Here is a 57671-nt window from a genome sequence, read left to right on the forward strand (position 1 = left end):
TCACCCAGTTCGGCCGCTTTGCGTTTGTACTCTTCATTTACCCCCGGGTTTGACCCCGCAAATACACAAATGGTTTTCATTTTTTCATCTCCATATCTATATATGTACATCAATAAATCAAAATACACTATATATTGTCCCATCTCTATATGATAATATCAATAAGAATCATACAGGACATAAGGAGTGTTTCACATGCAGATGGCTGAAGCAGAACAATGGACGAAAGATTTTTATGAAAAACGAGGATGGACGGCGTACGGGCCATTTATCAGAATCGGTTTTTTAATGGAAGAGGCGGGTGAGCTCGCCCGGGCGGTAAGAGCATATGAAATCGGCAGAGACCGGCCGGATGAAAAAGACGCGACCCAGGCTGAACGCAGGCAGGAGCTGATTGAAGAAATGGGTGACGTCCTCGGAAATCTGGCCATCCTTGCTGATAAGTACGGAATCACGTTAGAAGATGCGATGAAAGCCCATCAGGAAAAACTGATCAAGCGCTTTGAAACCGAATAAAAACACGGCCTGTCCGCTTTTTCATGGACAGGCCGTATCTGAATTTATCCCGTTATCTCGTCCTGATGCTCAAAGAAATGCTGTTTCCCGATTTTATGAAACAGGCCCGTCTTCCGGATGAGCTCTCTCGGCTGTGATTGCAATCCGACGATCATCAATCTCCCGTTATGCCGTTTGATCCGGTTCATCACATTCCCCAGCACCGCTTCTGCGGAGGTATCCATGTAATGTACATTATTCATCAGCAGAATAAGCGTCTTCGGCTTTTCCTGAAGCCTCTCCAGCAGCGATGTTTCCAGTGAATCAATTGAACCGAAAAACAGCGGCCCTTCAATGGAATATGTGCTGACGGACGAATCATTTTTAACCGATTTGACAGCGGCATGCGGTGTTTTGATACGTGTTGATTCGCTCATTTTTCTGATAAAGAAAACAAAAGCGAGCACGAGACCGGCAGAAACGCCGATGATTAAATCAAACAGAACCGTCAGCAAAAAGGTTGCCGCCAGTACGAATGAATCAGTGTTTTTCAGCCGCATCATATTGGCGACTTCCCTCCGCTCACTCATGTTCCAAGCCACAACCATCAATACCGGCGCCATGCTTGCCAGCGGTACGTGAACGGCAAGCGGGGCGAAGACGAGCAGGACGAGGAGGACGGTGACTCCGTGGACAACACCGGAAATCGGAGAAACTGCGCCGTTTTTAATATTTGTTGCGGTCCGCGCAATCGCTCCCGTTGCCGGTATACCGCCGAAAAGCGGCGCTGCCATATTGGCGATGCCCTGCCCGACAAGCTCCCTATTGCTGTCATGCCTTGATCCTTTCATATTGTCCGCGACCATCGCCGATAATATGGACTCAAGTCCGCCGAGAAGCGCAATGATCAGAGCCGACGGAAACATCATGATCATGTTATCGATTGAGAAATCAGGAAGCTGGAAAGCCGGAAGCTGCCGCGGGATTTCCCCGTAAGCAGAACCGATTGTCGCCATTTTGTCAGGAAAAAACACGACCGCCGCGGCTGTAGAGACAAGCAGCGCCACAAGCGCGCCCGGAATCTTCGGCATCAGCCTGGCTGATAACAGCAAAATGGCCAAAGCAATTCCCGCGATGAGGATGCTGTATAAATTAAGGGTTCCGATCTTCTTGCCTATTTCCGCAATGTTGAGGATAAAGCTTTCATGCTTTTGGATATCACGCAGACCGAGAAAATGGGCAATCTGCTCCGAGAAAATCAGCACCGCGATTCCGGCCGTAAATCCGACGATCACCGGCTTCGGCACGAATTTCATAATCTTTCCGAGCTTAAATACGCCAAACAGGACGAGCATGACGCCTGCCATAAAACCGGCTACGAGTAAATTCTCAAAACCATACTGCATCACAATGGCAAACAAAATGGGAACAAACGCCCCCGTAGGCCCGCCGATCTGATATTTAGAGCCGCCCAACAGCGAAATCAGAATTCCGGCCACAATAACGGTGTAAAGCCCGTATTCCGGACCGACCCCCGAGGCGATGGCAAAGGCCATTCCCAGTGGAATCGCTACAATTCCGACCACAATTCCCGCGACTAGGTCTTTCTGAAATTTCTGCAAATTGTATCCCTGATATCTGCCGGTAAATTGCATCGTCAGCTGCATCCTCCTTTGACTGTTTCATAACCGTCAACGACAACATCCAGCGTCCCCGTCCCCGGATCAATCACCAGCCCGTGCACCGGCACTTCTTCAGGCAAGAGCGGATGATGCCTGACCATATTCACGCTGTGGGCCACGCTTTCTTCGACGCTGTGAAAGCCGGTCAGCCATGTTTCCAAATCGACTCCCGCATGCTGCAGAAGGCTGAGACATTTGTCTTCCACGCCGCGCTCTTTTGCTTTATTTAATATGGAAGCCGCATTTAATCCCGACATTCCGCACTCGCGGTGACCTATGATGCAGACTTCCTCTGCCTGCAGTTCATAAACGGCAACCAAAATGCTCCGCATGACACTTCCAAATGGGTGAGAAACAATGGCTCCCGCGTTTTTTATGATTTTGGCATCGCCGTTTCTGAGTCCCATCGCCTGCGGCAGAAGCTCCGTCAGCCTTGTATCCATGCAGGATACGATGACAAGCTTTTTTTTCGGGAATTTTGTCGTTTGGTAAGGTTCATATTTCCTTTCTTGGACAAACTGCTGGTTGTGCTCCAAAATGCTTGATAAAGAAACCATTTTTCTATTCATCTCCCATCCGATTGTATTGCAAGCCTTCTTACCCAGCTTACAGTAAGGAATTATAGCACAGAAAAAGGCCTCAAAAGCGCTTTCAAAAAAAGACACGATAATTTGACTGTAAATTCAGATTATGTTCATTTATATCTTTCAAAAATAATAAAATTTATCTTTACACCAACCTATAAAGCTTTTGAAAACAGCGGTTCCGCTCATTTTGCCTTCAGAAATATAGGCGGATTCTGTTATTGTTTGGAGAAACCAAGCATGTACATTTCTTTTTCTTTCATTTTAAGTTCAAAAGAACCAGAAATTTATCGTGATGCGTTTGAATATTTCTCACGTTACCGCTTCTCTTATATAATAAAATAGAGAAGAAAGACAAAGGAGGAGAAGCCCGTTGAAACCCTATGTATTCATCGCGAAATCGATACCGCCGGAAGTCGAACAAATGATAGGCGAGCATTGCCGGTATGACATCTGGAAAGAAGATACCATTCCAAAAGAAGAACTGTACGAAAAAATGAAAGATGCTGAAGGGCTGCTGACATCCGGAACGGCGATTGACAGTGATTTACTGGATCACGCGCCGAAGCTGAAGGTCGTCAGCAATAATTCTGTCGGCTATGATAATTTTAATATTGAAGAAATGAAAAGACGCGGGGTTGTCGGCACGCATACGCCGTACACCTTAGATGACACTGTCGCTGATCTGGCTTTTTCATTAATCCTGTCTTCCGCCAGACGGGTTGCCGAATTGGATCGATTCGTCCGCGCCGGCAAATGGGGAACCGTTGAGGAAGAATCTCTTTTCGGTATGGATGTCCACCATCAGACATTAGGAATTATCGGCATGGGCAGAATCGGTGAACAAGCTGCCAAACGGGCAAAATTCGGCTTCGATATGGACGTGCTGTATTATAATCGCAGCAGAAAACCGGACGCTGAGAAGGAACTCGGGGTTACATATGCCGACTTAGATACACTGCTGAAAACATCAGACTTTGTGCTGTTAATTACGCCGCTTACTGACGAAACGTATCATATGATGGGAGAGCGGGAATTTAAATTGATGAAAGATACGGCATGTTTCGTCAATATTTCCCGGGGAAAGACGGTTGATGAGAAAGCGCTCATCCGCGCATTGCAGGAGGGCTGGATAAAAGGCGCCGGTTTAGATGTGTTTGAAAAAGAGCCGATCGCCGAAGACAATCCGCTCCTGCAGCTGGAAAACGTCACATTGCTTCCGCATATCGGGTCAGCAACGGCAAAAATCCGTTTGAATATGTTCAAGCAAGCCGCACAAAACATGATTGACGCCGTATACGGAAAAACGCCGAAAAACCTCACGAAGGAATTTCAATGAGATGAAAAATCCCGGCCGTTTCAGCCGGGGTTTATTTTTCGCTAGATCAAAAGAACTATTTTTAAATTCTACCTATTCCTTTCTCTCGATGCTGATACAATGAAAAGGAATCAGCTTCACATGATAAAAATGGGAGGTATTGCTTTGAAAAAACGATTATCGTGGATTTCCGTTTGTTTGCTGGTGCTGTTCTCGGCGGCGGGGATGCTGTTTTCAACGGCTGCCAAGACGGATACATCTTCTCACAAGGCGCACACTGAAGCACAGGTTATCAACACGTTTGACGGGGTTGCGGATTATCTTCAGACCTATCATAAGCTTCCTGATAACTACATTACAAAGTCAGAAGCGCAGGCCCTCGGCTGGGTTGCATCAAAGGGGAATCTTGCAGACGTCGCTCCGGGGAAAAGCATCGGCGGAGATATCTTCTCAAACAGGGAAGGCAAACTCCCTGCCAAAAGCGGACGGACGTGGCGTGAAGCGGATATTAACTATACATCAGGCTTCAGAAATTCAGACCGGATTCTTTACTCAAGCGACTGGCTGATTTATAAGACGACAGATCATTATAAAACCTTTACAAAAATGAGATAAACACATACAAAAAACGGCTTCCCTGCGGAGGCCGTTTTTTTTGCAGAGAACCTGCGAGCTTCATATAAAATGAGCAGTAAATTTTTCTTCAAACTCTGACCGGTCTATTCTGCTGTTTTCCGCCGTGCCATCGTGTTTTTTTATTGTTATATTGCGTTCAGACAGAACCATGTGCCCTTCCGGTGTCCGCTTAGAAGCAAGCAGGCGTTTGTTGAAAGGAGAGCGTTCATGTTCAAAGATTGTTTGTTTCATAGACTTGAGGTCCTTTTCATCGATTTCTTCAAGCGAAAATGCGTAACCTGTCTGCCAGCCGTCCCCTTTGTTCATTTCAAGCAGGTATGTTCCGAATTCCGTCTCTTCTATCTTCACGCGGAACGCTCCGGCCGCTGATACCGTCTCGTCTCCCGACATCGGCACAGGCTGCATGGCGAGATTGAGGCCGAAGCCTGCATCAGCGATGTACTCATTTTCCCCGGCGGAAAGAAGTACGGCCGCATGTGTGCCGGGCAGCGCCCAGCCGTTTTTCCAGACCGTTCCGCGGATCAATTTGACATCAAATCCGGCATCTTTCAGGATGAAATAAAGCAGTCCATTCAAGTCATAACAAAGGCCGCCATGAGGTTCCTTCACCATGTGCCGCCACAGTCCTTCTTTCGTGACGTCATATTCTTTTTTGGACAAAACCGCGCGATTTTCAAACGGAAACCGATACGCGAGCGCCTTTAAAAACTCCGGCAGGTTGCTGAAATCGAGGGAATCCTTTTCCCAGCCTATCGTTTGATAACAATCTTTCAGAAACTCATTCATCGTTCCGTCCCCCTTACAAAGTGTTTACACTTCTTCCTGCACATAAGCGGACAACTTTTCCAGCGCTTCCTTTTCATCGTCGCCTTCAGCGATCAGAGTGACTTCCGTCCCCGTGCTGACCGCCAGACTCATTAATCCCATAATGCTTTTGGCATTCACTTTCTTGCCGTTTTTCTCAAGAAACACATCTGATGCAAAACGATTTGCCTCCTGTACAAACAATGCAGCGGGACGCGCCTGCAATCCCGTCTTTAAACGCACTTCCACTTTCCCCTGAACCATAAGATCTCCCCTTTTCTGTACGGTTATTTCAAAGTGATGCTTTGTCCTGTACGCAGCTGTTCTGCGATTTCATCGAGCTTTCTCAGCCTGTGATTGATGCCGGATTTGCTGATTTTCCCGCTTGCAACCATTTCCCCCAGTTCTTTCAGCGTGACCTCCTGATAATCAATCCGCAGCTGCGCAATTTCGCGAAGCTTTTCCGGCAGCGCTTCAAGACCGATCCGTTCATCAATGTATTTAATATTTTCCACCTGTCTGAGAGAAGCACCGATGGTTTTGTTTAAGTTTGCTGTTTCACAATTGACGAGGCGGTTCACTGAGTTTCTCATGTCTCTGACAATCCGCACATCTTCAAAACGCAGCAGTGAATTGTGAGCGCCGATGACATTCAGAAATTCAGTAATTTTTTCCGCCTCTTTTAAATACGTAATATAGCCTTTTTTCCGTTCAAGCGTTTTGCTGTTCAGATGAAATTCATTCAGCAGCGCGCATAATGAATCGTTATGTTCCTTATAAAGCGAGAAGATTTCCAAGTGGTACGACGATGTTTCGGGATTATTCACAGATCCCCCCGCCAAAAACGCCCCTCTCATATAAGAACGTTTGCAGCAGCGTTTCGCCACCAGTTCCTCAGAAATATTCCGTTCAAATACAAAGTTCTCTCCGAGGATTTTCAATTCCTCTAAAATCAGCTTTGCATTTTCAGAAAAGCGCACAATATAAACATTGTTTTTTTTCAGCCGCATTTTTTTTCTGACTAACAGTTCGACCGATACATCATATTGTTTCTTCAGCAATGTATAAATACGGCGGGCAATCGCCGCATTTTCGGTTTGAACGTCAAGCACGAGATGGCGGTTTGAAAATGACAGTGAACCGTTCATCCGAATCAGCGCGGACAGCTCCGCCTTGGCGCAGCAGTCCTTCACTTCCAGATTCGTCAGTTCTTTTTTTGTTTCCGATGCAAATGACATATTAGCCACCTCATTTCAAAAGGCCTCTAGTCCCTTAATAAATCGACAAGAAGAGAAGCCACTTTATGTGTATCGTGACGGATTACGCCATTTTTATACGTGATAATCTGATCCCTGATGACCTCAAGCCCCATGGATTTCAGCTTTTCAACATTGAAGTCGACGGGCCGGGCCAGCTCTTTCGCATATTTGCTTTTGATTTCGTCAGGGATCTCCTCATTGTTGATTAAGATCGTGTCGATAAACGGCTGCTCCATATGATCGTTCAGCGCCTTGACATGGTCGGCCGCACTGTATTGCAGCGTCTCTCCGGGCTGTGTCATGACGTTGCATATATATACTTTTTTGGCCGCAGCCTTGACGACTTCCTCTCCGATTTTCGGAACGAGCAGATTCGGAAGAATGCTTGTGTACAGGCTTCCCGGACCGATAATGATTAAATCGGCCTGACGGATGACGTCAATCGTTTCCGGGAGCGGATCAATTTTTTCAGGCGTAAGAAACACCCGTTTAATCCGCTGGCCGTAAGAAGGGATTGTCGATTCTCCGGAGACGACCTGCCCGTCCTCCATTTCAGCGTGAAGAACGACACTGGTGTTGGCAGCAGGCAGCACTCTGCCGCGGACATTCAGCACCTTGCTCATTTCGGTGACAGCGTGAAAGAAATCACCGGTTATATTTGTCATCGCTGCCAAAATCAAATTGCCGAGCGAATGTCCGGTTAAGTCGCTTCCTTTGTTGAAACGGTGCTGAAACAGATTTTCAACGAGCGGCTCAACATCTGACAAAGCGGCCAGTACGTTACGGATGTCACCCGGCGGCGGAATTTGAAGTTCATCCCGCAGACGGCCTGAACTTCCGCCGTCATCAGCAACTGTCACAATCGCCGTAATATCAACGGGCTTATGCTTTAACCCCCGAAGCAGCACGGACAGACCCGTTCCGCCGCCGAAGATTGCGATTTTCGGCTTCTTATTCATTTCCGGCTTCTCTTTTCAATGTCCCGGTGAGTGACATGAGTATAGAAATCTTTTTTAAAATAGTCAGCCAAATACTCAGCGAGCGTGACGGAGCGGTGCTGGCCGCCCGTACAGCCGATCGCGATGACAAGCTGGCTTTTACCTTCCCGCTTATAAGACGGAAGCATAAAGCCGAGCAGATCAACAAGCTTTTCAATAAACTTTTGTGTTTCGTTCCACTTCATCACATAGGATGACACTTCCTCATCTTTCCCCGTAAGCGGCCTCATGCTTTCAATGTAGAACGGATTCGGCAGAAACCTTACATCAAACACGAGGTCGGCATCTATCGGAAGCCCGTATTTGAAACCGAATGACATTACGTTCACTGTAAATGTTTCACCTTGGTTCGTGGCGAAATGCGCCACGATTTTTTCACGCAGATCACGCGGTTTCATATCCGATGTGTCATAGATCAGCTGAGAGCGCCCTTTCAATTCTTCAAGCAGCTGGCGTTCCAGCGCGATTCCTTCGAGAGGAAGCCCGGTAGCGGCCAGCGGGTGAGAACGCCTCGTTTCTTTGTATCTCGTCACAAGGATGGAATCCTTAGCGTCTAAAAAGAGAATGCGCGGTGTAATCCACGGATTTTCCGCCATTTCATCCAGCGCCTCAATCAGCCTGTCAAAAAATTCACGTCCCCGCAGATCCATGACAAGCGCGACCTTGCTCATTTTTGAACTTGATTCTTTCATCAGCTCCAAAAATTTCGGCAGCAAGGAAGGCGGCAGATTGTCGACGCAAAAATAGCCGAGATCCTCAAAGCTTTGAATGGCGACGGTTTTCCCCGCTCCAGACATTCCCGTAATGATGACGAGCTGAATATCATGGTTTTCATTCATACTCATCTTTCTCCCCCCTGCGGTCTTTCTTTTATTTGATAAGCTGCGGATCTAAACGATAGCTGAGCAGCTCGAAGTCCGGCGTATACGTAAAGGTGCCGTGCAAAAGCCCTTGGCCCTTGATCATAAAATCAAGGATATGCCCGTCTCCGGGGGCCATCGGAAGGCTGTGGATATCTTTTACGTCATGCCACTTCAGAACGCCTTCCTCTGATTCAGCGACATTCCGCCCCGTGTACGAGTCGGCGACGAAAGTAAACATCATCCACTCTGACACGATTTGTTCCTGTTCCTTAATAATAAAGGTAAACACGCCTTTTAACTGCGGATTTAGTATATAAATGCCCGTCTCTTCTCTGTACTCTCTGATGACGGAATCTCTGACGGACTCGCCGCTTTCCATCTTCCCGCCGGGCGCGACCCACCAGCCCCGTCTCGGCTTTTGGAGAAGGAGAACCTGATCATCTGTCTGCAGCACACAATTTGTCACTCTTTGCACAAGTACGTCACCTAACCTTCTCAACAAATCATCGTCTCTTCATTATACCGTTTCGGCATGTCTCTCACAATGCAGAGACACCGACATCCTTTTCTTTTATTTGACAGAAAACAGAAAATCGCAAAAAAAGGGCACGGATACTGGAATCCGTGCCAAAGTGTATTCATTAAAAAGGGGGTCAATTACTACATTCATCTTAAAACATCAGTATTTCACCCGTGTTACAGCGTAATTAAAACACAGTAACGATTCAAAAACTGAACATTACAGTGATTATTTAACGGTTTTGAGCGTTTCCTCAAGCTCTTCCACATAATGCTGAACACTTTGAGCCGCAATACTTCCGTCGCCTGTCGCCGTTACGATCTGGCGGAGCGTTTTTTCACGGATGTCTCCCGCGGCGAAAATGCCTGGAACTTTTGTTTCCATTTGAGCGTTTGTTTCAATGTAGCCTTCTTCATTTGTGATGCCCAAGTTCTCGAACGGTTTAGAAAGCGGAAGCATACCGATATAAATAAAGACGCCGTCAGCTTTGAATTCTTCCTCTTCTCCCGTCACGGTATCCACAAGAGTAAGTCTGCCGACTTTTCCGTTTTCCTCATGGATTTCTTTTACGGTTTTGTTCCATTTGAAGTCAATTTTCTCATTGTCAAAGGCACGCGCCTGAAGAATGCTTTGCGCACGCAATTTGTCACGTCTGTGAACGATGGTGACTTTTGAAGCGAAGCGTGTCAGATAGACGCCTTCTTCAACGGCGGAGTCTCCGCCGCCGACAACGACAAGCTCTTTATTTTTAAAGAACGCGCCGTCACAAACCGCGCAGTACGATACGCCGCGGCCGCCCAGTTCTTTTTCGCCGGGAACACCGATCTTTTTGTATTCCGCTCCGGCAGAAATGACGATGGCACGCGCTTTATATTCTTTTGAACCGGCTTTGACCGTTTTATATTCTTTACCGTCAACGATTTCTTTAATATCGCCGTACGCATATTCCGCACCGAATTTTTTCGCATGTTCAAACATTTTATTAGAAAGTTCAGGGCCGAGAATGCTTTCAAAACCCGGATAGTTTTCAACATCCTCCGTGTTGGCCATCTGGCCGCCCGGAATTCCTCTTTCGATCATTAATGTGGATAAGTTCGCTCGTGATGTGTAAACAGCAGCGGTCATCCCCGCCGGACCCGCGCCGATAATGATCACATCATAAATTTTTTCTTCTGACACCATGATTCACTCCTTTTCGAAATGGGGCGCACCCTATATGACTAAGAATCCCCATCAATCGTATTCCTTACCCATATCCTATTAAATCTGAAGGCAATTCGCTATTTTTTTGCTCATTTTTCTGAAAAACCGTGATTAGGCAGCTCCTGAGCGGGTATACAAATAAAGAAAGAGCCTTCCGGGATAGAAGGCCCTTGTCTTATTCATTATTGAACGACACGTCTTACATTACCGTTGAAATATTTTTTCCAATAAGGGTTGCTCATAGAATCGATAGATACACCATGCGATGTATTATCGTTCAGGAACGTTCCGTTGCCTAAGTAGATGCCGACGTGGCCGTTTGTTTTATACGTGTTGAAGAACACTAAGTCTCCGCGTTTCATATCAGACGCACTGACAGCTTTCCCTCTGTTAATTAAAGTATCTGTGCTTGTTCCGCTGACAGGTCCGAGGTTAACGCCTGCGTTAGCATAAGCCCAGCGTACGAATGAAGAGCAGTCAAAAATACGGTTGTCAATATCAGATTGAGTGCGTCCGCCGCCGAATTTGTACGGAGATTTACCCACAAGGCTTGATCCTACGCTGATGGCGCCTTCAATACCGCCAGAATTTGAAATAACAGATCCGCCGTCAGAATCATCTGAACCGCCGCTGTTATGAGATGATCCGCCTGAAGTGCTCTTGCTTGAGCTGTCAGATGAATCAGATGATGTTGAAACAGCCGCTTTTTTCACAGTTTTAACCGTCGATGCCGGCTGGCTGTCATCTTTTTGGTTTTGGTCTTCAGAAGCTTTTTGCGCTTCTTCCTGTTTTTTGATCAGGGCAGCCGCTGCAGCCTGCTCAGCTTTAATGCGCTTCTGTTCTTTTTCAGTGTCAGCTTTTTCGTTTGCAAGCTTTGATGCTTCTTTTTTCAGATCAGAGATAGCGGAAGCCGCTTTTTTCTGGCCGTTTTTCGCTTCGTCGAAAAGCTTGTCTTTCTGATCAAGCTGTTTGTTCAGGTCTTTTTGCATAGACTCGAGTTTCGCAAGATCATCTTGAACTTTTTTCAGCTTCACGTTAAGTTCAGCTTCTGCGTCTTCGAGTTTCGCTTTATCCTGCTCCTGCTGTTTGATCAGGTCTTTATCCGCATCAACGATAGAAGATACCGCAGTCGCACGGGAAATGAAGTCTCCGAAGCTTGTCGCCCCTAAAAGAACATCTATGTATCCTTGAGAACCGCCGTTTTCCTGTAAAGAACGAACGCGTTTTTTCAGGATTTCATTGCGTTTTTCAATACGCGCTTCTGTTTCTTTGATTTCTTTTTTCAAATCAGCGATCTGCTTTTTCGTTTTTTCGTTTTCAGCTTTTTTATCTTCGATTTTATTGCTTGTATCCAACGCTTTAGCGTTAATGTCTTTCAGTTCTTTTTCAATCTTAGCCTGCTTGTCCTGAAGCTTAGACAATTCTCTTTCCTTTGCTTCAAGGCTTGAAGCCACCTCAGATTGCTTGCTTTCAATTTTTGCTTTTTTGCTGTCTAATGTTTCCGCCGATGCAGTTTTTGTAAACGGGATCAAAAAACTGCTTGTCCCGATGACGGAAGCCAAACCAAGTGTTAATAAACTCTTTTTCACTTTTTCTTTCCTCCCTTTTACTTTAAACCTGTTCTCATTTGGAATTCTATTATGAACATCAAAGTTACGCTCCCTCACATACCCGTGAGGCTGATGATTTTTATGTATGAATCTTTAAATCTTTTAAATTGGTATAGATTATACAGCACATGTAAAATAAACTAATCTCTTATGTACGAGACTCATTATACCATCATGTTTCGACAATTTTTATTACAGTTATATTTCAATGTGATTGCAAATCTCATATTTTGCAAAATAAACGGTGATTACGGCCTGATTTCGATTCGAAAAGCAAAAAAATACGTATGAATACCTCTTTTTTCGGCGGTAAAGTTCTGTTTTGCCCCTTTCTGATAAAAAAAGAACCGACTCTTTATATAGAAAGAATCGGTTTTATTCTAAAATATCATCTATTTGTCTGATGTATTTCGAAAGTGTTGCCGGGGTTATACCGTAAACGGCGGCCGTTTCTTTTTTCGTCGTTTTTTCGCCGTTTGCTTCTTTCCATACATATGCGATGGCTGCGGCCCATGCCCGCTCATTCTGTACGGCAGCGGCGGCGCGGATGTGCTGAATGGCGTGAAAAACCCAGCAGCTCATGACGTCAGTTTTTAAACTGTCGGCTTCCGCTTTCTCCAGAAGCTTGACCGTCCGATACGTGAACAGCGCATCACCGGAGACGCCTGAAACGCCTTTTTCACCGGAAAGCAGCAGTCTGACGAAATCTTGTTCAAACGGTGAAACGGCGCGTTTTGCCGTCAGAACTTTTTCAAGCTGGTTCCGCTCTCCTTCAGCGCTGCTGATATAATAGGCGGCAAGCCGCTGTTCAAGTGAAGCAGGCAGCGGTTCCTGCCGCTCCGCCCAAGGCGCGGGCCGGTCTGATTCGGGAAATTCGGCTTCGGCCTTTTTCCAAATGGTTTCCGCAAATTCTATGCGGCCTGTCCCGTAGGCTGAGGCGGCCAGCCAGTAATAAAACGTTTCGTCGCCTTCGAATCCGCTTTTGTAAAGAGAACGGAGCCATTTATAACCGAGATCATGTCTGCCGACAAGCGCAAGCGTCGCCCCCAGCTTATAGCGCTGTTCGAATAAAATCGGATACACATTGGCGAGTCTTCCGCTCAATTCTCCGACTTTTTCATCTTCCCTCTCGTAATAGCAGAATACAAGGAGGTTGCACAGGGCATGGAGATTGCCTTCATTTTTCTCAAGCACTTCGAATACCGTTTGTTTCGCTTTTGTGACATTGCCTGAGTAAAAGTAAGCGAGCGCCAGGTTGTTGTATGCAGACCAAAGCTCGGGGTAATCGGCCGTAATCTCTTCAAGCATGACAACCGCTTCATGAAGCTGGCCGCTCTCAAGAAGCGCTTTTGCCCGATCCTGCCTGATCAGCAGCTCATCCTGGTCATAGAGCGATTCGTTTTCACCCGCTTCGCCGAAATCCAAAAGCTCCATCAGATTTTCAATTTCTTCGCTGAATTCCCCGTCCGGATCGGCATCTGAATAAGCCGCTGCTTCTTTGTATGCTTCCTGAAAGAGCCCCAAATGCGCGAAATTATTCGCCTTAAAGTAATGACACTCGGGCATTTCTTCTTTCAGGTTCACCAAAATAAAGTCGAACAGCTCATTTGACTGCTGGTAGTGGCCCATTTCAGAATAAATGACGGCCAGCCGGGACAGCATTTCGGAATCATTCGGCTCGAGGTGGACGGCCCGCTGAATCAGTTTGCTGGCCCGCTTTAAATTCCGCTCTTTATATGCTTTTAAGCCTTTATGAAAAAAATATTGTCCATCCTGAAGCAGCTGGACAATTTGCGCGTGCTTTTTCTGTTCAGAAGTGTGTTTTCCCACAAATATCCTCCGTTTTATACGTATTACCGTCAGTAGTATACCATAAAACGGTTTCACCTCAATAGTTCAAAAGACAGGATCGGCTTCGTTTTTTACTGGCTGGTTCGACCAGATTTTAGCTGTTTTTTTCACGAGGCTCGGCTGGAAGAATGACACGGAAAAGGGTTCCTTCGCCGCGCTTGCTCTCAACCTCTATCAAACCGCCGTGCAGCTCTGCGATTTTTTGGGCGATGGACAGGCCGAGCCCGCTTCCTCCTTCGTTTCTCGCCTTGTCCGCTTTATAAAACCGTTCAAATACACGCTCCGCCTGTTCAGGCTCCATTCCGATTCCGTCGTCGGCGATTTCGACAGCCGCCGCTCCCGGCAGATCTGCAATTTTAACGGAAATGCGGCCGCCTTCACCGGTAAATTTTACGGCATTGTGAATCAGATTCATCCATACTTGGCTGAGCAGTGCTTCATCTCCGTACACATACGACTCCTGTAAATCAATGAGAAACTCAATCTGTTTGGCGGACCATTCAGGCTCACAGGTCAATATGGTGCGCCGCAGCTGTTTGTCAATGCGGAACGGTTTTTTTTGTATCGGTTCGGTTTGGCGTTCGAGCGCAGTGAGCTTCAGCAGATTTTCACTGATTTTTGATAATCGTTCTGTTTCTGTTTCGATGATGTGTAAGTAGCGCCCCCGCTCCTCATATGATAAATCCGGTTTTTTCAGAAGGTGCGCGTAGCCCTTTAATGAAGTGAGCGGGGTTTGGATTTCATGGGAAACGTTCGAAATAAATTCTTGTTTCAGTTTTTCCATTTCACTCAGTTCCGCGGCGAGTGTCGACAGTTCATCAGCCAATTTCGTCACGGGATGGTTCCGCTCAATCTTCTCCATTTTCCGGGAAGCGGCCGCTGTGAAGTTGCCGCTCGACATTTGCTTGATCGTGGCGGTCAGCGAATCCCAGATCGCATGATGCCTTTCACGTGCTGACTTTGAAAAAATAAACATCGTTACGAACAGCAGGCCGAAAACAAGCCAAAGCGTCAGAATCTGCTCGGCGTACGGCACAAGCAAAATCGGCCATATGAGACCGAATCCCTGAACAATCAGGTGAGCCGCCAGCCATAAGAATGCGGTGACGGTGAGAAGGATGATGATTTTTCCAGCCGTTCTGAAGATCCGTTTCATCCTGTCACCACAAACCGATACCCGAGCCCCCGCACCGTATGGATGGCAAACGGATAGTCTTTTTCCGGAAACCGTTCTCTCAGCCTTTTAATATGCACATCAACGGTACGCTCGTCACCTTCATAATCAAAGCCCCAAATATCTTCTATTAGTTGTTCTCTTGAAAACGTCTTATTCGGATAACCAGCGAGCTTAAATAAAAGCTCAAATTCACGCCGGGGCAATGTCAATCCCGCTCCGCCGCCGCGCGTTACGGTGCGGGATTGCTTATCTAATGTGACCGTTCCGATGGTCAGCAGTTTTTCAGCGGTGATCCGGTACCGTTTCAGCAATGCTTTGACTCTTGCTTCCAGCTCAAGCGGCTCAAACGGTTTGACGAGATAATCATCCGCTCCGGAAGTAAAACCTTGCACTTTGTCCAGCGTTTCGCCTTTTGCCGTCAGCATCAAAATCGGAATGTCCGTAAAGCTGCGGACGGCTTCACTGACTTCAAACCCGTCCATTTTCGGCATCATCACATCCAGTATGATGAGATCTATAGGTGCTGATTCGATCAGCCGCACCGCCGCTTCCCCGTCCTCCGCTTCTGCGACGTCAAAACCGCTCTGCTCCATCATAAGGCGGACAAGCTCACGGATATGGCGGTCATCATCCGCAACCAATATGACAGCCATGAAAATCCCTCCTTCTGCTTTTTTCTTTTCATGAATCGACATGATGTCTATAAACCGAATTTTTTCATTGTCTCCTGTACCGGCATACACGCTTATGGCTTGGTTCTTCACCGACCGTACACCCGTATGAACAGGACTCCGGCTGCAAAATAAAAAGCAGCTTTTTCAGCTGCTTTTTATTCATAAAGTCTTGCTTTACACAGCTTTGTTTTCTAAGTCGGCATTCAGCTTCAGCTGCTGCTCCGCAAAATCGCGGTACAGCGAATGGGATGCCATTAATTCATGGTGTGTGCCCCGTCCGGTGATTTCACCCTGTTCGACAAAGAGAAGCTGATCTGCATCCACAACCGTGGATAAACGGTGGGCGATCACGATGGTGGTCCGCCCTTCCATTAAGACTTCCAGCGCCTGCTGCACCCATTTTTCAGATTGGCTGTCCAGACTTGATGTCGCTTCATCAAGCATCAGAATGCTCGGGTTGCGAAGGAGCGCTCTGGCAATGGCGATGCGCTGGCGCTGTCCGCCTGACAGCATAATTCCCCGCTCACCGACCTCGGTTTCAAATTTCTTCGGTAAGTCTTCAATAAATTGCAGAGCGTAGGCCATGTCAGCCGCTTGCCTCAGTTCCTCATCGGTCACCTCGCGTTTTAATCCGTAGCAGATATTGTCGCGGATGGTGCCTGACATTAACGGGCTTTCTTGCGACACGTAGCCGATATGCTCCCGCCATGACTCAAGGGAATACGCATCAATCGGTTCATTTCCGAGCAGGATGCTGCCCGCAGTCGGATTGTAGAATCGTTCAAGCAGCTTAAATAACGTTGTTTTTCCGCCGCCGCTCGGTCCGACGATCGCGGTGACTTTGCCGGCTTCAATCGTAGCCGTAATGTCTTTTAAGATGGTTTGATCTGTTTTGTAGCCGAATGAGACTTGTTCAAGCTTAATCGGCTGATCTGCGTTTTCAATGGCTTTTCCGGTTTGGATATCTTCTTCTTTTTCTGCAAGAATATGAATCATCCGTTCCGTTGCGCCGACGGATTTTTGAAGCTGTGTGAAAAATGAAGTGATCTGGCCCATCGGCATAATGATCTGAAACAAATACAGGATAAAGGCAACGAGTGCGCCGGCTGTCAATTCACCGGATGATACCTGCATCCCGCCGTACCCGATGACAGCGACCAGCGCCGCCATTAATACAAGTGTAATAAGCGGGCCTACGAGCGACTGCACCTTCGCTTCACGCAGCCCGAGTTTAAAGAGCGCCATGATGCCTGCTTTTCCGCGTCCGTATTCCGCTTCTTCAGCGTTTGACGCTTTTACAAGCCTGATTTCTGGGAGGATGTGGTTTAATAATCCGGTGAATCTCGCCGTTTCATCCTGTGTTTCCCGAGAAATTTTAAACATTTTCCGGCCGATCGGCACTAAAATCACCGCAGCCAGCGGCACGACGATCAGCACGAGCAATGTGAGCTTCCAGTTCATGAAAAATAAGATCGTCAGTGACCCGATAACGGAAATGATTCCGGTAATAAATCCGCTGATATTGTTTGTGATCAGCTCTTTTACCACCATTGTGTCATTGGTGACACGGCTGATCGTTTCTCCCGTGGCGTTTTTGTCAAAATAAGAGACGGGCAGTTTAATTAATTTCTGCCACAACAAATCACGCAGTCCCGAGATGATTTTCTGGCCGCTGTAGTTCAGGGCGTAGGTGGCGTAGGCGCTTAATGCGGCCTGTACGATAAACACGGCTGCGATGATTCCGATTTGCACGCCTGACAGCGACGACATGGAAAAGCCGTCAACGAGCTGCTTTGTCAACAGCGGAATCAGCAGGCTGACGAGCGTTGTCACAATACTGAGAGACAGCGCGAAGGCCAGCATACCGTATGATGGTTTTGTTTTTTTGACTAATGAAAAGAATGAGCTGAATTTCCCTTTAGGTTTTGGTTGTTTATTCGGCATATGTTTTCCTCCTATATCACTGTTTATACTATAACGGATGTGCATGAACGGAATATGAACAAAACGTATATTTTTGATAAAAACCAAAATAAACTCTATTAGTCAATATTATCAAATTCATCTGCCTCCGGTTGCGGAAATAAGGAATATTTAATTGAATGTTTAAGTTTGACAGATTAAAAACCTCACGGATCTCTCCGTGAGGTTTGTTTTACTCAGATGCTGAATGGCGTTTTGCAAGGACGTCAAGCACGTCGTCCAAAGGAAGCGACTGCTCACGCAGAAGAACGAGCAAATGATACAGCAAATCCGCCGCTTCCCATTTTAATTCTTCTTGGTCGCGGTTTTTCGCGGCGATAATAACCTCTGCGGCTTCTTCGCCGACTTTTTTGAGGATTTTATCGACGCCTTCCCGAAACAGATACGTTGTGTAGGCTCCGTCAGGCATCTCCGCCTGCCGTTTGGCGATTACGCTTTCCAGTTCATTTAAGATGCCGAAACGATCCTGCGCATCCGCTTTTTCCGGAGAAAAGCAGCTGTAGCTTCCCTTATGGCATGCGGGTCCTGAAGGCTCCGCAAGCACGACAAGAGCATCTTGATCGCAATCATAGCGGATGGCTTTCACCTTTTGGGTATTCCCCGACGTCGCTCCTTTATGCCACAGCTCCCCGCGTGAACGGCTGTAAAACCAGGTTTCTTTCGTTTCTATCGTTTTTTCGTAGGATTCACGATTCATATAAGCCAGTGTCAGTACTTCTTTGCTTGCCGCATCCTGCACGATGGCGGGAATCAGTCCGGCCTCGTCAAACCGCAGTTCATCTGCCCGTTTCATCTCACATTCACCCCGTGTTTCTTCATATAATCTTTCACTTCTTTTATAGATGTCTCTTTGTAATGGAAAATGGAAGCTGCAAGCGCGGCGTCCGCTTCACCGATCGTGAAGGCTTCAAGCATATGGCGCGCGCTGCCGGCTCCCCCTGACGCAATGACGGGCACCGGGACGGCACGTGTGACAAGCTGTGTGAGCGTATGATTAAAGCCTGTTTTCTCACCGTCTGCGTCCATGCTTGTCAGCAGGATTTCACCCGCTCCCCGGCTGACGGCTTCTTTTGCCCAGGCCGTGACTTCCCACTCGGTTTTCTTTCTGCCGCCGTGCGTGTACACTTTATAGCAATCCGAATCTTCATCATACTTTGCGTCAATCGCCGCTACGATGCATTGCGAGCCGAAAAAATCTGCTCCTTCCGTAATCAGCTCGGGGCGGAGGACGGCCGCTGTATTAACGGATACCTTGTCAGCGCCGGCGCGCAGCATTCGTTTCATATCGCTTAATTGATTGATTCCGCCGCCGACCGTAAACGGAATCGCCAGTTTTGCCGCAACCTGTTCTACGACGTCTGTCATCGTCTTGCGGCCTTCGTGAGAGGCGGAAATGTCGAGAAAAACAAGTTCGTCAGCGCCCTCTCTGTCGTAAGCTTCGGCCAGCTCGACAGGATCGCCCGCATCTTTCAGCCCGAGAAATTGAATGCCTTTGACGACGCGGCCTTCTTTCACATCGAGACACGGAATGATTCGTTTCGTGATCATGCGTCCTTCACCCCGCTGAGCGCTTCGGCCAATGTAAATTGTTTTGCATACAGCGCTTTTCCGATAATCGCTCCCGATACGCCGGCGTCTTTGAAGCGGGCCAGTGCTTTGAGGTCGGCGACTGAGCTGACTCCGCCTGAAGCGATGACGGTTTTTCCCGTTGCTTTTGCGAGCTGAACGGTGCTTTCGATGTTCGGTCCTGACAGCATGCCGTCAGTTGCAATATCCGTGAAAATGAAGGTTTCCGCTCCTTCGGCCGCCAATTCACGGCCCAGATCGGCCGCCCTTACCGAGGATGTTTCCAGCCAGCCTTCCGTCGAGACATATCCGTTCCTTGCATCAAGACCGATCGCGATTTTGCCGCCGTATTGTTTCAGCATGCTCTTCACAAATGCCGGATCGGAAACGGCCGAGCTGCCGAGAATAACGCGATCAACACCTTGTGATAAATAACCGTATACATCCGCTTCAGAACGGATCCCGCCGCCGATCTCGACTTTGGCATCAAGCTGCCGCGCAATGTCAAGAACATGCCTGTCGTTTACTTTCCTGCCTGCTTTCGCGCCGTCAAGGTCCACGAGATGAATCCATTCGGCGCCTTCTTGTGCAAATTGCGCCGCCATGTCTAAAGGAGAGTCACCGTATATCGTTTCCTTGCCGTAATCGCCTTGAATGAGGCGGACGCATTTGCCGTTTCTCATATCGATTGCCGGATATAATGTAAAAGCGTTCATTTCTTCACCTTCTGTTCCGCTGCCATTTTTGTAAATTGCGTTAAGATCGCCATTCCGGCCGTGCCGCTTTTTTCCGGGTGAAACTGTGCACCGAAGACATTACGTTTCCCGACGACCGCCGGAACACGAACGCCGTACTCAGCGCTTGCCAGAAGATCGCCGTCTTCCATCCCGTCTATATAATAGGAATGGACAAAGTAAACGAAGCCTTCTTCCGCTTCCGAAAGCAAAGGAGACGTTTGGTGAAACGTCAGCCGGTTCCAGCCCATATGCGGCACCTTCAGCTTGTTTCCTTCGGCATCTCTGTCTTTGAGTCTCACAGCTTTTCCGGCTAATAAACCAAGTCCTTTTGCAGAGCCGTTTTCGGTGCTTTCTTCGAAAATGAGCTGCATGCCGAGGCAGATGCCGAGGAGCAGCTTCCCCTCGTCAACCATACGGTGTATGAATTGATCAAGCTTCGCGCTGCGTAAATTGTCCATGGCGTCACTGAATGATCCGACACCGGGGAGAATAAAAGCATCCGCTTTTTCAAGCTCTTCCGGCCGGTCTGATACGACATACGGGACACCGACGCGTTCCAGCGCCTTCGACACGCTGAATAAATTGCCCATACCGTAATCAATTACACCGATCATTTACAGCATTCCTTTCGTAGACGGCACACCCTTGACACGCGGATCAATGGATGACGCTTCGTCCAGCGCTCTGCCAAGCGCCTTAAACACGGCTTCTATCATATGATGCGTATTCGTGCCGTAATGAACGATGACGTGCAGATTCATTCTCGCTTCCAGCGCCAGTTTCCATAAGAATTCATGTACCAGCTCAGTATCAAACGTTCCGACTTTCGCTTGCGGAAATGCAGCGCGCATCTCAAGGTGCGGCCGGTTGCTCAGGTCTACGGCGACTTGGGCGAGCGCTTCGTCCATCGGTACCAGCGCTGATCCGTACCGTTTGATCCCTTTTTTATCACCGAGCGCCTCCAAAAAAGCCTGCCCTAAGCAGATGCCGATGTCTTCAGTCGTGTGGTGATCATCTATCTCCGTATCGCCTTTTGCGTCAACAGTTAAATTGAATTGCCCGTGCTTTGTGAACAAATCAAGCATATGAGTCATAAACGGCACATCCGTGCTGATGTCGGCTTTTCCTTCTCCATCTATTTCGAAAGCCAGCTTAATATCGGTCTCATTTGTTGTTCTGGCGCGTTCCGCTTTTCTCATCGGTCATTCCTCCGTTTCTCGCTTCAATCGATCTTGCGTGCGCTTCAAGCCCTTCCAGTCTCGCGAAGGCGGAAATGCTGTCCGCGTGCGTTTCAAATGCCTTCCGGCTGTATGAGATGATGCTCGATTTCTTTTGAAAATCTGTTACATTCAACGGGCTTGAAAACCGCGCCGTTCCGTTTGTCGGCAAAACGTGATTCGGTCCGGCAAAATAATCGCCGACCGGTTCAGCGCTGTATCGCCCTAAGAAAATCGCCCCCGCGTGTCTGATGCTTCCAAGCAAAGCCTCCGGCGAATGCGTCATGATTTCTAAATGCTCGGGCGCCAGCGCATTCACCGTGTCCACCGCATCTTCCATCGATTCCGCGATATAAATGCGGCCGTGATCCTTGATCGACGCTTCGGCGATTTCTTTGCGCGGCAGGGTCTGAAGCTGTTTATCCACCTCATCTGATACGGCTTCGGCAAGCTTCCGTGAGTCGGTGACAAGCACGCTTGAGCTGAGCGTATCGTGTTCGGCCTGTGAAAGCAGGTCAGCGGCGACTTCTTTGGGCACCGCCGTATCGTCTGCCAGGACCACGATTTCACTGGGCCCGGCAATCATGTCAATATCCACAACGCCGAAGACTTCGCGCTTCGCGAGTGCTACAAATATATTGCCGGGGCCCGTGATCTTATCAACAGGCTGTATCGTTTCGGTTCCGTAAGCGAGCGCGGCAATCGCCTGCGCGCCTCCCGCTTTGTAAATTTCCTTTATGCCGAGCTCAGACGCCGCCGCCAGAACGCCCGGCGAAAGGCGGCCGTCTTTTCCCGGAGGACTGACGAGAACGATCCGTTCCACTCCCGCAGCGAGAGCGGGGATGACATTCATTAAAACGGAAGACGGATAAGCGGCCGTCCCGCCCGGCACGTATACGCCCGCGGAATCGAGCGCCGTTATTTTCTGCCCGAGCATCGTGCCGTCTTTGCGATGGTAAAACCACGAGGATTGCAGCTGGCGTTCGTGATATTCTTTAATATTGGCAATCGCCTGTCTGATCACTTCCAGCAGCTGATCATCAAGCAGACGGTACGCCTCGGTGACTTCCTCTGCACTCACGGCCATTTGGTTCAGGCTGATGCCGTCAAATGTTTTTGTATAGGCCAAAACGGCTTTGTCACCGTTTTGTCTGACGTCTTCAATAATCCCCCTGACGGTTTTCCGCTGCTCTTCGGTTCCGCTGTCGATGGAACGCTTCAGTGAGAACCGCTCGCTTCTATTTACTGCGGTTATTTTCATTGTGCCGTTTCTCCTTCCACAACCCTGGCCAGCCTGGCCGCCATTTCGTCGATTACATCATCCTTCATACGGTAGCTGACCGGATTGACGATAAAACGCGATGTGATGTCACAAATATGTTCTGATTCAACGAGACCGTTTTCTTTTAATGTCCGCCCGGTTGATACGATATCTACGATTCTGTCAGCAAGCCCGATTAAAGGCGCCAATTCAATGGAACCGTTCAGCTTAATGATTTCCACCTGCTCGCCCTGCTCTCTGAAATAACTTGACGCAACATTCGGATATTTCGTCGCAATCCTCGGGGCGACTCCGTTCCAATCCGCTCCGGGAAGCCCCGCAACGGCGAGATGGCATTTGCTGATTTTCAGATCGAGCACCTCATACACGTCACGCTCTTCCTCAAGCATGACATCCTTTCCGGCAATACCGGCATCAGCGACGCCATGCTCGACATAAGTCGTGACATCCATCGGCTTTGCCAGAATAAAGCGGAGATTTTCTTCAGGAACGTCAATGATCAGCTTTCTCGATTCTTCAAACTCCTCGGGCAGCCTGTACCCGGCCTGCCGCAGCAACCCGGCCGCTTCTTCGAATATCCGTCCTTTTGGCATTGCCATTGTGAGTACCTTACCCATTCTGCTCTTCCTTTCTGGCACCGATAAAGTATGTGACGTTTGCGAATGATTTTGTCATATGATCGATATTTTCAATGCCCGCCAGATCCTGCAGGACGACTTTTCTGCCTCTCGCCCTTTCTTCCTCCGCGAATAAAATGGCCTGCGCCCGCTGCTCCTTGCTGAAAATCACGGCATCCGCTTCACTAGTTTCTTCCTGGATGCCGAGCGCTTCAATCAGCCTGTCGATACGGAGCCCGAAACCCGTGGCGGGAGCGGGACTGCCGAAATGGCCGAGAAGATTGTTATAGCGTCCGCCGCTTCCGATGACAAAACCGACATTTGCCGCATACACTTCGAATAAAATTCCCGTGTAATAACTCATATGGCTTACCATATTCAGATCAAGGCGAATATGCTTGGCACATCCGTAATCCTCAAGAATGTCCCACAGGTCTTCCAGCTCCTGAATCAAGCTTTGTCCGGAGATGCCGATGATCTCCTCCGCTTTGGCGCAGATCTCTTTCCCGCCTCGCAATTCCAGAAGTGCGAGCAGCCGGCTTTTGTCTATTGACGAAAGCGGAAGCGATTTGACATGTTCCCTGTATCCCACGTAATTCTTCTCAAAGAGAAAGCGCCGCAGAACATCCGCCCGCTCAGCATTGCCCAGAACCTCGACAAACAGCTCATCAGCGAGTCCGGCATGGCCGATCGCGATTTTAAACCGGTGCAATCCCGCGTTTTTCAAAGCGCCGGCCGCCAGCGCAATCACCTCGGCGTCCGCGCTTGTTGATCCGTCGCCGATCAGCTCCGCGCCGACCTGTTCGAATTCGGCCGGACGTCCGCCTTCCCGCTCCTGAGCGCGATAGACGTTTGCCGCATACCCCGCTCTGAGCGGATGATTGTGTTTGTGCAGCTTAGACGCTGCCACCCTGGCAATCGGTCCGGTCATGTCAGGCCGAAGCACAAGCGTTTTTCCGTCCTGGTCGAGAAGCTTAAACAGCTGCTGTTCTTCAATGGCTGACTGGACGCCTACTGTTTCATAAAATTCAAGGGTCGGCGTCTCCATAAACTGATAACCCCATTTATCAATTAAATCCGTCAGTGTGAAACGGACTTTTTTCTTTGCTTCGTATAAACCGGGCAGCGTATCTCTCATGCCATGCGGTTTCTCAAACATAAACATTTGCCTTTTACACCTCCGCTTTTTCTGAAGGAAAATTCCGAATCCTTTAGTTCGCTAATATGATAATATGTTAGCAGATAAAAGAATGAATTGCAACGCCCAATGTCCGCCTATTCTTTTCCATAAACATGGCTAAAGAATGAACAAACCTGTAAACATATCGGAACGATCGAATCATATTGAGCAGAAGTGCTATAATACATAGAATAGCTTCAACAGAAACAAGGGAGAAGAATTGATAATGAAGACGCTTGGAACATTATGTGTGCTGATTCTGACAGCCGTCCTTGTCTATCTGGGATATAACATCTATACAAACGATATTCATTTGAATTTTTTCAATCAGCAGTCCGACGAGCCTGATGAGAAAACACCGTTAAAAGGGAGCGCGTCACCGCTGAATGTCGTTCTGTACAGACAGATGGATTCTCCCAGACTGTACAATGGCTGTGAGGTGACAAGCCTTGCCATGATTTTGAACAATGCCGGATATCATGTGTCAAAAAATACATTGGCGGATAAAATCAATAAAGTTCCGCTCACATACAGCAGCGGGCTGAAGGGAGATCCGAATGAAGGATTTGCCGGAGATATGGAAAACGGCCCGGGTTTAGGCGTTTATCATGAGCCGATTGATAAACTCGCCAAAGAATATGCGGGAAACAAAGTATACGATCTGACGGGAAAAGACATTTCTTCAGTGTACCGCCAGCTTGAAAAAGGGCGGCCGGTCTGGGTGATTACCACCACATCCTTTAAGCCGGTTGATAATATGCAGACTTGGAATACGCCGAACGGAAAGATCGACGTTACGTTCAGCATGCATAGCGTAGCCGTCACCGGTTATGATCACGATTATGTATACGTCAATGATCCTTACGGCTATAAAAACAGAAAAACAGATCGGTCTGACTTTGAAAAAGCCTGGAAGCAGATGGGCAGCCAGGCCATTGTGATCAAGTCATAAAAAAACCCCGCTGACGTTAATCAGCGGGGTTTTCCCATTCGTTCTTTCATTTCTTCGGCCGTATAGATCACCTGCATCGGATTTCCTCCGACAAACGCCCCGGCCGGGACATCTTTGTGCACCAGCGTGCCGGCTGATACAACGGCTCCGCTCCCGATGGTGACGCCGGGCAGAATGGTTGTGTTTGCCCCGATCATCACCTCGTCACCGATTGTGACAAAACCGGTCCGGTACTCATGTATTAAATATTCATGAGCCAAAATCGTCGTATTGTAGCCGATGATACTGTTTTTTCCGACAGTGATTTTTTCGGGAAACATGATATCCGGCATCACCATCAGCGCGAATGACGTCTGTTTTCCGACATTCATTTTCAAAAAGGTTCGGTACAGCCAGTTTTTCACGCTTAAAAACGGCGTATACCTTGCGATCTGAATGATGATGAAATTTTTCATCACCTTCAGAAAGGGAACCGTCTGATAAACATGCCACAATGAATTTGCACCTGAAATCGGATGGCGGTCTGTTTTTCTCACGGATTACTTCACTCCGGTGATGTGCAATAAATCACTCATTTTCTCGAGCATATAATCTGGTTCATAGGCGGAAAGCGTCTGTGCGCCTTTAATCGTCCACGCGACGCCGGCTGTTTTCGTGCCGGCGTTTTTTCCCGCCATGACATCGTGATAATTGTCACCGACCATTATGGCTTCCGACGGATCGCACCCAAGCCGGCTGAGCGCAAGCCGCACAGGCTCGGGGTCAGGCTTCGGATGCTTTACATCATCAAGCGTGACGACAGTATCGAAAAACGCCCCGATGCCTGTCAGCTTCAATCCCATATTGACTGTATCCCTCAGCTTTGTGGTGACAATCCCGAGCTGATAGCCCGCTTTTTTCAATTCATCCAGCGTTTCATAAACCGTTTCGTACTCCGTGACGAGCTCATCGTGCTTTTCATGGTTGAATGCTCTGTACATGCTGATCATCTCATCGCACTTTTCAGCATTAATGCCTGAAAACGTTTCATACAGGGGCGGGCCGATAAACGGAAGCACATCTTCCCTTTTGAACTGCCCCGGGCAATAATGATCAAGCGTATGAAGGTAAGAAGCGATAATCAGTTCATTCGTGTCAATCAGCGTGCCGTCGAGATCAAATAAAATGGCGGTTACACGTTTATCAGTCATCTTATGTCCTTTCCGATTTCAGGCGTCAGTCCGTGTCGGCATACCGCTGATCGGCATACCCCTTCATGCGTCTGAAAATCATTAAAATAATTGCGAGAACAATCAGCACAATGGAAATGACCTGCGCGATCCGAAGCTGGCTCGTAAGCATCAGGCTGTCCGTCCGCATTCCCTCAATAAAGTATCTGCCGATCGAATACCAGATCACATACGTCAAAAATAGATTGCCCCTGCGCAGGTTCACGCGGCGGAGCAGAAGCAGAATCACGACGCCCGCAAAACTCCACAGCGATTCATACAAAAACGTGGGGTGATAATATTGTCCGTCTATGTACATCTGATTAATGATGAAATCCGGAAGATGCAGACTTTCCAAAAATGACCGGCTGACCGCTTCACCGTGAGCCTCCTGGTTGATAAAGTTCCCCCAGCGCCCGATGGCCTGGCCGAGCAGAATACTCGGCGCGGCAATATCCGCCAGCTTCCAGAATGAGATGCCTCTTACTTTTGAAAAGACGATTCCCGTCGCGATCGCGCCGATTAATCCGCCGTGAATTGCAATGCCTCCTTTCCAAATTTTAATGATTTCCCCGGGGTGTTCCGAGTAATAGCTCCACTCGAAAAGCACATAATATGCCCTTGCGCAAATGATTGCGATCGGGATGGCGAAAAGAACAAGATCAATAAAAATGTCCTTTTTCAGCCCCCGCTTTTCACTCTCCCTCATGGCCATCCAAAGCCCTAATAACGCGCCCGCGCCGATTATGATTCCGTACCAGTGCACGGATAATGGCCCGAGCTGAAAGGCAATCGGATTGATTGGTGTTCCTGCTTCATTCATATCATTGCCAACTCCTATTCGTCTTGTTCGCCGTCCTCAATGACATCCGCCAGCTTATTCGTGAATTGCTCGGCAGCATTTAAGCCCATCCGCTTCAATCTGAAGTTCATCGCCGCAACTTCGATAATAACGGCGAGATTCCGCCCCGGGCGGACAGGAATGGTCAGTTTTGTAATTTCCGTATCAATGATTTTCATTTTTTCTTCTTCAAGTCCGAGACGGTCGTATTGTTTCCCTTGCTCCCAAAGCTCAAGGTCCATGACGATTGTAATTCTTTTATTGCTTCTGACGGCGCCCGCTCCGAACAGCGTCATGACATTTATAATGCCGAGCCCCCTGATTTCGAGCAGATGCTCAATCAGATCAGGCGCGTTCCCGACAAGGGTATCCTGATCCTCCTGCCGGATTTCAACGCAGTCATCCGCGACAAGACGATGGCCTCGTTTGACAAGCTCCAGCGCCGTTTCACTTTTACCGACGCCGCTTTTTCCCGTAATGAGCACGCCGACGCCGTATATATCCACAAGCACGCCGTGAATGGCCGTTGTCGGCGCGAGGCGGCTCTCAAGAAAATTCGTCAGCCTGCTTGACAGCCTGGTTGTTTTCAGAGGGGATCTGAGCACAGGCACGCCGTTTTGCTCGGAAGCTTCTACAAGCTCCGGCGGGATCGGCATATCTCTGGAAAGTATGATAGCCGGCGTCACATCGGTGCACAGCGATTTCATCCGCTGTTTCTTATCTTCCTCGGGAAGCTGATCGAAAAACGACAGCTCCGTTTTTCCTAAAAGCTGCACCCGTTCTCTCGGGTAATATGTAAAATAACCGGCGATTTCAATACCGGGCCGTGATAAATCACTCATCGTAATCGGGCGGTTAATCCCTTCTTCTCCGCTGATCAATTCTAAATGGAACTGCTCCATTACGTCTTTGGTCCGAACCTTTGCCAAGATATGTTCCTCCTGTTCTGGGATGTTCCGAGCTTTGAACAGTTATATTTTATCACTTTACCGTCTGAACCAAAACAGATTTATACAATTCCGGCATAACTGGTCTAGATAACTAGTCTGAAAAAGAGTAAAATAAAACTAACAACTAACCAGAAAGGCGTGTTTTAAAGTGGCTGAAAGCTTGTTAATCAGCGGTGCGGACATCGTAACAGAAGAAGAAATCATCCGAAACGGTTTTCTCGGTATAAAGGACGGCATCATTTCTTACGCGGGGAAAACAAGACCGCAAGAAATGTATGAGAAGGAATGGAAGGCGCCCGCGGGCTCGTATGCGCTTCCCGGAATGATTGATATCCATATTCACGGCGGATACGGCGCGGATACGATGGATGCTGATGTTGCAGCTCTTGATACAATGTCCGCCCGGCTGCCCGAAGAAGGAACAACCTCTTTTCTAGCGACAACGATCACACAGCAGCACGAAAACATTGAAAAAGCGCTCGTCAACGCCAAAAAATGGGCGTCTTCCTCACCGCAGGTCCAAAAAGGCGCTGAGTTGATCGGCATTCATTTAGAAGGACCGTTTGTCTCTCCGAAAAAGGCGGGAGCACAGCCAAAACAATGGATTACTCCTGCTGATGCCGGGCTCTTTCAGAAATGGGAGCGGCTCTCGGGAGGGCTGATCAAAATCGTGACGCTTGCGCCGGAAGAAGATCCTGATTTCAGCCTGATCCGTTATTTAAAAGACCAAAACATCATCCCGTCAATGGGACACACAGACGCAGGAGCCGAGCTTTTACAAAAAGCGGCGGATGCCGGGGCAGTGCATATGACGCACCTCTTCAATGCCATGAGCTCCTTTCATCACCGTGAGCCGGGGGGCATCGGTACGGCTCTCGCCTGCGGCCGCATCACGGCGGAGCTGATCACCGACGGCATTCATTCCCATCCTTTGGCCGTTAAGCTTGCCTATTTGGCGAAAGGAAGCAAAAACCTGATCATGATTACAGACTCCATGCGGGCAAAAGGGCTTAAGGACGGAGAATACGAATTCGGCGGACAAAAAGTCACCGTTCGCGGGGACACGGCGCTTCTCTCTGACGGGACGCTGGCCGGTTCCATTTTAAAAATGAATGAAGGCGCGGCGCTCATGCGCAGGTTTACAAACTGCTCATGGCTGGATATAGCAAATATGACATCGGCAAATGCGGCCCGCCGCCTCGGCATATTCGACCGTAAAGGAAGCATCGCCGAAGGAAAAGACGCCGACGTTGTTCTGACGGACGGACAGTGCGGCGTGCTGGCAACGATTTGCCGCGGAAACACCGCATATATCTCAAGGGAGGCTGATTGGACATGAACGTTATCACATGCAGACATTATGAAGAATTAAGTGAAAAAGCCGCATCGATTATCGCTGAAACAGTGAAACAAAAGCCGGATGCCGTTCTCGGCCTTGCGACGGGAGGCACTCCTGAAGGCGTATATAAAGAACTTGTGCGGATGCACCGCTCAGAAGGCTTGTCATTCCGGAATGTCACGACGATCAACCTTGATGAATACGCCGGGCTTTCTCCCGAGGACAAAAACAGCTATCATTATTATATGAATACACATTTTTTTGCACATATCGACAGCCGAAAGGACCGCCACTTTCTCCCTGACGGACGGGCAGACGATCTTGATGCCGAATGCGGACGATATGACCGATTGATTCAAACACTCGGCGGAGCGGATATACAGCTTTTAGGCATCGGACACAACGGCCATATCGGCTTTAATGAACCCGGGACGCCATTTGAATCCCGAACCCATGTCGTTGAGCTGAATGAAGAGACAAGACAGGCGAATGCGCGGTACTTTCCGTCAATTGATCAAGTCCCTGTAAAAGCCCTGACAATGGGGATCGGGACGATTTTGTCCGGCAAACGGATTTTGATCATGGCATCCGGAAAAAGCAAGGCCCAAGCGGTGAAGCAGCTTCTGGACGGGCGCATCAGCGAAGCATTCCCCGCCTCCGCCCTGCACGCGCATCCGGATGTGACGGTCTTGATTGATGAAAAGGCTGCGGGCGGCGATTGAAAGGATTTGACCTATGCAGATTGATAAACAATCTCCGATTCCGATTTACTTTCAGATTATGGAACAATTAAAAACACAAATCAAAAACGGCGAGCTGAAAGCGGATGCGCTGCTTCCGTCGGAGCGGGAATACGCCGAACAATTCGGCATCAGCCGAATGACGGTCCGCCAAGCGCTTTCCAATCTGGTGAATGAAGGATTTTTATACAGGCAGAAAGGCCGGGGAACGTTCGTCAGCAAACTGAAGATGGAACAGCCGCTTCAAGGGCTGACAAGCTTTACGGAAGATATGAGAAGCCGGGGCATGAAGCCGGGGAGCAGACTTGCCGAATACCAGCTGATTCAGGCGACGGAAGAATTATCTTCTATCCTGGGATGCGGCTATCCGGCAACGCTTCATAAAATCATCCGCGTCCGGCTGGCAAATGATATCCCGATGGCGATTGAGGCCTCGTACATCCCGTTTGACAAGGCGGGAAAACTGGACGCCTCCCATTTTCAATCATCCATGTATGAGCATATTGAAGCGTACAATCAGATGCCGATCTCACGGGCAAAACAAGAGCTTGAACCGGGAGCCGCTTCCGAGGAAGAAGCTGAGCTGCTCGGTATCCAGCCCGGCGCCCCCGTCCTCTATATCAAGCGGACCACTTATCTGCAGGACGGCACTGCCTTTGAGCACGTCAAATCCGCCTACAGAGGCGACCGCTACACATTCGTGCACTATATGGACAGGGTGAAATGAAACATCTCCAACCGTTACGGGTTGGAGATGTTTTTTTGATCTGCCATTTTCAAATCAAGCCGGTGAATGGTCTCTATGACTCTGGCAAAACGAAGAGGCTGTGGTTCTGGTATCTATTTTTTATAAAGAAAAGAGTACTAAAATGCTATCCTCTGTTTTGGACAATATACGGAACCTGCTTTGAAATCAGCAGCAGCGGTTCTTTGTTTTTATGAGCCAGCGAAAACATGATTGCGCCTTCAATCATCGAGTTGATTGTCATCCCGAGCTTCTCCGCTTCCTCTCGTTCAAACCCATGCTCAAGAAATTTTGCCGCAAACACATCCGTCCACTTCTTGAAAACCTCAACACATGTGCATCTTAACGTTTCATTGATCAGAGCGGTCTCACCCGCCAGCAATCCAACCGGCACGCCCTCAATATTCTGCGGATCATTAAACTGTTCAGCCGTTACATGAATAAAGTGCTGAATCGCTTCTATAGGGTCCGCGAATTGAGACATACTATTCTGTATTTGCTTTTCAACGCATCTTCCCGTATATTTGATCGCCGCAATGGCGAGTTCTGCTTTTCCATTTGGAAAGTGATGATACACAGACCCTCTGGGTGCTCCGCTCTCTTTTATAATTTGATTCAAACCAGTCGCATGATATCCCTGAATCTGAAAAAGATATGCAGAGGTTTGAATAATTCTTTCTTTTGTCCCGGTTTTACTGTTCATTATGTTTCCTCCTGCATATTACGAAAACCAATCGATTTTAGTATAGAAAAGGGACATAAAAAAGTCAAAAGCACTTATCACAGCAGGGCGCCGCCATTTACGCACAAAAAACCTGCTGACCGTCAGATTTTCTTCTGAGCGATCAGCAGGATGTATTTTTTCATTATGGGTTTGAGGCATGCCTAAAATCAAACTGATCCGGAGCCGGGCGATACGGCGTATTTCCCGTTTTGAACATCCACAGCGGTGATATTGTTTTGCCGTTGTACGGGTCCTTAACGACGGTGTACCAGTAATAAACGGAATCAGGCTGCAGGCCGTCCCAGACCCAATTTGCGGTTTTTCCGCTTTTTACGTGTTTTTTATGACCGAGCAGTTCGTTCGTATAAACGTTGCATTCAAAATAATCAGTCGCTACCCTTTTCCTCTTCGGCTGTAAATCCATTTCTGCTGAGAATTCGTCTTTATCAGCGAACAGATCGGTGTCATAGTAATTGATGTCATCCGTGTACGGCGAGTAGGAGAACATGTGAACCTGATTGGCGGCCTGATCGAATTGCATCATGCGCATAAAGCCCTGCCCCCCTTCCGGACCGTCCTGGTAGTCGGTCAGAATTTGGTGGACGAGGCGGTCCGGTTTTCCGTCCCCGTCATCGTCAAGCGCATCGGTTTTTTTCATGGCGTTATGGTAATGGCCGCTTAATACCATCGCCACATTGCGATTCGGCTTGACGACTTTTCGATAGATCGTTTCCCCGATCGGGCTTCGATTTCCGCTGACAAGCAAGTACTCATGAAAGCATAAGATAGCGGTTCGGTCCGGATACCTCTTCAGCACTTGATTGATCCAGTCAATCTCTTGTTTTGCAATGCCCCAGCCCATATAAATCATAATAAAATCGTTCCCGCTTGCCGACAGCAGGTCATAATGTCCGCGGTTATTTTTGTATGATCCGCCGTAATGCATGTTCTGTTCAAACCGGCGGCTCCCGAAGAAATCCCCGAAGGTTCGGTATGTGCCGTCTTTATGGCCGACGTCGTGATTGCCGGCAAGCACTCCGTACGGAATCCCCGCCTTGTCAAGTGTCCGCATGGAGTGATCGGCGTTTTTCCACTGTTTCATCACCATTGAATCATCGACGATATCGCCGGTATGAAAGACATATTTAATATTGTGCTTTTCCTTATTTTCTTTGATCCACTCTGTCATTTTGTCAAAAATGTGCGGGTGCCCTTGTGCGTAATACTGTGTATCCGACATCCAGACAAACGTGTAATTGCCTTTCGCCGGTATTTGATCCTGCACGATGACATTCATTTTTGAGTTCTTCACCACATCCGCTGCGGAAACGGCGGCTTTTAATGTAAACGGCTTTTTATCTTTGGCAAGAACGCTGTCCGCCTCCTGCCAGCAGCTTGTCCGGTAATTCCAAATATACATGGTTACCTTTCGGCCGGGCAGAGAGCTTCCTTTCCAGACCGCCTCGGCCAGATCCGTTTCGTCGATAGACGGGTCAACGGAGACTTCGAATCGGTGATAAGGAAAACGCTCCACACTTTCCGCCGATACGGTTTTTCCGTCATTTGCCGAGATGCGGTTCATTTCCGGCAGGGTAAACGGCATTTCATTTTCTTTTATGCCCCTCGGCGGTTCCGTTAATGAGGCGTGTTTATACACTTTCACGCTGCCCGGATTCCGCGCGGTATAACGGAAGCCGCGATAAAATGATACATTCATGTCATCCTTCGTCGGGTCTTTTACCCGGACGGACAGCTTTGCTTTGTGGGCGCCGATTTTTTGATCCGCAAGCTCCGGCTGGTTCGGCTCCTCCCGTTTGATATGGAAGGTGCGGACGGACCTTGTTTCATTTCCGGCAAGGTCTGCCGCAATAATGGTAAGGGTATGTTTTCCGGGCTTGAGATCGGCTGATGACGTGTGATGCGGGAGCGTAATGCTTTCTCCGTCCAAAAACGCTTTGACCTCTTCCACTTTGCTCCATTTGTCACGGATGTCCGCATTCAGCTCAACATTACCTTTCAGCGCCGCGCCTTCTTTGATACCCGGGACAATCTTCGGCCCCGTATTGTCCACCCGCACAGATTGGCTCAGCTGCTCCTCACCGTCGCTAACAAAAATATGGTGATAGCCTTCAGAAAGCTTCGCCGTGTTCCACGGCAGCAGCCGTGACGTAAACAAATGATCCGGCAGGCTGAATGAGAAGGTCTTCTGCTGATTCGCCCGCCTGCCGTCACCGATAAACAGCTGCTCAGCCGGATCCGTCTTCCCGTCTTTGATCACCGTTCCGTCCGAAAGCACCAGACGGGCATGTTTCACCACAAAATCATCTCGATTCTCTCCCGTGTCATACGGAGAAACCTTTGAGCCCGAACGGATGGATACTTTCTGCGTTTTGCCCCCTTTTTGCAGCAGACGTTCCGGAAGGAGAACCGAGTGCGTTCTGTAGCGGTGAGACGGATCGTCAAAAATGTGCAGCACCTCATTTTCCATTATGACGGTGTTTTGAAAATAAAGATTCGTTTTCCGGGCATCGAAGGCGAAATAGACCTCTTTTTCCAGCGCCGGCCGGGTCTCCTGCCGCTTGCCGTCAATCCACAGCTTGATCTTATCGGCGCTGACGTCCGAAGTCGCTTTGAGCAGATAGGTGCCGGATATCGTATCTTCGGGTTCAACATTCATTCTGAGTCCGTGTGATTTGCTCGTCTGTTCAATGTCAATCATCTTGACGGGCGTTTTTGCTTCATTTTCTCCATCACTGGCTGCGATATAATACTCAAGCTGATCCTGGCCGAGCAGTTCCGGGGAATAAAGAATGTGATGGTATAAGCTGTCGTTGCGGTCTTTTTCGGCCAGAATTCGTTTGAATGGTTTTTTCTCATTGGTCCGGTAATAAAACGCGGCTGTTTTGACAAGGTTTTTGTCTTTTATGTCAGCCTTTAATTCAATGCTTTCAGCGGGCCGGACGGGCTTTCTGTCTGTAAGGTCTTCGATGACCGGTTTTTCCTTGTCGGGTTTTATCACCCTTTTCTGCTGCGGGATCTGCGCCTGAAAAACAGAGCCCGGTGACGGCTTATGCTCGCTCGTGGAGATCTTCAGCAATTCTCCCGTTCCGTTCAGCGGATATTTGTACAGCAAAGAAGTCAGCCGGCGGAAAGCGTGCTTCCGGTAATGCGCTGAGGCGATACCCTTTCCGGTATTTGCCGACAGCACCACCGTACGCGGGCGGCCGTTGGACATTCCGTCCGTCCCTTCGATGACGGCGAGATGTTTTCCCTCCTTCAGGCGTGTCCCGTAATAGCGGTTGAAATCATCTATCGTCAGTCCTGATGCGGCGCGTCTCAGCCAAAACACGTGAGTCCCGCCTGACGGAATGACGGTATCTTCTTTCGGCCTCCATATCATGTCTGATTCCGGCCCTTCCTTCGGATAGCGGTAGCGGATATGGTAGTCTTTAAAATGAATGGGCCTGTCCGTCGTGTTATACACCTCGATAAATTCATAGGCATCAGCGCCGTCTTCATTTTTCGTATCAACCGCAAGCTCCGTAATCAACAGCTCGGGAATATGATTCAAATCGGCTTGATAGCCGTCCAGCTTCAGCCGCTTTTTCTCCGATTCCGCCCGCTGTCTGCCGTTGGTGAAAACGAGGTAATATTCCAATTCTCCATTCCAGATATCCCGTTTTGAAATCTGGGCCGTAAACAGCCGGATTGCGCCTGGCGCGGGCTCCATCGGCACCATTTTAAACCCCAGCTCATTGCTTTGTTTATAAAAAAGAAACGCCGAAAACGCTTGATAGTCAGCATTCCGTACATGAGCCTGTATGAACAGGTTTCTTTTCATTTCCGCCTTTACTTCGATTTGGGGAGGATTCTCCAGAAGCGGTATGTAATGAGGCGGCTGTCCGAATTCCTGCTGATTCACGGGGATTGCCGATTCTTTGCGCGCCGCATCCGCAGAAGGACTCACACAAAGCAAACCAATCAGAAAAAAGAGCGTCATCACAAGTTTCATCTCATTACCTCCCTATGCATTATGTTGCGTCAGGAGACTGCCGCTTATGTAAATCACACATAAAAAAGCTGCCCTCTCGGGACAGCTCGTTTTTTACCTTTTTCTAAGCGGCTCCAATATGCCTTTTTGGATCAGCAAGTGGAAAACGGACAGCACGACGGATGCCCAAATGGCGGTGCCGAACCCATCAATCTGAAAGCTGTCTCCCATCAAGGCTGCGGTCATCATTAACGTAATGGCGTTGATGACAAACAGAAAGAGGCCGAGGGTCACAACCGTGACGGGCAATGTCAATATGACGATGATCGGTTTGATCAGCACATTTAACACAGAAAGAATCACACTGGCGATGACAGCCGCTCCGATACTGCTGATATGGACGGAATCAAAATATCCCGCGATAACGATTAATAATAAAGCATTTACTAAAATGCTGACTGCCCATTTGATCATTTATTTCAAATCTCCTTCTAAAGGTACAACAAAACACCAGATAATATATACAATCGGCACGATTCCGCTCGTGACAAGCGCTAATACAACGGTTATAATGCGCAAAAGCGACGCATCCATATTGATGTACTCCGCCAAACCGCCGACGACGCCGGCGATTTTACGGTTTTTTTCTGAACGGTAAAGTCTTTTCATCCAATCACCTCTGAGTATGCTTGAGCTTAATGGCTCCTGTTAACGATTCTGAGAAAATCGAGAGATGCTGATCATGGCCTTGATTTGATGCCAGCATCAGTTCTTTTTGAATGGTATCATTCTTTTCCTTTAAAATTTCCGCATCAATCAGCTCATGGCTGAGAGAGCCGAGATTGCTTTTCAGCTCCGCTTTCACCGCCGAATCATCAGGCAGAGCGATATCCACGTTTCCCGTCGTCGTTTTCGTGTAGATGGAGCGGCAGTGCGGCGCTGTAACGGTAAGCATGATATTGCCGTTAAAGCTTTGAACGTCAATGGATTCACTCGATCCGCGCAAATCAATCAAGCCGTTGATCGTTTCCGCTTCAATCGCGCCGCATTGATGTCCGGCCAGCTTGATTTGTCCGTTAGCCGTTTCCGCCGACGCTTTATCAGCCGTCAAATGTGAGAATGACAGAACGCCGTTTGTCGTTTTCGCCGAGAATTCTTTTACATGTAAATGTTCCCCTCTGATCGGTCCGTTAAACAGCTTCACTCTTATCTTATCGTACTCTTTCTGGGGAACATAAAGCGTGACATTGGTTTTCATCGTTTTCTTTTCCGTGCGGACAAAAAACTTATTGCCCTTCACTTCACACTCAATGTGCTGAAGAAATGCGGTGCGCGCCGCCTCCTGACTGTCCGCCCGGTACACTTTCGCCTGGCACTCCGCTCTGATATCTTCATCCGCCCACGGCACGATATTGACGCTGCCGTTTGCGATCTGCATATCAATGGCCGAGAATTCACTGTCTTTAAATTGAAAAATATGCTGCACTTCGTGTGCGTGGCCGAAATTCAGATCAAGATCCGCTTCCTTCACTTTTTTGACGGCAGAATCAATCCAGTCGAACAGTTTCGCCCCGAGCGACGGCTTTTGGCTTCCTTTTGCCCCGCTTTCGAAATCTTCCGCAGGTTCCTGGACCTCCGCAGATAATGCGGTGATCTGCTCTTCTTTTTCTTTATATTCATGATCCAGTTTTTCAATGAGCGTCAGTGCTTCCTGCGCCGTCAGCATGCCGTCTTCCACAAGCTTTAAAATCCGTTCTTTCTCCTGTTTCATACAAAACTCCTCCCCCGACTTTTCTTACACCTGGCGTAACACCTTAATTCCCTGCACGATATTCCAAATGAGCATTCCGATGAGGATCAGAAAATAAACAGCTGCTCCTGTTATCATAACAAAAACGGGCACCATACTCTCCCCCTGAGCCGTAATCAATCCGCCGACAACACCCGCGGTCACAATCAGCAATCCCGCAAACGGAATGATATGGGAAATCAGAGCGCGCATGGCATGCCGCTTCGTCTCTTTTTCATCGACGACAAAGTAAGCCACAATCGGAAGAATGAGCGGCGCGAGAAACACGCTGAAATAACAGATTGATGCGATAATCGCTTGATTTCGGTTCAATAAAAACACTCCCTGTGCCTTGATGTAAAAACCCTTCCTTATACATACGTATGACGAATGGGCGGGTTTCATTTTCATGCTAAGGACATGCTTCGTTATACGTAATTTTTGATTTCAGAGATTTCACTATAGAATCTTTTCCCCGAACCGATTACAATATGTAACAAAGCCTGACCGTATGCAAGGAGGACATACAAATGGAGAAAGATCCCGAAAACGCCCAAGTAACGGAAGAGAGTCTGCGAAATTTAATTCGCGAACAAAAAAGAATGAACAGCGAAATGCTGGCTGAATTGGAACAGATCAAAGCAGCCCCTCTTCCCATTTCCCATGATATCCAATATATAAAAGTGCTGCTGGACAGCAGCAGCACCCATATTCTGCAGGACTTAATGCATTTAAGCAAACAGCTTCCCCAACAGAAAAAAGCCTGTAACACAACAGCCCAAAACCGGTGAGTTTTGGGCTGTTTTTATTGATCTATTATGTGGCTGCCGTTTCTTTTCCAGCCAGCAATGTTTTCATCCGTTTTTTATCACGTTCCATTACCGGTTTCAGATAGCGGCCCGTATATGATTCTTTCACTTCGACAACTTCTTCAGGCGTCCCGGAGGCTACGATCGTGCCGCCGCCCGCTCCGCCTTCAGGTCCCAGGTCTACGATGTAGTCCGCCGTTTTAATGATGTCGAGATTGTGTTCAATGACCAAAACGGTATCACCGTTATCGACGAGTCTTTGAAGCACAACCAATAGCCTTGCGATATCATCAACGTGGAGGCCTGTCGTCGGTTCGTCCAGAATATACAGCGTCCGGCCTGTGGAACGCTTATGCAATTCGGAAGCAAGCTTGACGCGCTGCGCTTCTCCGCCTGACAGCGTCGTTGCCGGCTGACCGAGCGTCACATACCCGAGTCCGACATCGGCAAGCGTTTGAAGCTTGCGTTTGATTTTCGGGATATTTTCAAAGAAAGACAGAGCATCTTCCACCGTCATATCCAGAACGTCAGAAATGCTTTTTCCTTTGTATGTGACCTCCAGCGTCTCCCGGTTGTAACGTTTGCCGTGGCACACTTCACACGGGACGTACACGTCAGGAAGGAAGTGCATCTCAATTTTGATGATGCCGTCGCCGCGGCAGGCCTCACAGCGCCCGCCTTTTACATTAAAACTGAACCGGCCTTTTTTATAGCCGCGCACCTTTGCTTCATTTGTCTGCGCGAATACATCGCGGATATCATCAAACACGCCCGTATAAGTTGCCGGGTTTGATCTCGGTGTCCGGCCGATCGGCGCCTGGTCGATGTCGATCACCTTATCAAGGTGGTCAAGGCCTTTGATTTCTTTATGGCTTCCCGGTTTCGCTTTGGCTTTATGAAGCTTTTGCGCAAGCGCCTTATGCAGAATTTCATTCACAAGCGTGCTTTTTCCGGAACCGGACACACCTGTCACCGCCGTAAAAGTGCCGAGCGGGAATTTGGCGTTCGCTTTTTTCAGGTTGTTTTCTGAAGCGCCTTTGATTTCAATGAACCGGCCGTCAGGCTTTCTTCTCTCCGGAGGCATCGGGATGAATTGAGCCCCTGACAAATAGCGTCCGGTCAGAGAGTCCGCATCATTCATCACTTCTTCTGGCGTCCCCGCCGATATGACGCGGCCGCCGTGAATGCCGGCGCCCGGACCGATATCTATCAAATAATCGGCAGCCATCATCGTATCCTCATCATGCTCCACGACAATCAGTGTGTTGCCGAGATCCCTCATGTTTTTCAGCGCGCTGATCAGACGGTCATTGTCACGCTGGTGAAGGCCGATGGACGGCTCATCAAGAATGTACAGGACGCCTGACAAACGGGAGCCGATCTGCGTCGCAAGCCTGATGCGCTGGGCTTCTCCGCCTGACAGCGTTCCCGCCGCCCGGCTCAGCGTCAGATAATCAAGACCCACTTTATCTAAGAAGCTGAGCCGCTCTACAATCTCTCTTAAAATTAAATCGGCAATCTGCATATCTTTCTCAGACAGCGTCAGGTTTTTGAAAAATTCAAGCGCGTCGCCGACAGAAAGTTCGGTAATGGTTCCGATATGACGCCCGTTGACCAAAACGGCAAGCGCTTCTTTCTTCAGCCGGTAGCCTTTGCACGTCGGGCACGATTTCTGTGACATGTACTGCTCCATCTGTTCACGGATATAATCGGAGCTTGTCTCTTTATACCGTCTCTCAATATTGCGCAGCACACCTTCAAATTCAATTTCATTTTCGCGCACTTGTCCGAAATCATTCTCGTATTTAAAGTAAATCCGTTCATTGCCGCTGCCGTACAGCACTTTATCAAGCTGATGCTTCGGCAGGTCTTTGACCGGAGTCTCCATATCAATGCCGTAATGGCGGCAGACCGCCTGAAGCAGCTGCGGATAATATTGTGAACTGATCGGCGTCCACGGCGCGATGGCGTGTTCCTTTAATGACAGCTCGGGATTGGGGATGACGAGCTCAGGGTCCACTTCCAGCTTCAAGCCGAGACCGTCGCAAGTCGGACAGGCGCCGAACGGACTGTTAAATGAAAACAGCCGGGGTTCAAGCTCCCCGATAGAAAAACCGCACAGCGGACAAGCGTGATGCTCGCTGAACATCAGCTCCTCCTGACCGATGACATCTATCATGACACGGCCTTCCCCTAAACGGAGCGCGGTTTCCAGCGAGTCGGAAAGCCGGGCGGCAACGCCTTCCTTGACAACGATCCGGTCAATGACTACTTCAATGGAATGCTTTTTGTTTTTTTCAAGTTCAATATCGTCGGAAAGCTCGGCCATTTCTCCGTCAATCCGCACTCTTACGTAACCTTGCTTTCTGATTTGGTCAAGCACTTTGACATGGGCGCCTTTTCTGCCTGAGATGATCGGCGCAAGCACTTGAAGCTTCGTCCGCTCCGGATATTCAAGAATCCGGTCAACCATCTGTTCAATCGTTTGCGACGTAATTTCAATGCCGTGCTCCGGGCAGTGCGGTTTCCCGACTCTCGCGTACAGCAGCCGGAGATAATCATAAATCTCCGTTACCGTTCCGACGGTTGACCGCGGATTGCGGCTTGTCGTTTTCTGGTCAATGCTGATCGCCGGAGAAAGCCCTTCGATCGCATCAACGTCCGGCTTATCCATCTGCCCTAAAAATTGGCGCGCATAGGCAGAAAGCGATTCAACATACCGCCTCTGTCCTTCCGCGTAAATGGTGTCAAAGGCAAGGGATGATTTTCCCGATCCGGACAGCCCCGTCACGACGACGAGCTGATCCCGCGGAATCGTTACATCAATGTTTTTTAAATTGTGCGCCCTTGCGCCTTTCACCTCGATCCGGTCAATTGCCATGTGTTCATCATCCTTCCGCTTTAAGCTCTAACAGTAAATCACGAAGCTCTGCCGCCCGCTCGAAATCAAGCGCTCTGGCCGCTTCTTTCATTTCGTGCTCCATTTGCTCAACGACTTTCTGGCGTTCTTTCTTCGTCATCTTCGCCAGTTTAGGCGCGGCTTTTGTTTTATATTCTTCTTTATCCTCAGCGGCCTGCGTCGCGCGGATCACATCGCGGATTTCCTTATTGATCGTTTGCGGCGTAATGCCGTGAATTTCGTTAAAGCGCTCCTGCTGTTCCCGGCGGCGCTTCGTTTCATTAATCGCGATTTCCATCGAATTCGTGATTTTATCGGCATACATGATGACGCGGCCTTCCGCGTTTCGTGCCGCCCGTCCGATCGTCTGAATCAGCGAACGTTCAGAACGGAGGAAGCCTTCTTTATCCGCATCGAGAATGGCGACAAGTGACACTTCCGGAATATCAAGCCCTTCCCTCAGCAGGTTGATGCCGATTAACACATCATGTTTTCCGAGGCGGAGGTCACGGATGATTTCAATCCGTTCAAGCGTCTTAATCTCGGAATGCAGATAATTGACCTTGATGCCGATTTCCTTGAGATAATCGGTCAGATCCTCTGACATTTTTTTCGTTAAAGTCGTCACGAGAACGCGTTCATTCCGTTCTATCCTCGCCTGAATCTCACCGATCAGATCATCAATCTGCCCTTCGATCGGCCGGACGTCAATGAGGGGATCGAGGAGTCCCGTCGGTCTGATGATCTGCTCGATCATTTCCGGCGTATGCTCAATTTCATACGGTCCCGGAGTCGCCGACACGTACACGATATTGTGCATGTGTTTCTCAAATTCCTCGAATCGGAGCGGACGGTTGTCAAGCGCTGACGGCAGGCGGAACCCGTGATCGACAAGCACCTGTTTTCTCGCCTGGTCACCGTTGAACATGCCGCGCACCTGCGGAATCGTCACATGTGATTCATCAACGACAATCATAAAATCGTCCGGAAAATAATCAAGCAGCGTATATGGCGTAGAGCCCGGCGGACGGAGTGTCAAATGTCTTGAATAGTTCTCGATCCCTGAGCAAAAACCCATTTCCCGCATCATTTCAAGATCGTATCTCGTCCGCTGCTCAAGCCGCTGCGCTTCAAGGAGCTTGCCGTTTTCGTGCATCACTTTCAAGCGCTCCTCAAGCTCCTGTTCAATATTCAGAATCGCTTTTTCCATCTTTTCCGCCCGGGTGACGAAGTGGGAAGCCGGGAAAATCGCGACATGGTCACGGTCGCCGAGAATTTCTCCTGTCAAAGCGTCGACCTCTCTGATCCGCTCAATTTCATCTCCGAAAAATTCCACTCTGATACAATGTTCGTCACGGGAAGCCGGGAAGATTTCCACAACGTCTCCGCGCACGCGGAACGTCCCGCGCTGAAAGTCGATATCATTGCGGGCATACTGGATATCCACAAGCTTTCTCAGCAGCTCGTTCCGCTCAATCTCCATTTCCGGTCTGAGCGACACGACCATTTCCCGGTATTCTTCAGGCGAACCGAGACCGTATATGCATGACACACTCGCAATAATAATGACATCTCTCCGTTCAAACAGAGAGGATGTCGCGGAGTGTCTCAGTTTATCAATTTCATCATTAATGCTTGCGTCTTTCTCTATAAAAGTATCCGTTTGAGGCACGTATGCCTCCGGCTGATAGTAATCGTAATAGCTGACAAAATATTCGACAGCGTTGTTCGGGAAAAACTCCTTAAACTCGCTGTACAGCTGTCCGGCAAGGGTTTTGTTATGGGCAATGACCAGTGTCGGTTTATTCACTTCTTTAATCAGATTGGACACGGTAAAGGTTTTGCCCGTCCCTGTCGCACCCAGGAGAGTCTGGTGTTTTCTGCCTTCCTGTATGCCTTTGACAAGCTTCTCAATCGCTTGCGGCTGATCTCCCTGGGGCTGATATTTCGAGACTAACTCAAAACGATCTTTCACAAAAAAGCCTCCGTTTCTTTACGAAATCTTCCTATTGATATAGTAACACAATGACGGGCAAAATCACTAAAAATACGAACTAAAGTTCGATGGTTTATTTTTACCAAGTCAATTTTTGTATAAAAAACCTGCTTTTATGGCGTAAAAGCAGGCATTCTATTTCATATTCACCATGTCAGGCATTGTCTTTCTTTTTGTCTGCTTCTTTTTTGGCCATGTACAGCCCTCCGGCCACCAGCGATACGACATCCAATCCAACGATAAAATACGTTTCGGTGTAACCCTTTAAATAGGATGCGAAAAGCAGTGCGGCTGTGAGAGCGATCGCCACATAGTGGTTAAACGTGACGCGCGTAAAAAGGACGACCAGCATAAAAGGGAAACATAATGCAAAAACGGCTTTTGTAATCACAAAAACCCTCCTCGGGAATTCTTCATCTCATCTGATTATAGTAAAAAATGAAGAATCGGACAATCGTTCCCCTGCTATCACAATACCCTTTTTCAGCAGTCTTCAATCATCTGTCAAAAAAAATGTGAATATAAATCCATTGAACCATTAACCAGATGAACCGAATTACCTTTCTTCAGCCGAAAGGATGAGAAGGTTTAGGTCTTTGTATCTTTGACAGTTTCTTCCTCCCTCTTTACAATGTAATGATAGTGTTTACTATCATTTTCTTGGATGAAGAAAAAAAGGGGGTCATACCGCATGTATTCAGTGCGATTTCAAAAAGCGGAAGAATCGAGCCGCTCTGCAGGAGCAAAAGGAATGAACCTGATTAAACTGACGAAAAACGGGCTGCCCGTTCCCGGCGGTTTCATCATTCAGACGAATGCCCTAACACGTTTTATGGAAGACAACGGACTTCAAGCAGATCAGGAACAGATGGAGCGCGCCATTATGAACGGCACGTTTTCAAAAGAGCTTCGGGAGGAACTGACCGCGTCGTTTTATGAATTGAGAGAATCATACGCCTCTGTCGCCGTACGTTCCTCCTCCGCGTCCGAAGATCTTGAAGGGGCTTCTTTCGCGGGCCAGTACGAAACCTATTTAAATATCAAAACAGAAGAAGAGTTTCTCGGAAAAGTGAAAGAATGCTGGGCTTCCTTCTTCTCGGCGCGGGTCAGCGGTTATAAAGAGAAAATGAACAATGACACCGCAGAACCGTTAATGGGCGTTGTCGTGCAAGGGCTTATCAATTCCGAGGTTTCAGGGGTCATTTTCAGCCGCAACCCAGTCACACATGATGACGGAGAGCTGATGATCAGCGCGAGCTACGGTCTCGGAGAAGCAATCGTCTCCGGCAGCGTGACGCCCGACACATTTATCGTCAATAAAGATACATTTCAGATTGAAAAAGAAATCGGCTTAAAAGAAATGTATATCGTCTCTAAAGACGAAGGCGTGACGGAAAAAGAGACGTCCGCTGACATGAGAAACCGCTTCTGCCTTGATGACGAGAGCGTCAAAGAGCTTGCCATGCTGACGATAAAGACGGAAGAACTGTACGGTTATCCCGTGGATCTCGAATTCGGATTTGCCGAAAATAAGCTCTATCTGCTTCAGGCCAGACCGATTACAACGATCGCGCAGGATCAGAAAGCGGCAGACGAAGAACGGGAATTTATCATGACGCCCCGGGATCAGAAAGATTTTTGGCTCAATATGGAGTCCAATATAGAAGGTCCCGTCAGCCCGTTATTCGCTTCACTCATTGTGCCGGCTTTGGAATACGGCCTCAAAGAGAGCACGAAGACCTTCCCTGTGATGGGCATCGAGATTGAGCGTGTCAAACTTCATCAGGGCCATGTTTTTTCCAGACAGCATAAGACGGACGACAAGCTGCCCGCAGAACAGTTAGAAGCGCTTTTCCCCGTCTTGGCTGACCGCATGTACGATATTATTCAGGAAACCTTTCTGCCTTTTTATCAAAAGCTGGATGAACTGGCGCATACAGACCATACACCGGAGACTGCCCTTGATGCGTTCCGAAACCTGCAAGACTTCTATTTAAAAGGATACGCAGAACATTTCAATATTGTCTTTCCGCAGGTTGCGTTAAACATGATACTGGAATCTATGTACGGACAGGTTGAGAAAGAAAACACCTCCCTTCTGTATGAAATGCTGGCCGGCGTCATGAATAAGTCATTGGAAACAGACAGACAGCTCTGGCTGCTTTCCGGACAAGTAAAAGACAGCCCTGAGCTGCGGCGCGTCTTTACGGTTTCTCATGCCGACGAGCTGCATCAGACGCTTCTGCAATCAAATGAGGGAAAACGCTTTCTCGAACAAGTCGGCGAATTTTTACAGGAATACGGCTGGAGATCCGTGAAAAGTCATGATCTCATTGAAGAAACTTGGGCGGAAAACCCTTATTTCGCTTTGGCCAACATTCAGAACTATGTCCGAAACGGATACGATTTTGACAGTGAGTTTCATAAAACGATAGAAAAACGAAAACAGCTCTACGCCGACTTTATGGATAGAATTGAAGATGACGGCTTCCGGGAGACGTTTGACCGCTATTATCAGTGGACATTGTCTTCATCCGTCATCAAAGATGATCACCATTTTTATATTGATGCGATGCTGGACGCCAAAGCGCGCCTTTGCCTTCTGAAAATCGGCGAGCTGCTTCAAAAACAAGGCGTAATCGATGATCGGGAGGATATGTGGTACTTATACAGCGATGAAGTCGAGAAAGCGCTGGTATCGCCGGTTCCGATGCAGGAAAAAGCCGCTGAACGAAAACAGCTCTTCAAGCAATATCAATTGCTTGAAGCCCCCGCTTATCTCGGGACTCCGACTTCGGAACAGCTGAAAACGGCTGAACAGATTACCGGCTCCATCACAGAAGATGAAAAAAACACTGAACATCAAATTTACGGACTTGCGGCGTCAAGCGGAATCGCAAGCGGCCCGGTGAAAGTCATTCGTGACGCAAGTGAATTTTCCCGTTTTTCAACAGGAGACGTGCTTGTCTGCAAAATGACGACACCGCTGTGGACCAGTCTGTTCCAGGATGCAAAGGCCGTCATTACGGACACGGGCGGCATCCTGTCACATGCGGCGATCATCGCGAGGGAATACGGGCTTCCGGCCGTTCTCGGCACACGTGCCGCGACTGACAGGCTCAACGACGGAGATATCGTCACGGTGGACGGGACAAACGGCAAGATTACGATTGTCAAACGCGCTTCATGCTAGGTTTCCCTCTTTATTGACGGGCAGGGCGGGTGTATACTTGTCCTGCCAGTATTTACGCGAGGTGAAACATGTTGAGAACGACGAACAAGAGAATTATTGACGCCGCGATGAATCTGATCATCCAAAAAGGATACCGCGCAGCGACAACAAAAGAAATCGCAGAAAAAGCAAAAGTAAGCGAAGCAACGATTTTCCGTAATTTTAAAAACAAACAAGGATTAATGAAAGCCATGATTGAACAGCAGACGCCGGTTCCGGAAAGCATGATCACTAAGGCGGAAGGCGATCTGTATGAGGATCTTCTTCATTTCGCCGCGACCCTTCTGCAGCAATTGGAACAAAAAAAAGAAGTGTTCCGCATCTGCCTGCGCGAACCGGAACTATTCGAAGACGTCCTGCAGGATATTGTCGTATATCCGCAATCCGTGAAAAAGCATTTAATCGTTTACTTTAAGGAGCTGACAAAGAAAAATATGATAAGCCCCGGCAGCGAAGAAGCTAATGCAGACGTCTTTATGACGATGATTTTCGGTTATTTTATACACCGGCTGCAGCTGGGAAAAAGAGTCATTACTCTCTCTGAGGAAACGATGCTGAAACACAGCACTGAGATTTTCATGAAAGGCATTACCGGCCGGTCATTTTCCGGCTCCAAGGAGGATGAAGGATGGGTTCAAAGAAAGAATGGGCGCTGATCGTTTCGCTTTTGCTGGGAGCCATACTCGTTCCCATCAATTCTACGATGATCGCAGTCGCCCTTTCATCCATTTCCCGCTCATTCAGCGAATCAATTGCCAGCATCACATGGGTAGTGACCGTGTATTTAATCGTGATGGCCGTGACACAGCCCATTGCCGGCAAACTCGGTGATATGTACGGAAACAAAAAAATGTATTTATGGGGCGTCGGCCTTTTTCTCATCGCATCATTGGGGTGCGCCCTCTCGCCAAGTCTTTTCTTATTGATTTTCTTCCGGGCGCTCCAGGCTGCCGGCGGCGCTTTGCTTACGCCAAACAGCATCGCCATCATCCGCCATGTCGTGTCTGAAAAACGGCTTCCGAAAGTATTCGGCTTTTTCGGCCTCGGTGCCGGGCTGGGCGCGGCTCTCGGTCCGTTTATCGGCTCTCTTTTAATTGAGAGCTTCAGCTGGCATTCGATCTTTTGGGTCAACATTCCGTTTCTTGCAATCGCACTCGTGACGGCATTAGTGATGTTTCCTAAATATAAAGAAGAAACGTCTGACGCTCCGCTTGATATCATCGGGTCCGTTTTGCTTGCCGGAAGCATTGTATCTATTATTCTTCTGACGAAAAATGAAAGCTCTTTGGGCTATTGGGTGTACGCACTGCTCATTCTCGTATTTGTTCCGCTGTTTTTCAGGCGGGAGCTGCGCACGAAACATCCGATTATTGATTTTGACCTGTTTAAAAACACGACCTTTACGAGCGCCAATCTGTCGGTTCTGTTAAGCAATTTAATGATGTACGCCGTGTTATTGATTATGCCGCTCTTTATGACCGGCCACTTCAGCATGAATACGTCGCACAGCGGCATGGCGCTGTCAGTCTTTTCTGTTTTCATGTCCGCCAGCAACTGGGGCGGAGCTCAGCTGCATCAGAAATGGGGCGCGCGAAGAATGATTTTTCTGTCCTTCGGGCTGATGGCCGTAGCCAATCTCTTATTTTTGCTTTTGGTTTATTCCCATTCCGTTCCGTTTCTTATGGCATCGCTTATAGTCGGAGGCATCGCGTCAGGTGCGGGGCTGACGAGCATGCAGGTATCTTCTCTTGCGACGGTAGAACCGGGCATGTCCGGCATCGCATCCGGGATTTTCTCCACCTTCCGTTATTTCGGAAGCATTATTTCTTCAGCGCTGATCGGTTTAATCTCCGGGTTTCATATTCTGTTTATCATATTGATCGGAGTTTCTGTGATCGGCTTGTTCGTATCGCTTGGTATCAAGTCCGGGGAAACCGTTCAGACGAAAAAAAGCCATTCGGCGTAAACGAAAAAGGTTCCGTAAGCATCTGCTTTCCGGAACCTTTTCTAGTTTTCCTTCTTCATTTTCTCTCTCAAAGTGTCACCGCAATGCCGTTTGCTCTATGAGAATCTTTTGATTTACAAGAGAAAAGGTGAATGTAAATGGCTGAGAGTTCCGATCAAGTTCGGCGCTGACATCGTAATCCGGCCGTAAAAAAAGCCCGGCCGCTGTGTTGTTAGCGGCACCAGGCTTTTTATATGTGATTTTTCATAATTAATAAAACTGAAAGCTTATTATTTCCAATGTTTTTTCTTAATTTTTTTCATAATTCTCCTTACTAAAACCTACCTAAAACAATTATTGAATATTACTTTTATAATTAAGCAAAATTAAGTAACAATCATTGAAGGATTCTCAGACTGATAAAATTTATTTTAAATATAATATTTCAAAACACATTCAAACTGTACAAAGAAAAGAAAGTCTAAACTTTTATTTTTGGAACTTGATTGGGACAAGAAAGTCTAAACCAAAATCTTTTTAGATTTATATAATAACACGTCTGTCGATTATCTAAATTCTACCAAAAAATGAATGCAAAAGAGAGATTCCTCTTGTACAATGTAAGTTACCACACCAACATTGACGAAACGAGGAATCTCTCATGAACAAGAATGAGTCTCTGTATCTTTAACAATAGTATTTACAATATCATTAGGATACCGATTCAAAAAAAAATGTTCTCCTTTAAACTTATGAAATTTCACGTTTCCTTCAACAACTTCACTCCATTTATGCATTTCATTGATATGAGTCGAAAAATCGCTATCCGCATAAAAAACGCTTACTCCACAACTTATTTTTTCTGCTTTGGGCTGAAACTTATAATTGTCCAAAATTATAAAATCTGCTCGCAAAATCGGAAGAAACATATCCATAATCTCTTTTGTATAAAACTCCTCTGGTATTCCCCCATATTGTTCCACCTTTGTCAAGAAAGTTTCATTAGTCATATTTTCAATGTCTTCTCTCTTTTCAAAAATATGTGGAGCATCTCGCCCAGAAAAAAACAGATGCCTTGGTTCCTTAATTCCCATTTGCTTAAGTTTATAATATATCTCATAAGTCAATAAGGCTCCCATACTGTGTCCAAATATAACATATTCATCGTCATATTCTAATTGTTCACTTATTCTTTTGGCGATATCTTCACTTGCTTCATCAACAGACTGGTAGCAAGGCTCGCTGAATCGAGTTCCTCTTCCAGCCAATTCACTCATAAACAATTCATATCTATCCGGCAATAGTTTTTTCCATTCATGAAATACATTTACCGACGCTCCAGCATATGGAATAGGAATTACTTTTATTTTATTTATTTCACTCACTCCTATGTTCAACTTGAGCCCACTATCATTACTATATAAACCTATAAGTATTCAAGATACATTTAATTGTACTTCTCTATCTCTCGCTGCTCTGCCAGCAACAAATTCACCATATCACTATAGCTATTCAAACCGTCTGTCTGATTATTTGCCTTCAGATATACGTCATTTACATTTCTTGAAATACTTGAAATAACACCCTCATACTTATCCCGGTACTGCTCATTTTGTTCTATATCATGCCGCACCGCTTTGGACAGACTGGACATTATATCAGACGCCTTATCTGGATCCACTTTCTTTAGCTCAGATATAGAATAATCAAATGCCAGAAATAAACCACTGTATAGTATCATTGGATCATCCTGCTGCTTACATGCCAGATAAGCTATAAAATTAGCCTCATCCTCATGCATGAAACCACTCTGATGTGCCAATTCATGCGCCATAGTAGCAGGCACCAAAAAAACTGGCACATTAACATTGATATTGGATTCATAAGTAAAAGGGACAAAAATACCATGTATCCCTGCATGCGACATTAGTTTTGACATCACCACTGGTTTTGGTGTTGAATATGAATGCTCCAAAACAGGATATTTCTTTGATAACATTTGCATCGAGAACACTGCGTGTTGTGCATAATAATCAAAAACCTCTGGTACATGAGCCAAAAGATCAGTATCCGCTAACTTTTCCCTTGCCAATTCCATTTCAACGGCAAGTGACTTACTCAATTTAACCAGTTCTTCCTTGCTGTAGTTCTCTTCTTTATATTCGGTATAAGACAAAAAAGAATATCTGTAATAGTTTATTCCACCCAAAATAGTATAACAAAAATATATCACGCTACAGATCGTAACGATTCCTAGAGCACCACGATAAACTACCATCCTACGTGCACCTTTACTCATGATGACCTTGCGCACATAATAAACGATATAAAATAGAAATAGTAACACAACCAACACGACGAGCCATTCACTAACAGAAAACTTGACCCAAGAAGGTACAAGTCCTACTGTTTTTGACAATAACGGATATACAGACCTACTGTATTTCTCCGCCCAATCCTGATGGTTCTGCGCGTATTTTGTCAGTATATAAGCTATAACTCCAAGTGAGATCAACGGTAATCTCTTAAGTAAAAGCTTTTTTATAATGTACTCCCCCTATCCAACATAACCATTATAATCAGTTATTCTTAATATATATCCTGCTAAAGATTCATCTTCTAAAGGTTTTGGAGTTAGCAATAACCTTTCCAATAAGCCATACCTCTCCTTCATTTATTTTTTTATTATTTCAAAATAAAACAGCTAAGAAAATATAATTTTCTTAGCTGTTTTATTTTGAAATCTAGTTTAGGAGTTCTTGAAACTATTCCGAATAATTATGAAAAATCACATTATAATGCTGTCATTTCTTCGTGCTCGTGTTCATCCTGCACGAATAAAATACCTAATTCATGATGTTCGCCTTCATAGGACGCGCGCTGATCAAACCGGATCTCACCGTTCAGGCCGATGATCTCCATTTTTACAAATGCGCGGTTTTTTTGAAGTGCTTCATAAAAATCCGACACATGCTTCACGGGGATGCCGTTTACTTTCGTAATAATCTCACCGATCTTCAGCTCAAGATCGTCCGCGGGTGTATTCGGAATGATGCCGAGCACCATTAAGCCCTGATCCCGCTTAGAGAAATAAAACGGAGCCGCGTTATCGTTCAGCCGCTGTCTTAATGATAAAAACAGGCGTCCGAGCACCGCAATACAAGCGGCAGCTCCGGCAAGCGGAGTCCACCAAAGGGCCGCTGCCCCGAATGCGGTCACGATAACCCCGAGAATCATGACACGTTTCGCCGTTATCCTTATGCTGACTTCCGGAAGTGACCCCTGCACACGCTGTCCGAAGCCGGCGATATAAGGAATCCAGATCAAATGGAAAGAGCCGCCCGGCACGGTAAAGACAGGCCACCAAGAAAGGTGTGACTCAAGCCCGCTGCCCGGCACCAATAAGAAAAGCGGAAGCAGCCATGCGCGATTCGCCAATTGACGGCCGATGGGCAGGCCTCTGCTGCTGACGACAAGCGCCGGAGATGTTTTCAGGTGCGCTGAACGGTAAGCAGCCGCTCCCTCCGTGATGATCAAAAGGCCCATAAACACGGCCGCTGATGCCCAATTCACGCCGAATGCCTGCGGAAACCGATCCGCAAACGGCACTGTGTGGGTATACTGAAGGAGAAACGCAATGAACATGCCGGCGCTGACAATATAAGCTGATGACAGCCAATTCATACGGAACGTCAGCGAAGCCAAAGCCGTCACGGCCGCGATTATGCCGAGAAGACCGAATGGAATCGAAATTCCCAGTCCAAAAAATAATATGGAGAGAAGAATACCCGGTATAAGTCCTTTTATGTATGTAAAGATAAGCTCGTCATACATATCCGCGATTTTTGTATGAAACGTATGGCGTTCACGTTTGATCCGCAAATATCCGCATGCGAGACTTATGATGATAAAAAACCAGAACATCGGGTGCAAAAAAAACAGACCGATACTTTTCAGAAGTTCAATTCCCCATTGAACAGACATTGCTTTCACCGCCTCAAGCCAAACATTTTAATTCTATTCTACCAAATAATCATTGGCTTGAATATCTCAAACGTCTATCTCTCTTCCGTCATCCACAACGTCACATTTGAGAGAGAGAAATCTTTCAGATAGTGGTCGACTTCCACCTCGATTACACCGCTGATCAAAAGCATGGACCGTTTAATATCCGTCAGATTGATTCCTAAACGTTTATGGTTTTTCATTAAGTAGGTGAAATAATGCTTTGCACACTCCTCATTGATATCGTGAACACATTCAACATTTGTGTAATTGACCAGGTATCTGCTGAACAGCATAAGAAGACTTAGTGCTTTGGTTGATGAAAATGTAACGTCTTTTGTTCGGTCTTTTAGTTGTTCCACTAATTCATAATATTTTTTTTCACGCACAATACTTGCCCTCTTCAATTGTGAACCCCCATTTTTTTATCCAGATAAGCACGGGTGATTACAGCTGCCGTGCTGAAGCGCCGCAAACACTTCTGCTTTCGATACTGAAATGCAGCTGCCAAACTAAAACTGTTCTCTATTAGAACCTTCTTTTATTGTAAGAACTAAAACTGACTGAGGCAACTTTCAAAAGTTTCATTTTGAATACATATTAACTCGGCATAAAGTCTCTCTTCTCTATAAATATCGGGTAATGTTTGTCCTTTATAAATGTTTAAATGTGAAAATTTTTTTAATATCTTGTCAAAACCGACATTATTATATGTCTTTTAGTTCATTTTTAGGGTATGACAAAAGAAACAGGAGACGAAAAAAACGCCTCCTTTTCATTTATTTTACAAATAATGATTTTAACGCCGTTTGCAGCTGTAAATCATTTTTTTCGTCAGATTTCTTTTCATTCATCAGCTGATTCATTTTTTCCGCTGTCTTTTTATCAATGACCGCTGTTTTATCAAGCTTGTACCGGTCTTGAAACGCCAGAACGGCTTTTTTCATTGTTTTGCTGAAATAGCCGTCTGCTCTGCCCGGGTCGAAGCCTAGGCCTTTCAGCAGGATTTGGGCGTGTTTGACATCCGCGCTGTTCATATCAGGCTGAAGCGGCTGTTTCAGCTGAAGCGGTCCCGCCGCAAAATAATCCGGCTGGCTCACAGCGATTGTCGGAGCAATGCCTTTTTTGTGGATCCAATTGCCTTTCGGTGTCAGCCATTTGTAAAGCGTCAATTTAATGTTGCTCCCGTCTCCCATAGGCACGGCCTGCTGAACCGTTCCTTTACCGAAAGAAGTGTCACCGACAACGTCATAATGTCCCGCTTCTTTTAACGCACCCGCAAGAATTTCTGAAGCGGAGGCGCTTCCTTTATCCGTGATGACATTGACGGGATACGGCTTCTTATGTTTTAAGGTTGAGAAATATTGTTTTTTATCGCCGTTACGCTCCGCAATTTGGATATACGGCATGTCTTTTGTGATGAAATGCTTTAAAATTTGTTCGACGCTTTGAAGGTAGCCGCCAGGATTCCCTCTTACATCAAGGACGAGACCGTCAATCCCTTGTTTTTCAAGCTTTTTCAGCGCCGCGGCGAAGTCCTGGGCGGTATGCTCGGAAAATGTCGATATGCCGATGTAGCCGACATGATGACCGCCTGATTCTTTGCGGGAAGCAAATACGGTTTCAAGCGGGATTTCCGCTCTTTTAATCCGGAATGACAGCTGTTTATCAGTACCCGGACGCTGTATTTTAATAGAAACCTTCGATCCTTTTTTTCCTCTGATTTTCAGCACGGCTTCGTTTAAACCTTTCCCGTTCATTGACTCGCCGTTTATGCTGATGATTTCATCATTCGGCTTGAGCCCCGCTTTTTCCGCCGGAGATTGCTTAAACGGTGATACGATAATGATTTTATTGTCCTCCATACCGACTTCAGCGCCGATCCCTTCGAAAGAAGAATCAAGAGAATCGGAAAACTGCTTAGCGGTCTGCTTGTCCATATAAACGGAATAAGGGTCGTTTAATGTAGACAGCATCCCCTGAATCGCTCCTTCAAGAAGCTTTTCTTTATCTACATTTTCCACGTATTCGTTCGAGATCAGCTCATATGCTTTTTCGATTTTTTCCATTGCCCGGCTTCTTTCTGCGTCTGATGAATTCGGCTGTACTGCCCCGGCAATATGAGCTCCGCCGCACATGATGCTGACGGCCGCTATCACTGCGATCATTTTCTGCTTCATCGTTTACCTCCTCTTAGTCCTTTTACGAAAATCTGGAGATAGTATGTGTAAATTGCAAAGAATTCATGTAACGGCAACAAAAAAATGAAAACGCGAGATTGTTACATATATATGGGTAACGTATAATATTTTGTATGCAATTCATTAAATATACAGGAGAATGCGATATGAAAATAAAATTATCGATTTTATCCGCGGCGATTCTGGCCGCAGGCATTACCGCCTTTGTCTGGCCAAAAACAGAGGCCAATGAAAAAACGCAGACGGACGCCTTGTATGTTTCTCCCGCAGGCAGCGACCAAAATGAAGGAACGAAAGAAAAGCCGTTCCGCACATTAAAACATGCGGCTGAAAAGGCAGAGGCCGGAACAACCGTATTGATTCGGGAAGGGACGTACGATGAAACGTTTGAAGTAAAGCACAGCGGCACGGCCGAAAAGCCGATTATATTTCGGAACTATCAGAATGAGCATGTCTCAATCAGCGGCAAATCTGCGCCAAAAAGCGATTCTGAAACTCCGTTAATTCAAATCCGCAATAAACAGTACATTACCATTCACGGCGTTACGCTTGAGAACCTCTCCGTATCATCAGAAGATGCGACGGCCATGGGGATCTGCGTCACCGGATCAAGCAGTCATATCAACATTGACGGCAACCATATCCGAAACATTAAAACCACGGCTGATGAGGGAAATGCACACGGCATCGCGTTTTACGGCACAGACGCCATGAAGGATATCAGCATCACAAATAATACGGTTGAAAAACTGACGCTCGGCGCAAGCGAAGCGGTCGTGCTGAACGGGAATGTTGACGGATTTAAGATTGCCGGCAATACCATCCGGGACAATAACAATATCGGGATTGACGTGATCGGATACGAAGGAACGTCCAAGCAAAACGACTATGCGCGAAACGGCGTCATTGAAAACAATACGGTGAGCCATAACTCTTCTTACGGAAATCCCGCTTACGGAGATGAATATTCAGCGGGCGGTATTTACGTTGACGGCGCAGAACATGTGGACATTAAGAAGAACACCGTTTACAACAATGACCTCGGCATTGAAGCCACTTCCGAACATAGAGGGAAATACGCACGAGATATCCGGATTACGGATAACAAGGTGTACGGGAATGCTTACACCGGTATTTCAATCGGAGGCTATGACACGAAACGCGGCGGCACCATCAATTCGGTGATCGCTCATAACATTATGTATCGAAATGACACGAAGGACCTTGACGGCGGCCAGCTGCTGCTGCAGTACGGCACAAAAGGGAACACGATCGAAAAAAACATCATGACGGCAAGCGGTTCACGGATTTTTATCGCAAATGATTATACAAAAAACGAAGGCAATACCGTTAATCATAACGTCTATCACAAAGAAGCGGGAAAAGACGGCATTTGGAATTGGAAGAACAGAGAATATGATTCATTCACAGCGTACCAAAAAGGAACGGCAAACGATTCGGATTCCATTTATGCGGACCCGATGTACCGTGACGAATCGTCTTATGACTTTACATTAAAGCCCGGATCACCGGCCCTGCCCGTCATTCAGTAACGAAACCATTAAAAAAAGCCAGTCTATATCAGACTGGCTTTTGTATTTATACACGAAGGAATTTCCGGATGGAAGTCAGACTTCCCCATACTCCGATAACCGCGCCGATCAGAATGAGTACAAGTGATACTTGAAACACAAACGGACTGTACGGCAGAAGTGAAACAAATGATCCCTGAACTTTCGGGGCCACCCAAGCGACCATCGACTGGTACGTACTCAGCACGAGAGCGATCGGTATGATAGAACCGAATACCCCCAGCAGCAGCCCTTCCAGGAAGAACGGCCAGCGGATAAACCAGTTTGTCGCGCCGACAAGCTTCATGATTTCAATCTCTTTTCTTCTGGCGAAAATCGTGATTTTAATCGTATTTGAAATTAAGAACATCGCCGTGAACAGAAGGCCGATGATTAACGCAATCCCGATGTTGCGTGACACCCCGACGATCTTAAACAGACGGCTGACTTCTTCTTTCCCGTATGTCACTTTATACACATGATCAAGCTTCTCAATTTTTTTCGCGACTTTCGGCGTATCATGCGGATCTGTCGTTTTGACGATAAACGCGTTGTTCAGCGGGTTTTCCTGATCTTGCATTTTCATGGCCTTTCCGCTGTCGCCGAAGCTTTTGACCAATTGATCAAGCTCTTTATCTTTAGATGAAAACTCTACGCTTTGGATTCCCGAGATGTCTTTAATCTCATTCTGCAGCGTATCCTGCGTTTTCTTATTTGACGTCAGATCGATTAATACTTTAATTTCCACTTCTTTTTCAGCATTTTTAGCCATGTTGTTTAAATTCAGCATAATGACTAAAAACACGCCGACCAAAATCAATGTAACGGTAACGGCGCTGATGGATGCAAATGTCATCCATGTGTTTCTTCCGAGAGATTTAAAACTCTCACGCAAATGGCGCCCGAGAATTTTAATCATAAGAACCATACTCCCCTCTTGACTCATCACGCACAATAATTCCGTCTTCGATCGCGATGACCCGTTTCTTCATGGTGTTTACTATTTCTTTATTGTGTGTCGCCATCACGACGGTCGTTCCGCGGTTATTAATCTCTTCCAGCGTCTTCATGACTTCCCATGATGTTACCGGATCAAGGTTGCCCGTCGGTTCGTCAGCTATCACGACGTCAGGATTGTTGACGATAGATCTTGCGATGGAAACACGCTGCTGTTCTCCTCCGGAAAGCTGGTCGGGAAACTGCCGCGCTTTATGCTTCAGCTGCACAAGATCGAGCACTTCGAGCACGCGTTTTTTAATGACTGACTGCTGCTCTCCGATCACCTCAAGCGCGAACGCGACGTTTTCAAATACCGTCAGTTTCGGAAGAAGTTTGAAGTCTTGGAAAACAACACCTATTTTACGCCGCACGAAAGGAATCTCTTTTTCTTTTACAGACGCGAGATCTTTATGATTAATCAATATTTGCCCTTTTGTCGGTTTTTCTTCTCTGTAAATCATTTTAATAAAAGTAGATTT

Annotated in this window: 55 protein-coding genes (2 of these 55 cut by a window edge); 12 read left to right on the forward strand and 43 right to left on the reverse strand. The window is 47.4% G+C overall.

The genetic code is table 11. The features are described from left to right. A protein-coding gene (locus JNUCC21_RS18215) for a TIGR00730 family Rossman fold protein (RefSeq protein ID WP_020956392.1) crosses the window boundary here: on the reverse strand, positions 1 to 80 show its 5' portion. 496 nt of this gene lie to the left of the window's left edge; the window shows 80 of its 576 coding nt (coding positions 1-80); the start codon lies at positions 78 to 80; the stop codon falls past the left edge of the window. A gap of 115 nt (positions 81 to 195) precedes the next feature. Here JNUCC21_RS18215 and JNUCC21_RS18220 point away from each other — a divergent pair, with 115 nt between their 5' ends. Then, positions 196 to 516, forward strand: coding sequence for a MazG nucleotide pyrophosphohydrolase domain-containing protein (locus JNUCC21_RS18220; RefSeq protein WP_003151506.1), 321 nt, complete (start codon positions 196 to 198; stop codon positions 514 to 516). 44 nt (positions 517 to 560) lie between these two features. On the opposite strand, the gene JNUCC21_RS18225 is transcribed toward JNUCC21_RS18220, so the two are convergent. Both JNUCC21_RS18225 and JNUCC21_RS18230 read right to left on the reverse strand, forming a co-directional pair. Continuing rightward, positions 561 to 2150, reverse strand: a complete 1590-nt coding sequence (locus JNUCC21_RS18225) for a SulP family inorganic anion transporter (RefSeq protein WP_015240658.1) — start codon at positions 2148 to 2150, stop codon at positions 561 to 563. Between the two features lie 2 nt (positions 2151 to 2152). Further along, positions 2153 to 2734 carry a carbonic anhydrase gene (locus tag JNUCC21_RS18230; RefSeq protein WP_003151503.1) on the reverse strand — a complete coding sequence of 194 codons (582 nt, stop codon included), beginning with the start codon at positions 2732 to 2734 and terminating at the stop codon, positions 2153 to 2155. 400 nt (positions 2735 to 3134) lie between these two features. Here JNUCC21_RS18230 and JNUCC21_RS18235 point away from each other — a divergent pair, with 400 nt between their 5' ends. Continuing rightward, on the forward strand, positions 3135 to 4100 hold the full coding sequence (locus tag JNUCC21_RS18235) for a D-glycerate dehydrogenase (protein WP_038464305.1): 966 nt from the start codon (positions 3135 to 3137) through the stop codon (positions 4098 to 4100). A gap of 204 nt (positions 4101 to 4304) precedes the next feature. Then, positions 4305 to 4694, forward strand: a complete 390-nt coding sequence (locus JNUCC21_RS18240) for a ribonuclease (RefSeq protein WP_223204413.1) — start codon at positions 4305 to 4307, stop codon at positions 4692 to 4694. A gap of 60 nt (positions 4695 to 4754) precedes the next feature. Here JNUCC21_RS18240 and JNUCC21_RS18245 read toward each other — a convergent pair whose 3' ends face one another. The 20 genes from JNUCC21_RS18245 to JNUCC21_RS18340 all read right to left on the reverse strand — a co-directional run bounded on the left by JNUCC21_RS18245 (position 4755) and on the right by JNUCC21_RS18340 (position 24241). Continuing rightward, the gene (locus tag JNUCC21_RS18245) at positions 4755 to 5501 is read right to left on the reverse strand and encodes an arylamine N-acetyltransferase (protein ID WP_007613997.1); all 747 of its coding nucleotides are present in this window, start codon (positions 5499 to 5501) and stop codon (positions 4755 to 4757) included. Between the two features lie 24 nt (positions 5502 to 5525). Further along, positions 5526 to 5783 carry an HPr family phosphocarrier protein gene (locus JNUCC21_RS18250; RefSeq protein WP_003151495.1) on the reverse strand — a complete coding sequence of 86 codons (258 nt, stop codon included), beginning with the start codon at positions 5781 to 5783 and terminating at the stop codon, positions 5526 to 5528. A gap of 23 nt (positions 5784 to 5806) precedes the next feature. Continuing rightward, positions 5807 to 6757: a DNA-binding protein WhiA gene (gene whiA, locus JNUCC21_RS18255; RefSeq protein ID WP_007407421.1), complete on the reverse strand. Its 951-nt coding sequence runs from the start codon at positions 6755 to 6757 to the stop codon at positions 5807 to 5809. A 26-nt stretch (positions 6758 to 6783) separates the two neighbouring features. Further along, the gene (gene yvcK, locus JNUCC21_RS18260) at positions 6784 to 7737 is read right to left on the reverse strand and encodes a YvcK family protein (RefSeq protein WP_007407422.1); all 954 of its coding nucleotides are present in this window, start codon (positions 7735 to 7737) and stop codon (positions 6784 to 6786) included. Then, positions 7734 to 8621, reverse strand: a complete 888-nt coding sequence (rapZ, locus tag JNUCC21_RS18265; protein WP_012118535.1) for an RNase adapter RapZ — start codon at positions 8619 to 8621, stop codon at positions 7734 to 7736. Before rapZ ends, yvcK begins: the two co-directional genes overlap by 4 nt. A gap of 25 nt (positions 8622 to 8646) precedes the next feature. After that, positions 8647 to 9114: an 8-oxo-dGTP diphosphatase gene (locus tag JNUCC21_RS18270; RefSeq protein WP_003151491.1), complete on the reverse strand. Its 468-nt coding sequence runs from the start codon at positions 9112 to 9114 to the stop codon at positions 8647 to 8649. A 273-nt stretch (positions 9115 to 9387) separates the two neighbouring features. Beyond that, a complete protein-coding gene (gene trxB / locus JNUCC21_RS18275; protein WP_007407423.1) occupies positions 9388 to 10338 on the reverse strand; it encodes a thioredoxin-disulfide reductase in 951 nt (316 codons plus the stop codon). Positions 10339 to 10544: 206 nt separating this feature from the next. Next, positions 10545 to 11951 (reverse strand): NlpC/P60 family protein, encoded by a 1407-nt coding sequence (locus JNUCC21_RS18280; RefSeq protein WP_015240666.1) that lies wholly within the window; start codon positions 11949 to 11951, stop codon positions 10545 to 10547. A 396-nt stretch (positions 11952 to 12347) separates the two neighbouring features. Beyond that, positions 12348 to 13802, reverse strand: a complete 1455-nt coding sequence (locus JNUCC21_RS18285; RefSeq protein WP_072589605.1) for a lipopolysaccharide assembly protein LapB — start codon at positions 13800 to 13802, stop codon at positions 12348 to 12350. 115 nt (positions 13803 to 13917) lie between these two features. Further along, on the reverse strand, positions 13918 to 14979 hold the full coding sequence (locus tag JNUCC21_RS18290; protein ID WP_072589606.1) for a cell wall metabolism sensor histidine kinase WalK: 1062 nt from the start codon (positions 14977 to 14979) through the stop codon (positions 13918 to 13920). Beyond that, complete coding sequence (locus tag JNUCC21_RS18295; RefSeq protein ID WP_012118540.1) at positions 14976 to 15653, reverse strand: response regulator transcription factor; 678 nt, start codon at positions 15651 to 15653, stop codon at positions 14976 to 14978. Before JNUCC21_RS18295 ends, JNUCC21_RS18290 begins: the two co-directional genes overlap by 4 nt. Positions 15654 to 15848: 195 nt before the next feature. Beyond that, complete coding sequence (locus JNUCC21_RS18300; RefSeq protein WP_007407428.1) at positions 15849 to 17618, reverse strand: ABC transporter ATP-binding protein; 1770 nt, start codon at positions 17616 to 17618, stop codon at positions 15849 to 15851. 211 nt (positions 17619 to 17829) lie between these two features. Further along, a complete protein-coding gene (gene hisIE / locus JNUCC21_RS18305; protein WP_094032518.1) occupies positions 17830 to 18450 on the reverse strand; it encodes a bifunctional phosphoribosyl-AMP cyclohydrolase/phosphoribosyl-ATP diphosphatase HisIE in 621 nt (206 codons plus the stop codon). Beyond that, the gene (hisF, locus tag JNUCC21_RS18310; protein WP_007407430.1) at positions 18447 to 19205 is read right to left on the reverse strand and encodes an imidazole glycerol phosphate synthase subunit HisF; all 759 of its coding nucleotides are present in this window, start codon (positions 19203 to 19205) and stop codon (positions 18447 to 18449) included. Before hisF ends, hisIE begins: the two co-directional genes overlap by 4 nt. Next, entirely contained in the window at positions 19202 to 19939 is a 738-nt protein-coding gene (gene hisA / locus JNUCC21_RS18315) for a 1-(5-phosphoribosyl)-5-[(5-phosphoribosylamino)methylideneamino]imidazole-4-carboxamide isomerase (protein ID WP_085342342.1), read from the reverse strand. The genes hisF and hisA overlap by 4 nt, the downstream gene beginning before the upstream one ends. Further along, on the reverse strand, positions 19936 to 20574 hold the full coding sequence (hisH, locus tag JNUCC21_RS18320) for an imidazole glycerol phosphate synthase subunit HisH (RefSeq protein ID WP_007407432.1): 639 nt from the start codon (positions 20572 to 20574) through the stop codon (positions 19936 to 19938). Before hisH ends, hisA begins: the two co-directional genes overlap by 4 nt. Then, positions 20575 to 21159 carry an imidazoleglycerol-phosphate dehydratase HisB gene (gene hisB, locus JNUCC21_RS18325; protein WP_007614023.1) on the reverse strand — a complete coding sequence of 195 codons (585 nt, stop codon included), beginning with the start codon at positions 21157 to 21159 and terminating at the stop codon, positions 20575 to 20577. Continuing rightward, the gene (gene hisD / locus JNUCC21_RS18330) at positions 21125 to 22438 is read right to left on the reverse strand and encodes a histidinol dehydrogenase (RefSeq protein WP_043020613.1); all 1314 of its coding nucleotides are present in this window, start codon (positions 22436 to 22438) and stop codon (positions 21125 to 21127) included. The genes hisB and hisD overlap by 35 nt, the downstream gene beginning before the upstream one ends. Continuing rightward, entirely contained in the window at positions 22435 to 23076 is a 642-nt protein-coding gene (hisG, locus tag JNUCC21_RS18335) for an ATP phosphoribosyltransferase (protein ID WP_012118547.1), read from the reverse strand. The genes hisD and hisG overlap by 4 nt, the downstream gene beginning before the upstream one ends. Then, on the reverse strand, positions 23069 to 24241 hold the full coding sequence (locus JNUCC21_RS18340; protein ID WP_150941446.1) for an ATP phosphoribosyltransferase regulatory subunit: 1173 nt from the start codon (positions 24239 to 24241) through the stop codon (positions 23069 to 23071). The genes hisG and JNUCC21_RS18340 overlap by 8 nt, the downstream gene beginning before the upstream one ends. Positions 24242 to 24482: 241 nt before the next feature. Between JNUCC21_RS18340 and JNUCC21_RS18345 the strand changes: the two genes are divergently transcribed. Further along, positions 24483 to 25208: a C39 family peptidase gene (locus JNUCC21_RS18345; protein WP_012118548.1), complete on the forward strand. Its 726-nt coding sequence runs from the start codon at positions 24483 to 24485 to the stop codon at positions 25206 to 25208. 20 nt (positions 25209 to 25228) lie between these two features. On the opposite strand, the gene JNUCC21_RS18350 is transcribed toward JNUCC21_RS18345, so the two are convergent. From JNUCC21_RS18350 to hprK, 4 genes are read right to left on the reverse strand one after another with little or no spacing between them, the layout of a single operon-like run. Continuing rightward, positions 25229 to 25744: an acyltransferase gene (locus JNUCC21_RS18350; protein WP_251248180.1), complete on the reverse strand. Its 516-nt coding sequence runs from the start codon at positions 25742 to 25744 to the stop codon at positions 25229 to 25231. 3 nt (positions 25745 to 25747) lie between these two features. Beyond that, positions 25748 to 26398, reverse strand: a complete 651-nt coding sequence (gene ppaX / locus JNUCC21_RS18355; RefSeq protein WP_012118550.1) for a pyrophosphatase PpaX — start codon at positions 26396 to 26398, stop codon at positions 25748 to 25750. A 25-nt stretch (positions 26399 to 26423) separates the two neighbouring features. Continuing rightward, a complete protein-coding gene (lgt, locus tag JNUCC21_RS18360) occupies positions 26424 to 27239 on the reverse strand; it encodes a prolipoprotein diacylglyceryl transferase (protein WP_025285343.1) in 816 nt (271 codons plus the stop codon). A 14-nt stretch (positions 27240 to 27253) separates the two neighbouring features. After that, a complete protein-coding gene (gene hprK, locus JNUCC21_RS18365) occupies positions 27254 to 28186 on the reverse strand; it encodes an HPr(Ser) kinase/phosphatase (RefSeq protein ID WP_003151456.1) in 933 nt (310 codons plus the stop codon). 169 nt (positions 28187 to 28355) lie between these two features. Here hprK and nagA point away from each other — a divergent pair, with 169 nt between their 5' ends. The 3 genes from nagA to JNUCC21_RS18380 are packed head-to-tail and all read left to right on the forward strand — an operon-like array spanning position 28356 to position 31013. Further along, positions 28356 to 29546 carry an N-acetylglucosamine-6-phosphate deacetylase gene (nagA, locus tag JNUCC21_RS18370; RefSeq protein ID WP_015240674.1) on the forward strand — a complete coding sequence of 397 codons (1191 nt, stop codon included), beginning with the start codon at positions 28356 to 28358 and terminating at the stop codon, positions 29544 to 29546. Beyond that, positions 29543 to 30268: a glucosamine-6-phosphate deaminase gene (nagB, locus tag JNUCC21_RS18375; protein WP_012118553.1), complete on the forward strand. Its 726-nt coding sequence runs from the start codon at positions 29543 to 29545 to the stop codon at positions 30266 to 30268. Before nagA ends, nagB begins: the two co-directional genes overlap by 4 nt. A gap of 13 nt (positions 30269 to 30281) precedes the next feature. Then, entirely contained in the window at positions 30282 to 31013 is a 732-nt protein-coding gene (locus JNUCC21_RS18380) for a GntR family transcriptional regulator (RefSeq protein WP_012118554.1), read from the forward strand. Positions 31014 to 31158: 145 nt separating this feature from the next. On the opposite strand, the gene JNUCC21_RS18385 is transcribed toward JNUCC21_RS18380, so the two are convergent. The 6 genes from JNUCC21_RS18385 to JNUCC21_RS18410 all read right to left on the reverse strand — a co-directional run bounded on the left by JNUCC21_RS18385 (position 31159) and on the right by JNUCC21_RS18410 (position 37868). Further along, positions 31159 to 31734, reverse strand: a complete 576-nt coding sequence (locus JNUCC21_RS18385; RefSeq protein WP_150941452.1) for a TetR/AcrR family transcriptional regulator — start codon at positions 31732 to 31734, stop codon at positions 31159 to 31161. A 163-nt stretch (positions 31735 to 31897) separates the two neighbouring features. Next, positions 31898 to 35767, reverse strand: a complete 3870-nt coding sequence (locus JNUCC21_RS18390; RefSeq protein WP_369878391.1) for a metallophosphoesterase — start codon at positions 35765 to 35767, stop codon at positions 31898 to 31900. Between the two features lie 93 nt (positions 35768 to 35860). Then, on the reverse strand, positions 35861 to 36220 hold the full coding sequence (locus JNUCC21_RS18395; RefSeq protein ID WP_007407446.1) for a phage holin family protein: 360 nt from the start codon (positions 36218 to 36220) through the stop codon (positions 35861 to 35863). Further along, positions 36221 to 36415, reverse strand: coding sequence for a PspC domain-containing protein (locus tag JNUCC21_RS18400; RefSeq protein ID WP_003151448.1), 195 nt, complete (start codon positions 36413 to 36415; stop codon positions 36221 to 36223). 4 nt (positions 36416 to 36419) lie between these two features. Next, positions 36420 to 37517 carry a DUF4097 domain-containing protein gene (locus tag JNUCC21_RS18405; RefSeq protein WP_007614045.1) on the reverse strand — a complete coding sequence of 366 codons (1098 nt, stop codon included), beginning with the start codon at positions 37515 to 37517 and terminating at the stop codon, positions 36420 to 36422. Between the two features lie 24 nt (positions 37518 to 37541). Continuing rightward, complete coding sequence (locus JNUCC21_RS18410; protein ID WP_369878392.1) at positions 37542 to 37868, reverse strand: hypothetical protein; 327 nt, start codon at positions 37866 to 37868, stop codon at positions 37542 to 37544. Between the two features lie 197 nt (positions 37869 to 38065). On the opposite strand from JNUCC21_RS18410, the gene JNUCC21_RS18415 reads away from it, so the two are divergent. Then, the gene (locus JNUCC21_RS18415) at positions 38066 to 38326 is read left to right on the forward strand and encodes a hypothetical protein (RefSeq protein WP_012118557.1); all 261 of its coding nucleotides are present in this window, start codon (positions 38066 to 38068) and stop codon (positions 38324 to 38326) included. 25 nt (positions 38327 to 38351) lie between these two features. Here JNUCC21_RS18415 and uvrA read toward each other — a convergent pair whose 3' ends face one another. The 3 genes from uvrA to JNUCC21_RS18430 form a co-directional block, all read right to left on the reverse strand. Beyond that, on the reverse strand, positions 38352 to 41225 hold the full coding sequence (gene uvrA, locus JNUCC21_RS18420) for an excinuclease ABC subunit UvrA (RefSeq protein ID WP_072589618.1): 2874 nt from the start codon (positions 41223 to 41225) through the stop codon (positions 38352 to 38354). Positions 41226 to 41232: 7 nt separating this feature from the next. Further along, on the reverse strand, positions 41233 to 43218 hold the full coding sequence (uvrB, locus tag JNUCC21_RS18425; RefSeq protein ID WP_003151439.1) for an excinuclease ABC subunit UvrB: 1986 nt from the start codon (positions 43216 to 43218) through the stop codon (positions 41233 to 41235). A 175-nt stretch (positions 43219 to 43393) separates the two neighbouring features. Next, the gene (locus JNUCC21_RS18430; protein WP_003151438.1) at positions 43394 to 43630 is read right to left on the reverse strand and encodes a CsbA family protein; all 237 of its coding nucleotides are present in this window, start codon (positions 43628 to 43630) and stop codon (positions 43394 to 43396) included. 300 nt (positions 43631 to 43930) lie between these two features. Here JNUCC21_RS18430 and JNUCC21_RS18435 point away from each other — a divergent pair, with 300 nt between their 5' ends. From JNUCC21_RS18435 to JNUCC21_RS18445, 3 genes are all read left to right on the forward strand, one after another. Next, the gene (locus JNUCC21_RS18435; RefSeq protein ID WP_029325808.1) at positions 43931 to 46432 is read left to right on the forward strand and encodes a PEP/pyruvate-binding domain-containing protein; all 2502 of its coding nucleotides are present in this window, start codon (positions 43931 to 43933) and stop codon (positions 46430 to 46432) included. Positions 46433 to 46503: 71 nt separating this feature from the next. Next, complete coding sequence (locus JNUCC21_RS18440) at positions 46504 to 47127, forward strand: TetR/AcrR family transcriptional regulator (RefSeq protein ID WP_015240677.1); 624 nt, start codon at positions 46504 to 46506, stop codon at positions 47125 to 47127. Further along, the gene (locus tag JNUCC21_RS18445; RefSeq protein WP_007407455.1) at positions 47100 to 48437 is read left to right on the forward strand and encodes an MFS transporter; all 1338 of its coding nucleotides are present in this window, start codon (positions 47100 to 47102) and stop codon (positions 48435 to 48437) included. The genes JNUCC21_RS18440 and JNUCC21_RS18445 overlap by 28 nt, the downstream gene beginning before the upstream one ends. Positions 48438 to 49075: 638 nt before the next feature. Here JNUCC21_RS18445 and JNUCC21_RS18450 read toward each other — a convergent pair. The 5 genes from JNUCC21_RS18450 to JNUCC21_RS18470 form a co-directional block, all read right to left on the reverse strand. Further along, a complete protein-coding gene (locus tag JNUCC21_RS18450; protein ID WP_150941456.1) occupies positions 49076 to 49813 on the reverse strand; it encodes a thioesterase II family protein in 738 nt (245 codons plus the stop codon). 50 nt (positions 49814 to 49863) lie between these two features. Beyond that, a complete protein-coding gene (locus tag JNUCC21_RS18455; protein WP_150941457.1) occupies positions 49864 to 50931 on the reverse strand; it encodes a DUF3810 domain-containing protein in 1068 nt (355 codons plus the stop codon). 278 nt (positions 50932 to 51209) lie between these two features. After that, positions 51210 to 52400 (reverse strand): S1C family serine protease, encoded by a 1191-nt coding sequence (locus JNUCC21_RS18460; protein WP_150941458.1) that lies wholly within the window; start codon positions 52398 to 52400, stop codon positions 51210 to 51212. 74 nt (positions 52401 to 52474) lie between these two features. Beyond that, on the reverse strand, positions 52475 to 52828 hold the full coding sequence (gene swrA / locus JNUCC21_RS18465; RefSeq protein ID WP_012118562.1) for a swarming motility protein SwrAA: 354 nt from the start codon (positions 52826 to 52828) through the stop codon (positions 52475 to 52477). A gap of 372 nt (positions 52829 to 53200) precedes the next feature. Then, the gene (locus JNUCC21_RS18470) at positions 53201 to 54559 is read right to left on the reverse strand and encodes a S41 family peptidase (protein ID WP_369878839.1); all 1359 of its coding nucleotides are present in this window, start codon (positions 54557 to 54559) and stop codon (positions 53201 to 53203) included. A gap of 209 nt (positions 54560 to 54768) precedes the next feature. Between JNUCC21_RS18470 and JNUCC21_RS18475 the strand changes: the two genes are divergently transcribed. After that, positions 54769 to 56175 carry a right-handed parallel beta-helix repeat-containing protein gene (locus JNUCC21_RS18475; protein ID WP_369878393.1) on the forward strand — a complete coding sequence of 469 codons (1407 nt, stop codon included), beginning with the start codon at positions 54769 to 54771 and terminating at the stop codon, positions 56173 to 56175. Positions 56176 to 56221: 46 nt separating this feature from the next. Here the strand turns inward: JNUCC21_RS18475 and ftsX are convergent, their stop codons facing one another. Continuing rightward, on the reverse strand, positions 56222 to 57112 hold the full coding sequence (gene ftsX / locus JNUCC21_RS18480; RefSeq protein WP_007407464.1) for a permease-like cell division protein FtsX: 891 nt from the start codon (positions 57110 to 57112) through the stop codon (positions 56222 to 56224). Continuing rightward, positions 57105 to 57671: the 3' portion of a cell division ATP-binding protein FtsE gene (ftsE, locus tag JNUCC21_RS18485; RefSeq protein WP_007407465.1), read on the reverse strand. It continues 120 nt past the right edge of the window; only the last 567 of its 687 coding nucleotides appear in the window; its start codon lies beyond the right edge, outside the window; the stop codon is at positions 57105 to 57107. Before ftsE ends, ftsX begins: the two co-directional genes overlap by 8 nt.

The sequence above is a fragment of the Bacillus sp. JNUCC-21 genome (genome assembly GCF_041222765.1).
Lineage (GTDB): Bacteria > Bacillota > Bacilli > Bacillales > Bacillaceae > Bacillus > Bacillus velezensis.

Coding starts and splice junctions, on each gene's coding strand:
- JNUCC21_RS18445 (WP_007407455.1), top strand. CDS start 47,100: ATGGGTTCAAAGAAAGAATGGGCGCTGATCGTTTCGCTTTTGCTGGGA.
- JNUCC21_RS18300 (WP_007407428.1), bottom strand. CDS start 17,618: ATGCCGAATAAACAACCAAAACCTAAAGGGAAATTCAGCTCATTCTTT.
- JNUCC21_RS18220 (WP_003151506.1), top strand. CDS start 196: ATGCAGATGGCTGAAGCAGAACAATGGACGAAAGATTTTTATGAAAAA.
- JNUCC21_RS18340 (WP_150941446.1), bottom strand. CDS start 24,241: ATGTTTATGTTTGAGAAACCGCATGGCATGAGAGATACGCTGCCCGGT.
- JNUCC21_RS18295 (WP_012118540.1), bottom strand. CDS start 15,653: ATGGCTGTCATATTGGTTGCGGATGATGACCGCCATATCCGTGAGCTT.
- hisF (WP_007407430.1), bottom strand. CDS start 19,205: ATGATCACGAAACGAATCATTCCGTGTCTCGATGTGAAAGAAGGCCGC.
- JNUCC21_RS18380 (WP_012118554.1), top strand. CDS start 30,282: ATGCAGATTGATAAACAATCTCCGATTCCGATTTACTTTCAGATTATG.
- hisIE (WP_094032518.1), bottom strand. CDS start 18,450: ATGAAACGGGCAGATGAACTGCGGTTTGACGAGGCCGGACTGATTCCC.
- ppaX (WP_012118550.1), bottom strand. CDS start 26,398: ATGACTGATAAACGTGTAACCGCCATTTTATTTGATCTCGACGGCACG.
- JNUCC21_RS18230 (WP_003151503.1), bottom strand. CDS start 2,734: ATGGTTTCTTTATCAAGCATTTTGGAGCACAACCAGCAGTTTGTCCAA.
- JNUCC21_RS18385 (WP_150941452.1), bottom strand. CDS start 31,734: ATGAACAGTAAAACCGGGACAAAAGAAAGAATTATTCAAACCTCTGCA.
- hisD (WP_043020613.1), bottom strand. CDS start 22,438: ATGAAAATAACCGCAGTAAATAGAAGCGAGCGGTTCTCACTGAAGCGT.
- JNUCC21_RS18225 (WP_015240658.1), bottom strand. CDS start 2,150: ATGCAATTTACCGGCAGATATCAGGGATACAATTTGCAGAAATTTCAG.
- JNUCC21_RS18435 (WP_029325808.1), top strand. CDS start 43,931: ATGTATTCAGTGCGATTTCAAAAAGCGGAAGAATCGAGCCGCTCTGCA.
- JNUCC21_RS18400 (WP_003151448.1), bottom strand. CDS start 36,415: ATGAAAAGACTTTACCGTTCAGAAAAAAACCGTAAAATCGCCGGCGTC.
- JNUCC21_RS18415 (WP_012118557.1), top strand. CDS start 38,066: ATGGAGAAAGATCCCGAAAACGCCCAAGTAACGGAAGAGAGTCTGCGA.
- JNUCC21_RS18405 (WP_007614045.1), bottom strand. CDS start 37,517: ATGAAACAGGAGAAAGAACGGATTTTAAAGCTTGTGGAAGACGGCATG.
- hisA (WP_085342342.1), bottom strand. CDS start 19,939: ATGAACGCTTTTACATTATATCCGGCAATCGATATGAGAAACGGCAAA.
- JNUCC21_RS18245 (WP_007613997.1), bottom strand. CDS start 5,501: ATGAATGAGTTTCTGAAAGATTGTTATCAAACGATAGGCTGGGAAAAG.
- JNUCC21_RS18390 (WP_369878391.1), bottom strand. CDS start 35,767: ATGAAACTTGTGATGACGCTCTTTTTTCTGATTGGTTTGCTTTGTGTG.
- JNUCC21_RS18345 (WP_012118548.1), top strand. CDS start 24,483: ATGAAGACGCTTGGAACATTATGTGTGCTGATTCTGACAGCCGTCCTT.
- hisB (WP_007614023.1), bottom strand. CDS start 21,159: ATGAGAAAAGCGGAACGCGCCAGAACAACAAATGAGACCGATATTAAG.
- hisH (WP_007407432.1), bottom strand. CDS start 20,574: ATGATCGGTGTAATTGATTACGGTATGGGCAATTTATTCAGCGTGTCG.
- whiA (WP_007407421.1), bottom strand. CDS start 6,757: ATGTCATTTGCATCGGAAACAAAAAAAGAACTGACGAATCTGGAAGTG.
- rapZ (WP_012118535.1), bottom strand. CDS start 8,621: ATGAGTATGAATGAAAACCATGATATTCAGCTCGTCATCATTACGGGA.
- JNUCC21_RS18250 (WP_003151495.1), bottom strand. CDS start 5,783: ATGGTTCAGGGGAAAGTGGAAGTGCGTTTAAAGACGGGATTGCAGGCG.
- JNUCC21_RS18240 (WP_223204413.1), top strand. CDS start 4,305: ATGCTGTTTTCAACGGCTGCCAAGACGGATACATCTTCTCACAAGGCG.
- JNUCC21_RS18475 (WP_369878393.1), top strand. CDS start 54,769: ATGAAAATAAAATTATCGATTTTATCCGCGGCGATTCTGGCCGCAGGC.
- lgt (WP_025285343.1), bottom strand. CDS start 27,239: ATGAATGAAGCAGGAACACCAATCAATCCGATTGCCTTTCAGCTCGGG.
- yvcK (WP_007407422.1), bottom strand. CDS start 7,737: ATGAATAAGAAGCCGAAAATCGCAATCTTCGGCGGCGGAACGGGTCTG.
- JNUCC21_RS18395 (WP_007407446.1), bottom strand. CDS start 36,220: ATGATCAAATGGGCAGTCAGCATTTTAGTAAATGCTTTATTATTAATC.
- JNUCC21_RS18470 (WP_369878839.1), bottom strand. CDS start 54,559: ATGTGCGGCGGAGCTCATATTGCCGGGGCAGTACAGCCGAATTCATCA.
- JNUCC21_RS18290 (WP_072589606.1), bottom strand. CDS start 14,979: ATGAAACGGATCTTCAGAACGGCTGGAAAAATCATCATCCTTCTCACC.
- nagB (WP_012118553.1), top strand. CDS start 29,543: ATGAACGTTATCACATGCAGACATTATGAAGAATTAAGTGAAAAAGCC.
- JNUCC21_RS18460 (WP_150941458.1), bottom strand. CDS start 52,400: ATGTCTGTTCAATGGGGAATTGAACTTCTGAAAAGTATCGGTCTGTTT.
- ftsX (WP_007407464.1), bottom strand. CDS start 57,112: ATGATTAAAATTCTCGGGCGCCATTTGCGTGAGAGTTTTAAATCTCTC.
- hisG (WP_012118547.1), bottom strand. CDS start 23,076: ATGGGTAAGGTACTCACAATGGCAATGCCAAAAGGACGGATATTCGAA.
- uvrA (WP_072589618.1), bottom strand. CDS start 41,225: ATGGCAATTGACCGGATCGAGGTGAAAGGCGCAAGGGCGCACAATTTA.